A 57671-nucleotide genomic window follows, 5' to 3' on the forward strand; every position below is an offset into this window, starting at 1 on the left:
TTGTTGTTCTTCCGTGGAAATTATTTTCACAAACTACAATTTGTGCTTCTTGCTCTTTAATTCCCTTCTTCTCGTAAGCCCACTTTCTACAAATTTTAATTGCGGTTTCTACAGCTTCAGCCCCTGTATTCATGGGCAAAAGTTTGTCAAAACCGAAATAAGAAGTAGCATACTGCTCAAATTTCCCCAACATATCGTTGTGAAACGCACGGGATGTTAAAGTTAAGGTCTTTGCCTGTTCTATCATTGCATTTACGATACGCGGATTGCAATGCCCTTGATTTACTGCGGAATAAGCTGATAAAAAATCGTAATACTTTTTACCTTCTACATCCCACATGTACACACCTTCTCCTCGGCTTAACACAACCGGTAATGGGTGATAATTATGCGCACCGTACTTGTCTTCTAATGCTATCGCATCTTTTGAAGTTAATTTTTCCAAAACTGCCATTCTGAAATTGAAATTTAAATTGTGATACTTTACAATTCCTTCTTACGGAGAGAAATCATCCATGCAGTGTGGCGAAAGTACAAAATATTTAGACCAAGTTCAAAAGATAGCGGTAAAGGATTACTAATCAGTTATCTCGAAGCAAACCTACAACATCCATAGTCGGAATCGCAAGGCATTCTGACTAAAAATTGTTTACTTCATTTCGATGCAGAACTGTCCGAAACCTACCCACTTAAAATATGTAAGACAGGTTGAACCCAAAATGAGGGTTAAAATCTGTTATCGCCGTCTAAAATATCGCCCAAGCCACCTAATATACTGCCTTCTCCTTTATCTTTTCCTCCTTGTTGGGGTGCGGCTGCAAATACCCTACTTGCTAAACGACTAAATGGTAACGATTGAATATATACTACGCCGGGGCCGGTAAGAGAGGCAAAAAACAATCCTTCTCCTCCGAAAACAGTATTCTTTATACCGCCAACAAATTGAATATCGTAATCAACATTTTGAGTGAAACCTACAATACAACCGGTGTCTACTTTTAAAACTTCTCCTGCAGCCAGTTCCTTTCTTGCCAATGTTCCACCGGCATGCACAAAAGCCATTCCGTCTCCTTCCAGTTTTTGCATGATAAATCCTTCCCCTCCAAAAAAGCCACGGCCAAGTCTTCTAGAAAACTCAATACCAATAGAAACTCCTTGGGCTGCGCAGAGAAAAGCATCTTTCTGACAAATAAATTTCCCTCCGTATTTGGTGAGGTCAATAGGAATGATTTTACCTGGATACGGGGAAGCAAAGCTTACTTTACGTTTCCCAGCATCGGTGTTTAAAAAAGCAGTCATGAAAAGACTTTCACCGGTAAGTAATCTTTTTCCTGCTGAAAAAAGTTTACCTAAAACGCCTCTTTCCTGATTGGAACCATCTCCAAAAATAGTATCCATTTGGAGTCCGCTATCCATCATCATAAAACTTCCGGCTTCTGCCACAACTGCTTCGCGGGGGTCTAATTCAATCTCTACATATTGCATTTCTTCCCCGAAGATTTGGTAATCTATTTCATGTGCTGTCATATTTCTTTTTGTTGGTTTATTATATGACTGAAATTATAGAAAAATGTTACAGTTTTTTTTGATGATTGAAGGTTATTTCAAGAGTTCGGCCACGGTTATTTCGCTAAGATCGGTATTCATTTCGTAGTACATTTTAAAAGAACCATCTACCCTATCAGCATCGGTAATATCTGGAAATCTATTATAGGACTTGCCTTTTCCAGGAGGCCAAGCTACAGAGGCTGCTTCAAAAGCAATGTTACCGTCATTAAATCCGATACTTTTAATATTGAAACCGTTGGTTTTTCCGTCATTTTTCCGAGCGGTAATAAAACTTGCCTTGCTAATCGCTCCGGAATTCGGATTCAGCTTTGCCAAAATGGATACTTTTGGACCGCCTCCATTTCCGTAGCTATTTTGATAAACACCAGCAAACGCTTCATTTTCAATAGCTCTTTTTGTGAGGTAATCGGCACTATTACTACCACCAACTAGCGAAAACACAACCCAAGGAACATTATTATTGTCGACCATTACCATAAGGGCACGACCGTCAACCTCAGACTTTTCGTGTTCGACATACCACAACGATTCTCCGGAAGCTGATTTTTTACGAACAAACGGATCCTGATTGATATTGCTTACTTGATTAAAGCCTACCTCGTAAGTGTTGCCATCCTTATCTGTCACAGATTGCCGACTCGATAGCTCCACATTTTCGAGGGGATCATTACCGATTTCAGTGTCATTTTCAACCGATTCGTCATTCGAACAGGATAAAATTAAAAAACCATAACCTATCAAAAGTAAGCCACGAGAAAGATTTTTCATAAGGATAATTTTTTGGGACGTTTCAGAAATAACATCAAATTAAAAAGATTATTGTTTGCAAAGGTGATTTTTTATCCTATTCCTCAACCTATAAAACACCATTTGCATTTTTCTTTGACATAGCCCCAAGAAGATAATTAATGATTTCGTTTAAAAATTTCGAAGAATTTGGCCTAACAATCGATAGCGCTATTCATCATGTTGATGTCCCCGCAAAATTTTAAAAACATGAAGAACGTGCGGAAAAATCGCGTCCATAGATTCTTTAGCGCCATTGGTAGAGCCAGGTAACGCTAACACCAAGCAATTACCTATAGTTCCAGCAATGCTTCTGGAAAGCATGGCAAAAGGCATACGTTCTTGTCCGTAACTACGTATCGCTTCTTCGATACCAGGAATGTTTCTTTCTAAAAGAGGTGTTAATGCTTCCGGAGTTACATCCCTAAATGAGAGCCCAGTGCCACCTGTGTAAATTAACAAATTGTTTGTTTTAGAGAGTGATCTAGCCTTTTCGGCAATAATATCTTTTTCATCGGGGATAATTTCGTAATGTGACACCTCCACTCCATCTTCCTTCAATTTTTCTATGATTGCTTTCCCAGCCCTATCCTCTTTTTTGCCTTCGGAAATGGAATCGGAACAAACAATTACTGCTGCCTTTAAATTCGATGGAAACATTCGTTTAAAACCTTTGAGTCCGCTTTTACTTTTGATAATTTTAAGTCCGTCAATAACGACATCGTTATCATTTTCTGAGAGCATATTGGTTAAGGTAATGGAAGCCACAGAAGCGCCCAGTAATGCCTCAGAATCCAAATTAGAGCTGTGGATTGCTTTCACTGTTACTGTAATTTTCAAGATTTGTCCCTCTAGATTATCTGTCACCTCGATGCTGTTGATAGGCGCCGGTAACAAATCAGGAATCAAGGTAAAAGCATTTTTTACAGCCAATTGTGCAGCGGATTTCACCGTGAAGAATACTTCCTTTGTGTACTTTGATGCTGTCGCGCCTTCTAACTGAATGCCAACTTCAGCAGTAGAAATACATAATGTTTTTATTTGGTTGGATGTATCTATCATTGAGTTAGGTGTTGGGTGATGGGTGTTAGGTCTTTGGGAAAAATCAACTATTCACTTTCCATTGGTGAGTTTCATCTTCGAAAAGTTCCTTTCCAAAAATGGGCACTTCTTCTTTTACCATATTTACAATGGCTTCAGTAGCGGCGTACACCTCTTTTCTTCTTTCCGAAGAAACAAAAACAAAAAAACAAATTTCCCCTGCTTTTACTTTCCCCAAACTATGATAAATATGCATGTAAGTAAGATTGAACCTTTCAAAAGCCTTTTCACGAATTTCTTGCAGCTTTTCGTTCGCCATACCTTCATAGGTCGAATACTCAATAGCACTTACTTTTTTTCCTTCAATTTCATCCGCTCTCACCTGACCTAAAAAAATGTTATGAGCGCCAATAGAATGTTTAGATTGATGTTTCGCAATTGATGTTGCAATAAACTCCGGAGCTATTGCTCCCTCCATAAATACTTGCTTCTTCTTTTTCATTTCACATTATTTTTCACCTATTTGTCACGCTTTTTTGAATATGATAAATTTACTGAAGAATATCCAGATATAAAATCTCTTTTCCCTTATCACAAACCGCCGTATCTTCTGGAATATAGGCTAGCGCATTGGCATCAATTAAACTTTGTAACATCGCTGAGCTCTGGTTTTTAAAAATTTCAATAGTATTTCCTGTGACTTTGGCTCTTAAAAACAAGCTTTTTCCAGTGGGATTGGAAATACTTTCCAACAACGTGGCTTTTTTAAATCCATTTGTATTTTCAATACCTATAAAGCGGCGAAGTGCCGGCAATACATACACCTGGAAATTTATAAAACAAGCAGCTGGATTTCCTGGGAGTCCGAAAACTGAAACTTCATCCTTCTTTCCAAAGTAAATAGGTTTGCCTGGACGCTGATTTATTTTATAAAACTTTTCTTCCACACTGTTGGCCTCAAATGCATGCCGAATTAAATCGTATTCTCCCACGGATATTCCGCCAGATGCGATTATAAAATGGGAATCTTCAAGCAAGCGTGCTACCGTGGTTGTTATTTCATGTTTTGAATCTCCTACAAATACAACTTCTACGTTTTGCACTCCTATTTTCTGCAACAGAAGCTTTAGCATTATCGAATTACTATCGTAAATTTTTCCGTTCTCCAGAGCTTCACCGGGGGCTTGTAATTCATTTCCGCTTACCAATATCGATACTTTGGGCATTTTAAACACCGACACATCCTTAATTCCGAGTCCGCTTAAAAAAGCAACAGCAGAAGCATTCAATAAAGTTCCCTTTGACAATGCAACACTTCCTTTTTTTATCTGCTCTCCAGTTTCCTTTACATTGTTTTTTCCGAATGAATCTTTTAAATAAGTAATTACACCATTTACTTCTTCCACGTGTTCTTGCATTAGCACCCTTGTTGTTCCCTTTGGAACAGGTGCTCCCGTAAAAACCCTAACTGCTTCTCCTTCTTTTAAGGTAATATTAATATTACTTCCGGCTTGAACCTCTCCAATGACCTTAAAAGATAGGCTTTTGCTTCCACTTACGGCATAACCATCCATAGCTGATTGCCTAAAAGGGGGCAAATTAATTTCTGAAAAAACATCTTCTCCCAAAACATGACCATTGACATTTTTTAGAGAAGATATTTCAAGTAGCCTTGCTGTAGTGTGAGATTTTATAATTGCTAGTGCCTTGTTTACTGAAATCATAGTATTATCTTTATAGAGTCTCCCCCGTACTTTCAATCGAACTGGTATGAACAAAGCTAATCAATATTTTATTAAAAAAACTACGTAAAAATACTTAATATTAAGTATTAATACTTATTTTTGAAACAAAACCAACAATCATGATAAGAAAAATTACCTTTTGCATCCTATGCTTTATTCTTTCAACATCAGCTTTCAGCCAAACTTTTGAAGCAGACCTAGACCTTCGTCCACGATTTGAATACCGACATGGATTCAACAATCTTTTCCCCGATGATGCTGATCCTGCGGCATTTGTCACGCAACGTTCACGCTTGAACCTTAATTATAAATCCGAGCTTTTAAACGTTATGTTAAGTATTCAAGATGTGAGTACATGGGGAGATACACGTCAAATTTTAATTAATGATGGCAACGACTCTTTCTTTCTTTTTCAAGCGTGGGCAGAACTAATATTTGACGAAAACTGGTCAACCAAAGTAGGTAGACAACCCATAGTTTATGATAATGAACGTATTTTTGGAGGTCTTGACTGGGCGATGCAAGGACGCTTTCACGATGCAGCCCTTTTAAGATACAAAAATGATAGTTTTATGGCAGATGCTGGTTTCGCTTTCAACCAAACCAGTCAGGAAAATGAGGGCACTGCTTATGACGTACCAGGTTTTTTCACCTACAAAACCATGCAATATTTATATGCAAAAAAGGAATGGGAGAAAGCACAGGCTAGTTTTCTATTTCTAAATACCGGATTTCAGGAGTTCGATGAGAACGACCAAGCCGACGGGGTTTACTATACCCATACGGCAGGAACATATTTTCAATTTCCTCTTTCGGTAGTGAATTTCAGCGGAAGTTTCTATTATCAATTTGGAAAAGCTTACCCTATAAATGTGGACTTATCTGCATACGAATTTATGCTTGAAGCCAGTTACAAGCCGCAAAACACTTTATTTGCTTTAGGTTTTGAAGCGCAAAGTGGCTCTGACCAAGGTGGAAGCGACAATCATTCATTCTTCCCGCTGTATGGAACAAACCATGCCTTTAATGGTTTTATGGATTATTTCTATGTGGGTAATCACGCAAACAACGTTGGACTAAATGATCTTTACGGAAAGGTAGTATTAAAGACAGGTGAAAAATCAAACCTACTGGGAGCTATCCATTATTTTGGTGCCAACGGAGACCTTGCCAATAACGCCGATCCATATCTAGGAACGGAAATCGATGTACAATTCACACAAAAGTTGATGAAATTTGCAACTTTAAAAGTAGGTTATTCCCACATGTTTGCTTCCGATAGTATGAGTTTGATTAAAGAAGGACGTCCTAATGACAACACTAACAACTGGGCATGGGCAATGTTGGTTGTTAATCCTAAGTTGTTCACGCATAAATTTGACAACAACTAATACATCTGTTAAGATAATTTTTAATAATGCTACAAACTGCTTCCAATCGGGAGCAGTTTTTTATTTGAAATTCTTTTTCGAAAAGTATTTAGCAACAAGTAAATTGATGTCTTCAGAAAGCCTTAATTTATAGGTAACACCCCAAAAAAACAAGAATATCAAAGTTGATTTAAGAATGATGTTGAGGATTGGGAGGAAGCTAAAATCCCAAAAATAGAAAATGAAAAAAGAAATGCTTATCAGTAAAGCAGTTCGAAAAGTATTCTTGGTAAAAGGCTGCAAATGAAGTTTTATCCAAACAAAATAAAGTTTAATCCCGTTGTAAAGTGTAAATGCTAAAAATGTGGCCACCGCAGCACCATTAATTCCCCAAATGGGTATGAAAATTATATTTAAGATAACTGTAAGGACAACCAATAAAACGCCAAAGAACAACACCATTCGATAGTAATCCGAGTTAAAAATAATAGCATTATTATTTCCGATAAGATTGTCAAGCAATTTAGCCAAGGAAATAAGAAACACCACTACTACTCCTCCACGGTATTTTTCCGGAAGCAAGAAATACATTTCATTTATATTCAAAACAATCAAAAGAAATATAAAGCCCCCAACAATAAAAAGGTTGATTGAACTTTTCTTGTAAAGTTCGTCCAACTCTTTATACTTTTTAGCATTCAGCAACTCACTGGTAATTGGATATGTAATTTGGTGCATCGACCTTGCTGGTACCGCAATTACAATGGCGATAAAAACTGCTACAGTGTAATAGGCAATGTTTTCAATTTCTTTAAATTGTCCTAACATCACTTTGTCTATATCCAAAAGTACAGCAGCTATAGAACCGGTTAAAATGATTAAAAACGAATATTTTAAAACTGAAACGTAATTTTCAGGCAAGCGAAATTTTAAAACTGGTTTTTCAATGATAAATGCGCTTACTAGCATTAGCAGCATCCTTAATAAATAAACACCCATTAGGCTGTAAATAAAGGCAGGAACACTCAGCACTTTTAAATATACCATCACCAATAAAACGGCTACAACTACTCTATGGAAAACTTCTTTTAAAAAATTTCCGTAAACCGACTTCATATGGACTTTCGCCCATGCATAAAACACTTCGAAGTACGCCATGGAAAAGCCCAAAACAAAAATGGTCCAAACGTAGGGAGCTAGAATTTCATTTTTTGTAGTAAGATAATCTACAATTGATTCATAAAACATCGCACCCAAAAGACCAGCGGGAACAATTATAACCAAAGGCAACAAAAATATAAATCCCGTGAATGCATTTTGTTCATCATGATTCGTATAACTGCTATAAAACTTAACAATACTATTTTGAACGCCGAAACACAAAATAGGCATTAAAATATTGGCGGCAGAAAGTAAATATGCAACCAAACCATAATAATCGTCCGTTAAAAAGTTGGTGTAAAGAAAAAGCGTGCTAATGGCTCCTATCCCAAAGCCGAGATAGGTTGTAATAGTGTTTTTAAATGTTTGATTGATAACAATCCCCATAAAGTTTTACATTATAGAAGCCAAATGCGCGGTTAATGCCCTTCGATGAAATTTTTCAATGTTTACCGAATTTACATGCAAATTAGCATTTTTAAACGCTTTGTAATAAGAACGTATCGTTTCTTTAATATTTTCCTTTTCTGAATACTCAAAATATACCCCAGCCTTTGTTTCTTCAAGAATTTTTTGAACATCCCATCCATTTGGACCAATGGCAACTATGGGACGTTTTGCTGAAAGATATTCGAACAATTTACCTGGAATGATTCCTCTTGTTTTTTCTGAATCAATTTCGATAAGCAACAAAACCTGGGAGGATTTCTGAAGATGTAACGCTTCCTCATGGGAAACATATCCTAAAACGGAAAGATTATCTGTGATTCCCGCAGCTTTAATCGACCTTAAAACATCTTCGCTAACGGCTCCGGCCAATTGTAATTCAAAATCTTTTTTAAATCCATCCAGTTCCTCCAATAATTCTCCTATCGCATTCCATAAAACTTCTGGATTGCGACCTGAAAGTAAAGAACCTATGTGTGATAATGTGAAGTTTTTACTTAACTCTTTTTGTCCTTCATTTTCAGAAAGAAAACCATTGGTAATTACCTCAATAGGCTTTTCGGTGATGCCGCTAAACTCTTCTTTTGTAGTGTAACTTGTAGTTATTACTTGATTGGCTTTGTTGAGCACTTGGCGTTCCAACGCAAGGTGCTTTTTTTGTGAACTTTCAGTAAGTTTTAAATCGGAGTGGTAACCGATATTTGTCCAAGGGTCCCTAAAATCGGCAATCCATTTAAGGTCTAGCATGCCTTTCAGCTTCATCCCTATTAAATGAACGCTATGTGGAGGACCTGTGGTTATAATCGTATCTATTTGTTCCTTTTGAATAAAGGATTCTAGATATTTTACAGATGGTTTAACCCAAAAAACACGGGCATCAGGGATAAAAAAATTACCTCGAATCCATAACATTATGCTTTCCACAACCGATTGTTTCTCCGAAGAAATAATACCCTTACTTATTTGTTTCGTTTTCTTCTTCGAAAAGAATGACGCCAATTTATAGGGCTCGAAAATGGGATGTTTTAGTATTCTAGCATTTTTTGGAACTTCCTCTAAGAAAGAAGCATCTTCCATGGGATAATCTGGATTTTCTGGAATGAAAACAATGGGTTCAATTTCAAACTCGGGCAAGAACTTAACAAAATTAAGCCACCGTTGCACCCCTGGCCCTCCTGCTGGGGGCCAATAGTATGTTATAATTAGGACTTTCTTCATTCCATAAAGAAATTATACCCCTTTATTTCTAAGTTTCCATCCGTAGAAAAGACCGCCTAAAAGCAATAAAAATAAAAGCACATTACTTGCCAAGCCAATTGTACTTCCAGTTTTCACCACTTGTGGTTCAAATTTGAAAACAATAGTATGCTCGCCAGCTGGAATCTTTAAAGCACGTAAAGCATAATTTACCCTAAATTCTTCAGAAGATTTCCCATCAATCGTGACTTGCCATCCATGAGGATAATGCATTTCAGAAAAAACCGCTACTCCTTCATTTTGGTTTTTCGATTCGTAGGTGAGCTTGTTCGGCTGGTAATCAACCAATTTAATGGAAGCTGTTGAATCTACCGTAAAATTACTTTCAGAAATATCTTTAAACGCCTCATTATTAAATACAGCGGTAGTTTTAGTGTTAAGGCTATCTAACGTAGCCATTTCAGCATCAGCTGAATTAACAGCTATTAAATTGCTTACAAACCAAGCGGGACCATTGGCATACGGATTTTTAGCCGGATACATCTGTCCTTTGTCATTTTGGCGAATGATATATTTTACATTCAACATGTTTAAAACCCCTACGTTGTTTTTACTTATTTGATATTCAAATAAATCCTGTAAACGCTTTGGCTTTGCAGCGTGATACCCCCCTATTGACTTATGATAAAAAGAAGTACTCGCACCATTGATGCTTTCTTGGGTGTTGAAAACCCGATAGTATCCTTCATCTTGTAGGATTTGCTTATCGATAGCTGACTGTTGAAAAGGTCTATCCAACACTCTAGCCGCAACAAAATCATCTTTATTTACGTATTGTCTATCAATACCCACCAAATCAATTAAGATAAGAATTCCGAAAGCCAGTATAGCAATATTTTGCTTCAACTTTTCTTTAATGAAAAACCAAATTACCGCCGCAACAGCCAACACAAATAACAAACTTCTAAAAATATCTTTTGTATAAAGTGCTTCCCGGTCTTTTTTAATACTTCCCATCAACTGGTTCATTCCCATTTGATCAAATTGTTGACGATAAAAAGCATCGTTGGCATGACTGAAATCCAGCGCTCCTTTAGCAAAGAACAACAGTACCAAAGTACCTCCAGAAATAATAACAGACCATTTAAGGGCGTTCAGCTTTTTAGAAGCCTCAGTTTCCCTTTCAAAAAGTACTTTTAGGCCTAAAATAGCAAGTATTGGCACGCAAAGTTCCAATATTACTTGTATCGATGTAATTGCCCTAAACTTATTGTACATTGGGAAATAATCGATCATAGCATTGGTGAGTAGTTCGAAATTATGTCCCCAAGACAGTACCAAAGACATAATAGCACCTGCCAAAAGCCACCATTTTAATTTTCCTTGCAGTAAAAACAGGCTCATTAAAAACAGGAAAATAACCGCCGCACCCACGTAAGCCGGCGCTGCAGTGATGGGCTGTTCACCCCAGTACATCATTCTCGCTGCTTGATTTTTAACAAAATCCTGTGCTTGTGCTGGAGGAACACCCTGCCTAACAAGATATTCATAACTATGGGAATCGTTTCCTAACTCTTCGTCGTTTCCACCGCCCATTAAACGAGGGACAAAGAGGTTCAATGATTCAAACAAGCCATAACTATATTGAGTGATGTAATCTTTATCGAGTCCGTTTGTATTTTCTTTTGGCGAACCGTCCGGATTTACGGTGAGTTCGCTTTTTCCTCTTGTACTCCATTCGGCATATTCCTTTGTTGCCATTAAATTAGTAGCATTAGTAGCCACTGCGAGTACCACTGCAACAGCTAGTACGCCAACCGCTTTAAAAAAGTGAGGAAGTTCTTTTTGTTTATATGCATCAATTAAATAAACAATTCCAAGAACCAGTACTAATAGCAATAAATAGTAGGTCATTTGGAAGTGATTCGCATTGATTTCCAAGGCCATTGCGAAAGCGGTAAGAAGAAATCCGCTTATATAATTTCTTCTGAAAGCTAAAATAATACCTGCTAAAACGAAGGGGAAATAACCAATTGCATGGGCTTTAGCGTTGTGTCCCACTCCCAAAATAATGATTAAATATGTGGAAAATCCAAAAGCCAAAGCTCCTATTCCAGCCAATTTCCAATCAACTTTTAAAATTAAAAGCAGCAAGTAAAATCCGATGAAGTATAAAAAAAGGTAATCCGCCGGTCTAGGCAAGAAGCGAATAACTTTATCCAGTTTTTTAATATAATTATGGGGATAGTTGGCTCCTAATTGATACGTAGGCATGCCTCCAAAAGCACTATTCGTCCAATACGATTCTTCCCCCGTACTTTCCTTAAAGGCGTCCCGTTCTTCCGACATACCCACATATTGTACGATGTCACTCTGAAAAATTTTTTTTCCTTGAAGAACTGGTGAAAAATATAAAAGGGAAGTAAGTATAAAAACTAAAAATACCACAAAATGTGGTACAATATTCTTTAATTGGTTAGTCATGAAACGCTATTTTAGTTAGTCAATTTCTTCAAATTCTATGTATTCTCCAACTTCTTCAGAAGATTTTTTGGCATTTGAATCCTGGGGCTTTCTATCTATTACAGTTTCACCCTCTTTATATTTAGGATCTTGACCATTTTGTTGCCTTTGCTGATTAAACTGTTGTTTAAACTTTTTCTCCATTTTTTTAGATGCATATTTCACAAGATAAGGACCAAAAAGTCTCGCTAATATCTTAAATCCATACCAAAATAAAAGGATAATTAATATAGTTCTTAATAACTGCATTGAATTCCACTTTGAAAATACTTTCAAAAATACAACAGAATGTGGGTTTAAAAAGATATTATTCCTTAAAATAATAATAAAATGACCAAAAGTGAAGTTTTAATAGGAGCAACACCGACACATGATGTGGTTGAAATCATTTTTTTGCCGATATTTACCTGCCAGAATAGCTAAAAAATTTAATTTCGTTATTAAGTACTAATCGCTAGGAAAACCAAATTTTGATATGAACAAACTACGCTACTTTACTGCTATCCTTTTGTTGACCGTCCTAAATACCCAAGCCCAATACACCGAAGTAATTAATTCTAACCGTCCGGGAGCATCCTACAGTGCTTTTGCCGTTGGAAAAAATGTGGTGCAAGGGGAAGGCGGTTTTTATTACGAAAGAAACGATCATTCGGTTTTGGAAACGGAAGGAAACCGCTACGGGATGGATTACGCCATTCGCTACGGTTTTCTGTTTGAGCAACTTGAACTTATTCTAGATGGAACCTATACCAAAGAAAATTACACTGATTTTTCTATGAATCCATCTGTTGATTACTCACGAAGTAATTTTACGCGTAACACTATTGGAGCTAAATATTTAATTTACGACCCTTATAAAAATCCAGAGAAAAACAAACCAAACCTTTATAGTTGGAGAGCGAATAACCATGTACAGTGGAGAAATTTAATTCCCGCCGTTGCAGTGTATGCTGGAGCAAATTTTAATTTCGGTGACAATCCATTTTACCCAGAGGACCCGCAAGTTAGTCCCAAGGTAATGATTGCGACGCAAAATCACCTGACCCCAAATTGGGTGTTGGTTATGAATTTTGTGTACGACAAATTCACCACTGATGACCCACTCTTCAATTATGTTATAACTTTGACCCATGCCCTTCCCGACCCTCGATATTCTATTTTTGTTGAAAATCAAGGATATAGTAGCGATTCTTATTCCGATGGAATATTTAGAGCCGGTGCTGCCAGACTTTTTGAAAAAAATATGCAAGTGGATGCTTCGTTGGGCATCAATATAAAAGATACTCCATCGAGATTTTTCGGCTCTATCGGAATTTCTTACCGATTGGATTATCACAAAGACAAACCCAAGCAGATTGATAACGTATCCGACGAGGACAAAGAATTCATAAAAGAAGCTAAGAAAAAAAGAAGGAAAAAGAATCCGTTTGAAGATTTAGATACCGAAGAATAAGAAATGATTGAAATAAAACAAGCTAGCACAAAAAAGGAATTAGAACAATTTGTAAAATTTCCTTTCTCCCTTTACAAAGATTCTAAAAATTGGGTACCGCCGATTATTAAAGAAGAACTTAACAATTTTGACAGTCAAAAAAATCCCGCTTTTAAAAATGCAGAAGCTTGGTTTTTCATGGCTATTAAAAATGATAAAATTGTCGGGCGGGTTTGTGCTATCATCAATTGGAACGAAGTAAAAGAACTTGGAAACAGTAAATTACGTTTCGGATGGTTTGATGCCATTGATGATGAAGAAGTAACAAAAGCGCTATTCGACAAAGTGTTTTCAATTGGGAAAGAGCACAACTTGGAGTACGTTGAAGGCCCAGCAGGTTTTTCTAATATGGACAAAGCAGGAATGCTTATTGAAGGCTTCGATCGTATAGGAAGCATGCCCACCAACTACAATTATGCCTACTACCCTTCTTTAATGGAATCGGTTGGGTTTAAGAAGGAAGTAGATTGGAAAGAATTTGAAATTATTGTCCCCAATAAAGTTCCCGAGAAGCTGGCAAAGTTTTCTGATTTATTGATGAAGAAATACAATTTGAAGCTTTTACATACCCCAAACACAAAAGCTCTATTGCCGTACGCGGAAAAGATTTTCGATCTTATGAACCGTTCCCATGAGCATTTGGAATCTTTTACTCCCATCAAACCGTACCAAATTGAACACTACAAGAATAAATATCTTAAATTTTTAGATCCCGATTTTGTAAATCTTATTGCCGATGAAAATGATAATTTAATAGCGTTTTCCATCATTATGCCTTCTTTTTCTAAAGCATTGCAAAAAGCAAACGGAAAATTATTTCCTTTTGGATTTTACCATTTATTGAAAGCTCAGAAGAAAAATAACAAAGCTACTATGCTGCTAATTGGCGTAGCTCCAGAATACATGCGAAAAGGACTTACGGCAATTATATTTCATAAAACGTATGAAGTCTTTGTAAGACGCGGTATCGAGATTGTGGAAACCAACCCGGAGCTGGAAACCAACAATCAAGTGCAAGCGCTTTGGAAAGATTACAATCCGCAGCTCATAAAAAAATGGCGGACATACAGAAAGTATTTATAACTAAATCACAAAGTGAGATTTATAATCTGACTGACCTCAGACAAGTTGCTGCTACGCTTGCCTTTCTTAACAGCTAAGGCAGGCTTGCGCCGAGCTTGTTTACTTTTCTGCATTCCAAGAAGTATCCATCAAATTTCTCGACCGCGTAAGATAAGTGCCCTTTTCCAAAGAACTGATGTACTTAACAAGCTGTTCGCGCAATTCACAGTGTAAATCCCAACTTGACATTGCGTCTTTAGCGCTGCACAACGCTCGTATTTGCACAGAGCGTTCTGTTACTTCTGTAACTTGAACGCTCGGCGCTTGCTCTTTGTCCCACTTATCATTGGATTCCAATAACTCTTTAAATTTAGCTCTAATCTTATCAACATCAACATGATAATCTGCATATAAAACGATAGGACGGATTTGATTTGCGCTGGTCATTGACCAATTTTCAAATGTTTTGGAAATAATTTCTTTCAACGGAACTACCAATCTCCTTAAATCCCACGTTCGGACTACCATGTAGGTGAAGGTAATATCTTCCACGTACCCCCAGTTATCATCAATAATAACGGTGTCTCCAATCTTTGCTGGACGTGTAATGGCAATTTGTATCCCTGCGATAATATTTCCAAGTGTACTTTGCGCTGCCACTCCAAGAACAACAGTTACCACCCCTGCAGACGCCAATAGAGAAATTCCTAGTTTTTCAAAGGACCGAAACTGAGATAACACAATGGAAATTCCAATAATGGTTACCAAGAATGTAATAATTCTTCTTGCTACTGAAATATAGGTAAGTGATTTTCTTGCTTCGGAATTCTCTTCCACAGAGACATCCCCGATTTGATTTTCAGCTACATAAATCATAAAAGCATCAATAAATTTCATGATAAACCAAGTAACTGAACCCACAACAATAATTAGCAAAACAGCATAAATGTTGCTAGCAAACGGACCTGCAAAGGAAATCAATTCATTGAGCGTAACATAGAAAAACAATACTCCAATAGCGATGGCTCCTGGCTTTGCCAGCTTGGCCGAAAAAGTAGTAAGCCACTCCTTTTTAAAACGTCTAAAAACAAATTTTAAAACACGAAAGAAAATCCAGCCCACTAAGAATGAAACCCCCATTAAAATAAGTGTCCCAAGAAGTTTCCAAATAGGTGCATTAAAGAATTTTATTCTCGCCCAGTGGGGCATCATTCTATCTAATTTTCTCGGGCCGTATTCAACATACAAAGGCTCTATATTTTCTACTGTATTTCCAGATATAAGCCAAAAGGCACCATAATCTTTATATTTAACCCTTTGTAATCGTAACATTACATCACGTTCCCCTAAATCAATAGAACCAAACACAACACTTCTTCTTGGGCTTCCCGCTATCGCCTGGTTGGTCGTTGTTTGGATATCTGTTTGACCGTCTGGACGATCCGACAAGCCATCCCAATCTATTTTCACTCTCGAATCTAAAACTATAAAGAGTTTTTGAGCTAATTCACCAGCTTGGTCCAATGTTATATTGTCTGGTAATAGATTTAAGTTTAACGCATAAGCAGCCTCTCTATACTTTTGATTTCTACAACTGACCACAAAATGCTCTAAAGTTGCTTGTGGTGTTTGCAAGTTGTATTTATTATCAGGTAAACCTATACTTGGATTAACTCTAGAAAGCTCGTAATAGGCATCATTATATCCTTTTATAGGGTTGGAGCGGTACACACCGTCTTTCGGAAGAACACTTTCTTTTTTGGGTAATTCGTTAATGGAATCTTTATTTTTCTTTGATTCGTTTTCTTGAGCAACCAACAAATTGAAAGTGGAGATATAAATCAAAAAAAATATTATTCTCAAAGGGTTACTTTGAAATTGCCATTCTTGCATTTTGAAATGAAATTGGTTAGATGGAACTTAAAATACTACAATTTTTAGTTTATTGAATGATAATAATAAAAAAATCCGCCTATACAGCGGATTTTTAAATATAAATATATGTTTACTTTCTTACTTATCGCTCATTGCGGCTTCTACAGCTGCTGAAAGTCTTTTGTAAGTTCCGTTTTCAAGTCGGTCTCTGATTGCAGAAAAAGCTTCTAAAGTAGCTTCAATGTCTTCCATGGTATGCGTTGCAGTAGGAATCATTCTTAATAAAATCAACCCTTTTGGAATTACAGGATAAACCACTATTGAGCAGAAAATACCATAATTTTCACGTAAATCCTTTACCAAAGCCATCGCCTCAGGGATACTTCCGTTAAGGTAAACAGGCGTTACGCAACTCTGTGTACTCCCTATATCAAAGCCACGTTCTTTTAGACCGTTCTGTAACGCGTTCACATTCTCCCAAAGCTTCGCTTTAAGTTCTGGCATCGTTCTTAGCATATCCAAACGCTTTAAAGCACCTTTTACAAAAATCATTGGTAATGATTTTGCAAACATTTGAGAACGTAAATTGTATTTTAAATAGTCGATTACTTCTTTATCTCCCGCCAAGAAAGCGCCAATACTAGCCATAGATTTTGCAAAGGTTGCAAAATACACATCAATTTGGTCTTGAACTCCTTGCTCCTCTCCTGCTCCTGCACCTGTTTTTCCAAGTGTTCCGAAACCATGGGCATCATCAACCAATAACCTAAAGTTGTATTTCTGCTTAAGCGCTACAATTTCCTTTAAACGACCTTGTTCACCACGCATACCAAAAACACCTTCAGAAATAACCAAGATACCACCACCTGTTTGCTCTGCCATTTTGGTAGCACGCTCCAGGTTTTTTTCAAGGCTATCCATGTCATTGTGCTGATAGGTAAAACGTTTCCCCATGTGCAAACGTACCCCATCAATAATACAAGCATGCGAATCTACATCATAAACAATAATATCATCTTTAGTAACCAATGCGTCGATGGCAGAAACCATTCCTTGGTACCCAAAATTAAGAAGATACGTTGCTTCTTTATTTACAAACTGTGCTAGTTCGTTTTGCAATTGCTCATGAAGGTCTGTGTGTCCACTCATCATTCTAGCTCCCATTGGGTAAGCTGCCCCGTGCTCTGCTGCAGCTTCTGCATCTGCTTTAAGCACTTCAGGATGATTCGCAAGACCAAGATAATCATTGATACTCCAGGTAATTACTTCTTTTCCATTAAACTTCATTCTGTTTGAAATTTGCCCTTCCAATTTTGGAAAAACAAAATATCCTTCTGCCTGAGAAGCCCATTTTCCCAATGGCCCTTTGTTCTCAATAATTCTATCAAATAAATCCCTCATGTAAATGGAGTTTCTTTTAAATTCAAATAAACGTTAAATTTACCGCTCGCAAAAGTAACTAAATTTAAACTCTTATCATAAATTATTTACTTTTCTTCCACCAGTTTCTTAAACTGTTTCTGAAACATCTTATCTAAGAATTTATCAGGAAAGACGTGTATTGCCAGCCAAAAGAGCCATTTTTTCGGCGCTACTAAGTATCTTGTTTTCTTTTTCTCCCCCATCACAATACCATAAATTAACGTAGACACTTTACTGGCATCCAGTGCTATGCCTTCCATTCCCTGTACGGCTTTGTCCATGTTATCGTATATTTTCTCGTAAGGTGTATTTTTATACTTATTTACCTGTGTATCGGTATCTGCTTTAGCTTTACTCCAAATCTCTGATTTTATAGGGCCAGGTTCAATTACGGTCACTTCAATACCAAAATCGAGCAATTCCCTTCTAAATCCGTCTGAAAGTGCTTCTACCGCATATTTAGATGCAGAATAAGGCGCCATAAACGGGCGTGTAACCCGACCGGAGCCACTACTGATATTAACGATTCTCCCTTTTGGAAGATCATTATTAAAACCTAAAAGGGGTAAAAATGCCTGCGTAACTCTTAGAACGCCAAGAACATTTATATCCAACTGATTGGAGAATTCTTCAACAGAAATATACGCTAAGGGTCCATTAACGGAAACCCCAGCGTTGTTCACCAAACAAGTTAAACCATTGTTTCCCAATGTATTTTTAACGGTTTCAACAGCTTTTTTAATTGCTTGTTCATCCACTACATCAAAAAGCACTGCTTTAAAGTTTTTGCCAAATTCATCTTCCAACTTACTTGCATCTTGTTGTTTTCTTACACTTCCGAAGACAAAAAAACCTTTCTCTAAGAAGAGCTTAGCAGTTTCAAACCCAATGCCGGAAGACACTCCGGTTATTAAAATATATTTCATGAAATTCTTTTATTTAATTCTATAAAGATTTTTATGCCGCGTATATTTTCCGCAACACTTTATTTGCATTTTCTTTAGCCTTCTCTTCTTTATAATTTTTCCATTTTTCACCAGCCAAAAAATTCATTCCAGTATCTACTGTAAATAATCTAACGAGATTGTAAAGGCCTTTTGCTTTAGTCTTTAGGGAATCGTTCGCTCTTAGCGCCAAGGAAAAACCACCCTCGCTATAATATACATAATGCCACCAGAGCTTTGGTATAAACAATGTTTCCCCATGCTCAATTACTGCCTTCAATCCTTTTGCATATTTAAATGCTGGATATTTATGATAATCTGGATTTAAGACATTTACATGGGAGTGATTAGTGAAGGGTAATTTGTACAAGAGCCGTGATTGATTAGGGTTAAATAAGTAAACGATTTTTTCGGTTTGAAAATGGGTTAAAAACACGTGAGAACAGTCAATATCGTAATGCAGGTTTAGTGCCGAACCTTTCCCTCCAAAGAACATTAGGGCAAATTTCAAGAATCCATCCATAATGGTTGGCGTATTATAATAATCTGCGAGCTCTGGCGCTCTTTTCATGATTTGAAAATTATGAAACCTTAAGTTTGTTGGATTCTTTTCAATTATATCCAAATAGTCGTGAAACTTTTTTGTAGTTACCGGCTTCATATAATTATCACCAGGATTGTGATAGGAATCATCGTACATTGGAATTTCCCAATTGCCGTAATTTTTTCTAAAAAAGTCAAAAGTCCACTCGCTGGTTGCCTTCCAATTTTTGGCTAAGTCTTTAAATATTACCGGTGTATGGGTAGAAAGATATTTTTCTTTAAATTCCTCTTTGGTGATGTTCGCTACTTTCTCGACCAAATTGAAATTTGACATCTTTATTTTTGCTTTATTTTATGTACTCTATTTTTTGAGTTTCTTCCGTATTGACGGCATCGAAAAAGCCTTGTGTTCGCATCCACTCATCACTGTAGATTTTGCTCATATAGCGTGATCCATGATCTGGGAAAACCATTACTACTACGCTGTTTTCGCCAAATTCATTCTCTTCGTCCAGTTGTTTCACAGCTTGCATTACTGCACCGCTAGTATATCCTACAAAACAACCTTCAGTTTTGGAGATTTCACGTGCCGTGTGTGCACTTTCTTCATCTGTAACTTTTACAAACTTGTCGATAACATCAAAGTCAGTTGCGGTTGGAATTAAATTTTTCCCTAAACCTTCTATTCTGTAAGGATAAATTTCATCGCTATCAAACTCCCTAGTTTCGTGATATTTTTTAAGCACCGAACCGTAGGCATCCACCCCAATAATTTTAATATTCGGATTTTTCTCCTTTAAAAAACGGGCAGTTCCGGAAATTGTTCCACCGGTTCCGCTACAAGCAATAAGGTGCGTAATTTGTCCACTAGTTTGATCCCAAATTTCAGGACCTGTAGATTTGTAATGAGCCTCCATATTCAGCTCATTGAAATATTGATTTATGTACACAGAGCCTTTCATCTCATCGTGCATTCGTCTGGCCACTTGATAATACGATCGTGGATCGTCTGCGCTTACGTGAGCGGGACAAACGTAAACTTTTGCACCCATGGCACGAAGCATATCTATTTTATCAGGAGATGATTTAGAACTTACTGCTAGAATGCATTCATAGCCTTTAATTACACTTACCATTGCTATACTAAACCCAGTATTCCCAGATGTAGTCTCAATTATAGTATTACCAGGCTTTAAAATTCCTTTTCTTTCGGCTTCTTCAATTATATGGAGTGCAATTCTATCTTTACTCGAGTGACCCGGATTAAAAGCTTCTACCTTTGCATAAAAATTACCGGTAAGATTTTGGGTTATTTTTCTAAGTTTTAGAAGTGGGGTATTGCCAATTAAATCTAAAACGTTGTCGTAAGCTTTTATCTTTTGTTTCATCTGTCAATATTTAATTGCCCAAAACGGCTCAAAACACAGCCAAATTTAAGCGAAATGCCATTATTTTAAACTCGGTTTTAAACATTAAAACTGAAAAAACAACAGCATTCATTTTTAGTTTGGTCAACGTTACAAACTTTACCAAACCCTGCAAATTTAGTTATTTTTTTTAATTACCGTCGGATTCCTTCTAAATCCAATAGAAAAGCATATTCTTTGGCCACTTCTTTTAAAGCCTCAAACCTGCCAGAAGCTCCCCCATGCCCTGCATCCATGTTAGTTTCGAACAACAAGAGGTTGTCCCCTTTTTTAACATTTCTTAACTTAGCCACCCATTTTGCTGGTTCCCAATATTGGACTTGGGAATCATGCAAACCAGTTGTTACCAGTAAATTTGGATATTCCAATGGTTTCACATTATCGTAAGGAGAATACGATTTAATATAATTATAATAATCCTTGTTATTGGGGTTCCCCCACTCATCGTACTCGCCAGTAGTAAGCGGAATACTTTCATCTAACATAGTTGTTACCACATCTACAAAAGGTACGGCAGCAATAACGCCATTGTAAAGTTCAGGCGCCAAATTTATTACTGCTCCCATTAACAAACCACCGGCAGAGCCACCCATAGCATAGAGATGTTCCGAAGAAGTGTAGTTTTCCTTTATTAAAAATTCAGAACAATCTACAAAATCGGTGAAGGTGTTCTTTTTGGTCAGCAATTTACCGTCCTCATACCATTTTCTTCCCAAATATTCTCCGCCACGAATGTGTGCGATAGCATAAATAAATCCGCGATCTAAAAGCGACAATCGTACTGTAGAAAAATAAGGGTCGATCGTAGCTCCATAAGATCCATAGCCATAAAGCAATAAAGGGTTTTTACCATCTTTCTTTATCCCTTTTTTATAAACCATGGAAATAGGAATTTTAGTACCATCTTTAGCAGTAGCCCAAACCCGATCGGAAGTATAATTGTCCTTGTCAAATTTCCCTCCCAACACTTCTTGTTCTTTTTTAACTACTTTCTCCTTCGTTTCCATATTAAAATCTATGGTACTGGCTGGAGTGGTTAGCGAATTATAAACGTAACGCAGCGTATCGGTATCGAATTCTAAGTTGGTTGAAGTAAAAACCGTATAGGTCTCATTATCAAAAGGAATGTAATATTCTTTGTTGCCGTCCCATCGTTGCACTTTAATCTTATTCAATCCATTAGAACGCTCGCTAACAACCAAATAATCCTTAAAAATCTCTATATCTTCCAGCAAAACATCTTCCCGGTGCGGAATCACTTCTTTCCAATTCTCTTTTGAAGTGTTTTCTACTGAAGTCTTCATCAACTTAAAGTTGGTAGCTTTGTCGGCATTCGTAATTACATAGAAAGAATCTTGGTAGTGAGCAATACTGTATTCCAATCCTCTTTCCCTGGGCTGAAACACTTTTATTTTTCCATTAGGATTATCGGCATCCAAAAAACTAAATTCCGAAGTAAGCGTACTTCCTGATCCGAATATAATATACTTCTTGGACTTTGATTTGTAAACAAACGCATTAAAGGTATCGTCTTCTTCGTGATAAACCAGTTCGTCTTCTGGCTTTTGTTGCCCTAACACATGCTTATAAACTTTGTCGGACCTCAGGGTTTGTTCATCTTTTCTAGTATAGAAGAGCGTTTTATTATCATTTGCCCATGTACTTCCCCCTGTAGTATTTTCAATTTTAAGTGGGTAGATTTCACCTGTTTCAAGATTTTTCACTTGCAAAGTGTACTTTCTTCGGCTTAAGGTATCCACGCCAAAGGCCGCCAGTTTGTTATCCGGACTTATATTAATTCCTCTTAAATTGAAATAGGAATAGTCCTTAGCCATTTCATTACAGTCGAACATCACCTCTTCTACAGCACCATCTTCATCTTTCTTCCTTATATAAATAGGATAATCTTTTCCCTCTTCGTATTTGGTTATGTACCAATATCCGTTGTATCTATAAGGCACCGATTCATCATCTTCTTTGATGCGACCTTTCATTTCCTTAAAAAGTGAATCCTTTAAATCGTCGGTATGAGCCGTCATAGCCTCATAATATTCATTTTCCCTTTCAAGGTAATCAATAACTTCAGGGTTTTCTCTTTCATTTAACCAATAATAATCGTCAACCCGAATATCACCGTGTTTTTCTAATGTTTTCGGTTTCTTTTCTGCTATTGGAGGCTTCACTGTGTTCATCTGTTTTTTTTCTGTCTTTTTACAAGCGGTGACAAAAATAAAACATAGAAATAGAATGAAAGGTGCGTTCTTCATATAAATTTATTTAATATTCCCTTTCTAAATTTACTAATTTTGTGCTTACAAAAAATAAAAAATTATGTTTGGAGACCTTATGGGAATGATGGGTAAACTAAAAGAAACCCAACAAAAGATTGAAGAAACCAAGAAAAGATTGGATACTGTTACGGTGGCAGAAGAAAGTAATGACGGACTTCTAAAAATTACAATGACAGCCAATAGGGAAATAAAATCTATTGAAGTAGCTGATGAATTGCTGAAAGACAAAGAGCAACTTGAGGATTATCTAGTACTTCATACTAATAAAGCAATAGAAAAAGCCACCAAAATAAACGAAGCGGAATTGGGTGCCGTTGCCAAAGAAGGCATGCCTAATATCCCAGGAATGGATATGTTTAAATAAAAAAAAGAGTCATAGGGGAACCTAAAACTCTTTTTTTGCATCATGAAACAAGTTGTTAAGCTATTAATCAACTTTACTAATTATCAACGAACCGAACATAGCAGTTTGTAGATTATTCTCATAATTTATGTTGTGAACACCGTGTAAGTTGTGGTAAAACATTAAAAATTACTATTAAAAAAGAGCTTTAGAAATCTAAAGCTCTTTTCATTTACCATTATAGGTTGGTAGTTGTAGTAGGTATGTATAGGTTTGGGGTTGAATATTAGTTAGGTTTGATAATTGGGGCTGTATCAATCTAAACTAACAACACACCAAATATATGGTGTGCCTCTTTAATTATAAAAATTATGTTGTATATAGGTTTTTATATGTTGTTAAACCCCAAATAGTTGTAGTTAGTTTGACTTTAAGAATTCATATTTGAAAGGATAAACTCCCTAAACTCTTTAGAAATAGGTATACTTTTCCCATTTATCATAATATCCTTTGTATTGATTGCTTCAATTTGATCAATATTGACGATATACGATTTATGTGCTCGATAAAATTGGGAAGACGGTAGTTTTTCCAAATAATCTTTTAAAGCCGAACGTACCAAAAATTGTTTATCAGCTGTATAAACTTCCAAATAAACATTATCGGCTTTTACGTACTGAATTTCATCAAAAGGAATTCTATAGTAGTGTTGGTTCTTTTTTACAAAAATGGAATTACGCAATACCGAATTCGATACCAATTTATTCTCATCATCTACTTCAGAAGGTCTTTCTTTTGGCGCGGGATCACTATTGAAATTAGAAAGTGCAATTTCTATGGAAGTAAATAAATCTTGTTGTTCAAAAGGTTTTACCAAATACCCATTAGGAGTTACGCTTTTTGCGTTCTCCACAGTTGCCTTGTCAGAATTGGAGGTTACAAAAATGAATGGGATGTTGTAGTTTTCACGAACGTATTTTCCAAAATCTATTCCTGTTTTCTTGGAGGCTAACACTATGTCTACCAGGGCTAAGTCAACGTGATTTTCTTTGAGGGCTTCTACGGCGCTTTCGTAATCTACTACATTTGCTACAATCTCATAGCCAATGTCTTCTAGCATGGATTGAATATCGTCCGCAATAATTACATTATCTTCTACGATAAGAATCTTGATAAGTTGGTCCAAAATAAGTTGCTGTTAAAATCAGTTTAAATCTACAAAAAAATATTAAAACTAGCCAAGAACAAAAGTGCAAATAGAAACGTACTCAAAGCAAGCTTTTTAAGTTCAGGATCTAAGGCCTCAGCATTCTTATTGGCTACAATTCTTTTTAAATGTAAAAGGATTGGTATATATGATACTATAAAAAATAGATTAAATGCATTATTAAAGGTTAAAAGAACATATAATAAACTAGCCACCATTCCAACCACTAGAATCGTGAAGTGATATTGCTTTGCCTTTCCAAGTCCCATTTTCACCACCAAAGTATTTTTCCCTGCTCTCTTATCACTTTCCATATCTCGCATATTGTTAAGGTTTAGAACACCTACACTGAACAAACCAATAGTTACGGCGGGCAAAATAACCGTAAAATTCAACTTCAATGTATAGAGAAAGTACGACCCCAACACACTTACCAATCCGAAAAAAATAAATACAAATACATCTCCCAGTCCTCGATACCCGTAGGCAGAATTTCCTACAGTGTATTTAATGGCAGCTACCACTGCTGCCACACCCAACAGAAAGAAAAAAAGCGATAATCCTAAATTGGTGTTTTTGAAGGAAATATAGATTAAAATGCTGGCAGAAACCATGGTTAGAATAGCAGTAAGAACCATTGCTATTAGCATTTCTTTGTCAGAAATAATCCCACTTTGCAAAGCCCTCATCGGTCCTACACGTTCTTCGTTGTCGGTGCCTTTTACACCATCGCCATAATCGTTTGCAAAGTTGGAAAGTACTTGCAGTCCTACAGTTGTAATTAAGGCAAATGCCAAAATATATCCGTTGAAAAAACCTTCAGAAAAGGCTATGGCAGAACCCACAATAATTCCAGAAAGGGAAAGTGGAAGCGTTCGTAATCTCGCTGCCGATAGCAGCATTTTGGCTTTTGTCATTTACTATTAAAAGGCTTCTTCTATTTTTAATCGCTTTCCATTTTTATAAGATGCCACAAAAGCATCTTCAAAACCAAGGGCGATTAATTCTTTTCTAAATGTTTTAGCGTCTTCTAAATTGAGAAAACTCCCCAAGGAATATTTATTGAAAGACTTATCTTTAAACTTATTAATACTTTTTAATCCTTCAGAATACAAAGAGAGGTCTTTATTTTTTAACGCAGCTACTTGCACTGCATAAATAACTTCTGGCTCTATGTTTTTTTCTTCTGAAGTAGTTACTTTTTCTCCGCCTTTTTCTATTTCCGAAGTTAGCTGAGAAATTTTCCCTTCATAATCGTCAATAGTATTTTTATCGATAAGCACCTTGTTGTTAGATTGAAGATAAGTATCATTGATAAAAAATGAAGGTTTTGCGTAATATAAAACTACGCCGAGAAGCATTAAAAGAATCAGACCAAAAGACAGCCATTGAAAGATATTCTTCTTCCGATAGATTTCCTGCTTTTCTGCCCTTTGCTTTCTCAATTCCTGCAAAAGCCGTTCTTCAGTTACTTCTTTAGATTCTATAGTTTTGTGCAAGTTAACTAAGTGGTTTTCGTCTATGTATGGCATATTCGAAACATATTTTAATTAAACATTTACTCACCAAGCAGTGAACTTACCTTGCTCAATACTTAGCTACATTACTTTAAAAATAGTACTAAGGAATCCATTTAATATCTCTAAAATTCGGTTTTCTTTTTTCTAAAAATGCATTCCTTCCCTCTTTTGCCTCTTCTGTCATATACGCTAAACGCGTAGCTTCACCGGCAAAAACTTGTTGCCCTACCATTCCGTCATCGGTTAAGTTCATAGCGAACTTCAACATTTTTATGGATGTGGGGGACTTTTCCAATATTTCCTGCGCCCACTCGTAAGCAGTCGCTTCTAATTCTTCATGCGGTATAACAGCATTTACCATACCCATTTCGAAAGCTTCCTGTGCTGAGTAGTTCCTTCCTAAAAAGAAAATTTCACGTGCCTTCTTCTGCCCTACCATTTTAGCCAAATATGCAGAACCATAGCCACCATCGAAACTGGTAACGTCAGCATCGGTTTGCTTAAAAATGGCATGCTCTTTACTAGCCAAAGTCATATCACAAACCACATGCAAACTGTGTCCACCACCTACGGCCCAACCAGGCACAACAGCAATCACCACCTTTGGCATAAAGCGAATTAACCGTTGTACTTCCAGGATATTCAATCTATGCATACCATCATCGCCTACATATCCTTGGTGTCCACGTGCTTTTTGGTCGCCACCGCTACAAAATGAATATACTCCATCTTTGGTAGAGGGGCCTTCAGCGGAAAGTAAAACCACGCCTATGCTAGTATCTTCTTGAGCATCATAAAATGCTTCGTATAATTCGCTTGTCGTTTTAGGACGAAAAGCATTTCTAACATTAGGCCTGTTAAAAGCTATTCTGGCAACGCCATTTGACTTTTTATAAGTAATATCCTCAAACTCTTTAACAGTCTTCCACTGTGGCTCGTTCATCTATTCTTTAGTTTTTTTCAAAAATAAAAGATAATGGCTAGATTATTAAATAATATAGAGTTTTTTTATGGGCTCTAAGTGCCATTTCCTAAATCCATCACCATTGTTCGGTTCAGAAATCAACTCAATAAATATAAAAATCAACTCCAATATTCACTTAAACCCACTATTTCTTAAATCATATTCAATAATTGCTCAGAAGTTAATACGATAGCAAATTCCTCATTTAAACTGGCAAGTGTAGTTAAATGCATAACTTCTGCATCATACTTTTCCCCATTAACTCCTTTTCTATCGAAAGTAGCGGTAGCATCAGAAATTAAATAAGTTTCATACCCAAAATTCCCAGCCATTCTGGTTGTGGTAGAAACACAGTGATTTGTTGTTATCCCTACAATTACTAATGTATTAATACCAATTACATCTAATTGTTCCTTTAAATTGGTTCCTATGAAAGCACTATTCACATTTTTTGTTATTACTGGCTCTCCTTTTATAGGAGTAACATTTTCATTAAACTCAAACCCTTCATTATTTTTATTCAGTTTGGAATTAAGGCTTGTAGAGCTATGGCGAACATGGAAAACAGGTAAATTTAAAGCTCTCCATCTCTTCAAAATTTCGCCGCAAACAATTTCAGCGTTTTTATTATTTCTATTCCCTCCCCAATATTCTTCATCCTGAAAAGCTTTCTGAACATCTATTAATAACAATGCAGTTTTTTTATCACTTAATTTCATTATATTAAACAAGTTTTATACCATCTTCCTTTATTGCTATTTGTTTATCCTTGTACAATGACCCAATAGCCTTTTTAAAACTTTTTTTACTCATCCCAAGAATAGCCTTTACATCTTCCGGATTACTTTTATCATGCAGTCCTAAAAATCCGTTGTTTCTTTTTAAAGCGTCTAATACCTTTTGGGCAGAAGGTTCTATGTTTTTAAACCCAATTGGCTGTAAACTCACATCAATTTTATGGTCATCTCTTATTTTTTTAATGTACCCTGTAAGTTGTTGGCCAAGTTTTAGGTCGTGGAAAATTTCATCGTGATACACCAACCCTTTGTGCGTTTCATTTATGATAACCTCTACACCCAACTCGGTAAACCGGGAAACGATTAATGAAACCTCTTCATGAAGACTAACGGTAAGCTCTTCATTATCGATAAATTGGTTGGTTTTACTGGAAGCCATCATTCGGTCGGTCTCTTCGTCTAAAAAGGCATACACCAAATATCTTTTACCGGCTTCCATTTCGCGAGCCTGCTCCTTGTAAGGCACAAATAGGTGTTTCTCCAATCCCCAATCCATAAAAGCCCCTATTTTATTGACCTCTACGGCTTGCAGTAAAGCAAATTTGTTTCGGGTAACTTTAGGGATTAGCGTGGTAGCAATAGGCCTTTCTTCATGGTCTAAATAACAGAAAACAGCCAACGTGTCACCAATTTCATATTCTTGGGGCACGTATTTGTTGGGCAACAAAATATCGTTCCCTTCTTCATCACCTAAAAAAAGGCCTACAGAAGTTTCCCGTAATATTTCTAGTGTGTTGTATTCTCCTATTTGTATCATTTTAGAAAAGCTTTTTGCAAAGGACGTTATTTAATCTGAACTTTATAAATTTAGTTTGAAAATAAATTGCTTTACTATAATGCCGATGGACATTTTTCAGAATAAAAAATCCCGACGCAAATGATCGGGATTAGCCTACCTCGTTACACGGGCAGGCAAGTTCGTCCATCAACCTCCCATTCGCCTTCGGCTCTGGGAGTTTGGGTCCAAAAAAAAATTGAAAAGATCCCGACGCTAACGGTCGGGATTAGTTCGTCCATCAACCTCCCATTCGCCTTCGGCTCTGGGAGTTTGGGTCTCACGAATACACAGATTCTTTCTTGTAGTGTTTTACAAGTAAATAATACACTACAGCGCGGTATTTATTGCGGTTTGACTTACCGTATTTTTCTATAACAGAATCAATTGCAGCATCCAAACCATCTGATTCCGATAAGCCTAATTTCCCCATTAGGAAATTCTTCTTTATAGTTTCCAATTCACTTTTATCTGTTCCGGAAACGGTGGAAGCATCAGCATTGTAAACTGATGGGCCGAGACCTATTACCACTTTGGTTAACAAATCATGATCTGCGGTTACACCACATTTTTCTTTCATGTCTGCTGCATACTTCGCAATTAATTCATCTCTTTTACTCATAATTTTAAATTTTAAGTTGTGCTTTTTTAAAATTATTAATTTTTACTCAAAAAAGTAAAATAATTAAGTAAAACTTCATCATTAATTTTTCTTGGTGTAAAAACCTCTAAAAGAGAAGGTTTATTACTGACATTGTAAAATGTTTGAAGTGCTGTGACCAATTCATTTTCCGAAGAAACAGACATATAATCTATATTGAATGTTTCGCAAATACCTTTGGCATTTAATTGATGGGTTGTCTCAAAATAATCATCGAAATTCTTTGAGTCTTTTTCACCCGGAAGGATTCTAAAAATTCCCCCTCCCCCGTTATTAATTACAATAATCCTGAAATTACTCTTTAAATAATTATTCCATAAGGCATTGGAGTCGTAAAAGAAGCTTAAATCTCCTGTAATAAATAAAACAGGCTCTTTGGAAACTACCGAAGCCCCAATGGCGGTGCTGGTGCTACCATCAATACCACTGGTTCCCCGATTGCAAAAAACTTTTAGTGTATTATTCAACTGAAACAATTGTGCATACCGAATGGTGGAACTATTGCTTAATTGCAACTGATAATTCTCTGGAATAGTTTTTAAGATTCGTTCGTACGCTTTAAAATCAGAGAACGGAATTTGGGTTACATACTGTTTATGTGCTTTGCTCCGACTTGCTTTTACGGAAAGCCAATACGGCTGATACGCGTTATTATCTGAACTAATTCCTTCTAAAAAGTGTTTAAAAAACGTATTTGGTTCGGTTTTAAAATGCTTTGTCAAACAATAAAAAGTATTGTAAGCTTTCTTTGAATCTATATGCCAATGGTTTCTAGGCGGATACTTGCGTAAAAAAGCCTTTATTTTTTTGGAAACTACCATTCCGCCAAACGTTAGTAATACCTCCGGCTGAAGCTGTTTAAAATAAGTATCCGGGTTTTCTAACTTTTCAAGAGGCGCTATAATTTTATCGATGTTTGGGAAAAAATTGGAATGGTTAAGATTGGAAGTAGTCTCTGTTAATACGATAACCGATTCGTCTTTCGCTAATTGTTTCAAATAAGCTTCTTCGACTGCATTTGGTTTATTCACCCCTACCAAAACCATTTTCTTTTCAGCTTTTTTCCAAATCTTCCTGAAAGGTTCTAGCTCTTCCCCCGAGTATTCTTCCGTAGAAACTTCCAACGGAATATTGGTGGGTGTTACAAATTGTTCTTCCACCTTGGCATACAGAGGTTCTTCAAAAGGAATGTTTATATGTACCGGGCCACATTGTTCAACAGCTTTGTTAATGGCAATGTTTATAGCTATTTCATTACTTTTCTGAATTTCCTTCTGAAGCGCAATCGGATTGAGGGTTTTATCCAACGCAGATAAATTTTTCCCATCGCCTGTTATTCGAAGATCGTTTTGCCTAATATCTTGTTTTAAATTAACAGCATACAGAATATGCTTTTCATACACATTGTCCTGTCGAATTGTTTGTCCGTCTCCAATATCTATACGGTACGAAGGTCTATCGGCAGAAAGAATTATCAATGGGATGTCACTGTAAAAAGCTTCCGCGACCGCTGGGTAATAATTAAGAAGTGCACTACCGGAAGTACACACCAAAGCGGTTGGTTTTCCCAATTGCTGTGCCATTCCTAATGCAAAAAAAGCAGCACATCTTTCATCAACTATACTATAGGTTTTAAAAAAAGGATTTTCAGTAAAATTTATAGTTAACGGAGCATTTCTGCTACCGGGGGAAATTACAATATGTTCAATTCCTTTTTCTTTACACAAAGCCACTACTGTTTGCGCCAAAGGGATGTTGGAATACTTCATTAAAATAAATATAGCATGATTTCTAACTATACAAAAATACTCAAATTAGTCTGCGCAAGTATCTTTTTGGAATAGTTATTTGCTTCGCTGATGAATTGTTGAAGTGTTAAGTTGTTGAGTTGTTAAGATGCAAAGGGACAGAGTGGCAAAGTAGTAAAGTTTTTGTTATTGGTTAATCGTTGTTTGTTGTTCGATGAAAAACAAGCAGTGAGCTATACGCCATATGCGTTAAGCGGGGCTCGGAATTTCCAAGCGTAGAGCATAAAGCTTAGGGAAATTTTGTGAATCCGATACGAAAGCAGAAACTTCAAACTAGAAACTGTACTAATAGACACTGGTAACTGAATACTGACCACTGGCAACTTCTTTTCAGTATCCATCCTTCGGCCTCCTGTCTTCCGACTCCCATCTATTTGAGTTATTTAATGTAGTTTTTAGCCAAAATGACCATCTTTTTAGGTTAAATGATGAAGTTTTTAGGCGGTTTACCCAAACGTTTAGGTAGAAAAGCTAAAGTTTTAGGTTACTTTTTAAAACTTTTAGGTGTTTTACCTAAAGTTTTAGGCTTACAACCTAAAGTTTTAGCCTCGAGACCTAAAATTTTAGCCTCAGAACCTAAAAAATTAGGTTCGGGACCTAAAAATCGCCCCATTCAGCCTAAAAACTCCGTTTTTCAAGCTAAATGGAATATAATTACATCTAAACAGTTGATTTTACAACCTAAATGGGGGATCGTTGAGGCGAAAAGTTGTCCGATGAAAAAGCAGCAATAAGCTATACGCCATATGCGTTAAGCAGGGGACGAAAACTTTACAAGCGTAGAACTTAAAGCTTAGGGCAATATTCGTGAATCTGCTACGAAAGCAGGAACTTAAAACCAAAAACTCTTCAAACAGACACTGGTAACTGAATACTGACCACTGGCAACTTTTTTTACCTCTGGCTTCGGTCTACGGTCTTCCGTCTTAATCGTCAGTCTATTAAATACAACTGAAATTATTTAAGCAACACGTCTAGCATAGTTCGTGTTTTGTTCACAGTTTCCTCCCATTCCAATGCGGCAACAGAGTCTTTGGTAATCCCTCCACCAACATAAAGTTGCAGTTGGGAGGGCGCTAAATACTGCATACAACGTAGATTCACAAAGAGTTCTGTATCGGGTTTATTATTCTTACTGATGTTCAATTCGCCTAGAAATCCGGTATAAAAATCGCGGTCATAACCTTCGTTTTCTAGAATAAATTTTTCGGCATCCTGCTTCGGAAGTCCGCAAACAGCGGGTGTGGGATGCAAACTTTTAATCAGGCCATGTAAATTGTTATCCATCAGCTCCCCTTCTATATCCGTTTTTAAATGAAGGAGATTTCCAGCCTTAACGGATTTAACTTCAGAAACGCTTTTATTTTTCACAAAACTTTCGATGTTTTGCAAAATTGAATCAGTGACCATTTGTTGCTCTTCCTTTTCTTTTTCTCCCCAAAGCACTTCGGTAGAACCTAGAAAACGTTGCGTACCTGCCAATGCCATGGTCTTAAATCGATTGCCATAAATGGAAAGTAGGGTTTCTGGGGTGGCCCCCATCCATAATCCTACCTTGGGATGAAACCATAAGTAACAAAATGCTTTTGGGTAAGACGCTACCAATTTTTTAAAGACAGCCAACACATCCAGATCTTTCGTCTCAACTATTTCTTTTCGGGAAACCACAATTTTTCGCAAGGAGCTTTCTTTAATAGCTTCAATAGCTTTGCATACCAAATCAATATGGATTTCCTTTTCTGATTCTCTTTTTACTGTAACCGATGTACTTTGAAAACTGCTCTGGACATTTGCACTTGTACTGATGAATTCTGAATCTTCTTCAGGAATAAGAACTCCCTTTTTTAAAGCTTCAAAAGGAGTAAAAACAAATCCGCTTTCCGTATAATTTTCAGCATAAAAAACAGCATCGCTCGATTGCAATAAACCGTTGATTTCGATACCATCTGGTTTTCTGTACATTACAAATGGTAGCTGGTTTTCGTGATGGTTACTTACCTTACTGAAAAACACTTCGGATGCTAACATTATCTTTATTTCTTTTTAGGAAGTGCAATGGTTGTAAGCTTGCAAATGGAAATTAAGTTTTCCTCTTCGTCCGTTATTTTTATTTCCCAAAGCTGTGTAGTTCTTCCTTTATGAATAAATGTTGCTTTTGCAAAAACCCAACCTTCTTTAATACTTTTGAGGTGATTAGCAGAAATTTCAATCCCACGAATAAAGAATTCAGAAGTATTTAGAAACAAATAAGAGGCTGCGCTTCCTACACTTTCGGCCAAAGCAACCATTGCTCCGCCGTGCAATACGCCGTCTGGTTGATGGACTCTTGGTGTTACGGGCATTTTTGCTTCCAGGTAATCTTCTCCCATAGAAGTATATTCAATTTCCAAGGTTTCCATAAGGGTATTCTTACAACGTTCTCGGATAATCGACAATATTTTTTCTTTATCAGGATTCATATCTCTACTTTTGGAATGTAAAAATACAACAACCGCAATGAATATACCGACCTTAGAAAGTGAAATTGTAAAACTGGCACCGCTTACGTTGGACAATTATAAAAACCTGTATGCAATTTCTTCTGAAAAAGATTTGGTACAATATTCACCTTCAAATATTTCTACGTTGCAAGCGCTCACCGACTACGTTAAAACCGCACTTGCAGAAGCTGAAAAAGGAAAAGCGATTCCCTTTATTATTTACGATAAAAGAAGTCAGCGTTACGCAGGAACCACCCGGTACATGCATGTTGATTGGAACAATAAAGTGCTGCACATTGGGGCGACATGGATTGGCAGGGATTTTCAAGGTACCGGTCTTAACACGGCCATGAAGTTTCTTATGATGGATTACGCATTTTATAAAATGAATTTTGAAAAAGTTGAATTCCGCGTAGACGAAAGAAATTTTCAATCCAGACGAGCCATAGAAAAGCTGGGAGCCAAACTGGAAGGTGTGTTAAGAAAAAATGTTTACCTAATGGATGGGTTTAAAAGGAACACCTGTTGTTATGGTATTTTAAAAGAAGAATGGACCACTTTTAAAAACACTGAAATTAATCGTTAAATAGGTTTTAGGTCTTCTTTGTAAAGCGTTATTTTGCAAAATATGATTCAAGATACCGCTATTTACAACACACTTAAAGAATATTTTGGTTACGATTCTTTCCGTTCGCATCAAAAAGAAATCATTGAAAACGTACTTAAAGGCAACGACTGCCTTGTAGTTATGCCTACCGGTGGTGGAAAGTCTATTTGCTACCAATTACCGGCAATGCTCATGGACGGACTCACCATTGTGGTTTCACCCTTGATTGCATTGATGAAAGATCAAGTTGACGGATTGCAAGTAAATGGAATTTCTGCCAATTATTTTAACAGCAGCCAGACTGCAGCAGAGCACGAAGCTATTTTTAAAGCTGTTGAAAACAAAGAAACCAAATTGCTTTACGTAGCACCTGAAAGTCTTTCGTATCTTGAAAACATTTTTAGCTCGGTTAATGTAAGCCTTATCGCTATTGATGAAGCGCATTGTATCTCTTCTTGGGGGCACGATTTTAGACCCGCATATACCCAACTCGGCTATTTAAAAAACCGATTTCCAAACACGCCCCTCATTGCATTAACTGCAACCGCGGATAAAGCCACAAGGGAAGATATTGCCCAACAGTTAAATATTCCTCATGCCAAAAAATACATTGCCTCTTTTGATAGGAAGAATATAAGCTTGGAGGTTCGTCCCGGCACGGAAAGACTTCAACAAATTACCCGGTTTCTAAACAAAAGACCCAACGAAAGTGGTATTATTTACTGCCTGAGTAGAAAAGCTACCGAAAATTTAGCTGAAAAACTTCAAAAAGCTGGTTTCAATGCGCAAGCCTATCATGCCGGGTTAAATAACAATGAACGATCGCAAACACAAGAAGACTTTATTAATGATAAAATTGATATTGTTTGCGCCACCATTGCCTTCGGAATGGGAATCGATAAGTCTAACGTACGTTGGGTGATCCATTATAACATGCCAAAAAATTTGGAAGGATATTATCAAGAAATAGGCCGTGCTGGAAGAGACGGTTTGCCTTCTGCTACCCTACTCTTTCACAGTTATGCTGATGTCGTGCAGTTACAACAGTTTGCAGAAGGTGCTGGCAATGCGGAAGTACAAATAGCAAAACTGGAGCGTATGAAACAGTACGCCGATGCTCTTTCTTGCCGAAGAAAAATCCTATTGAGTTACTTCGGAGAATTTCTCGAAGAGGATTGTGGCAATTGCGATGTATGTAAGAATCCGCCTCAATTTTTCAATGGTACCATTTTGGCACAAAAAGCACTTTCCTGCGTTGCCCGTTTAAAAGAACAAGAAAATATAGGTATGGTGATTGACGTACTACGAGGAGCTCACAATCAGCAAGTTTTAGAGAAAAATTATCAGCAGATAAAAACCTACGGTATTGCCAATGATATTTCTTGGCGGGACTGGCAACATTACATCGTTCAAATGGTAAATTTGGGCTATTTAGAGATTGCTTTTCATCAAAAAAATGCTTTGAAGCTAACACCACAAGCCAAAGACGTCCTTTTTAACAATCAAGAAGTTGCTTTAACGAAACCACAGGAAAAAGTAACCGTAACACCTACCGAAGTAAAAGAAAAGAAAAAAACCAAAAACTCGCTTTTTGAGCGCTTGCGACAACTAAGACTGGACATAGCAAGGGAAGAGGACATACCAGCCTACCTTATTTTTAATGACGCTACTTTAAAAGAAATAGAAGCCGAAAGGCCAATAACCGATGACGATTTTATGCGTATTAACGGAGTCGGGAAAAGAAAAATGGAAACGTATGGTTACCAATTCATAAAAGAAATCATCGCTTTCAACAAAGAAAAGGAAACGAAAAAATCTCGTAAAAAAGGAGCTACCCATTTAGAAACGTTTCGTTTATATCAAGAAGGCCTTAGCGTAGAAGAAATTGCCAAAACCCGCAAGTTGAGCGCTACGACAATCTATTCGCACATAAGCAAACTTTACCAAGACGGAAAGGATATCGATTTAATGCAGTTTGTAGATGCCGATGACTTAAAAGCCGTTAAAGAAGCCAGAAAAATGTTGGATAATCCAGACCAATTAAAACCATATTACGAACATTTTGAAGAAGCCATTGATTATTGGACGATTCGTTTATGTCTTACATTGTTAGGAAATGATAAAAGTAGTTAAAAAAACACCCTAATTGTTAAATTTAGCACAATAACTAATCTTCCAAGCAACCTTTGTCCGTATGTATCATCACATAATAGCAATGATAAAATAAAATAGATATGGATACAGGAATGATATTAGTTGAGATTGGAAAATTTGCTGCTATAGTAGGACTCGCTATTTGGTTAGTGAAAGAAATTGGCGTTTTTATGATTAGAAGAAATCAATAAAAACAAAAAAGATAGTCCTTAATTCCTTAAATAACTTGTTCCCTCAAATCTATTTAATAAGCGCTATTATTTAATGATAATTTCGTTTAATTAAAAATGAGTTCTATGGAAAGTGTTTTAATACTTATTGGCCTATATGCGGCCATCGCTGCTTTGGTCTTTTGGACAGTGGCGCAAGTTGGAAGAGGAATTTTAAAAAACAAACGCTAATCTTTAATTACAGTAAAAAAAAATCCCGAAAATTAATTTTCGGGATTTTTTTGTTTATGATAATGAGTGAATTACTTCACTTCTTCAAAATCTACATCTTGTACATCGTCTCCTTCTTTAGCATTGCCCTGTGCATTGGCATCACCTTGAGCATCTGCTCCGGGAGCACCATTTTGCTGTGCTTCTGCCTGAGCCTTGTACATTTCTTCTGAAGCAACTTTCCAAGCCTCGTTGATTTTATCTAAAGCAGGCTGAATGGTATCAACATCTTTAGATTCGTATGCTTTTTTCAATTCTTCTAAAGCATCTTCAATAGGCTTTTTCTTATCATCAGAAAGTTTATCACCAAATTCCTTCAACTGCTTTTCAGTTTGGAAAATCATGGCATCCGCTTCGTTAAGCTTATCCACTTTTTCTTTGGCTTTTTTATCCGCATCAGCATTTGCTTCTGCTTCTTTCTTCATCTTTTCGATTTCCTCCTCGGTTAATCCAGAAGAAGCTTCAATACGAATGTTCTGCTCTTTATTGGTTCCTTTATCTTTTGCTGAAACGTTTATAATACCGTTCGCATCAATGTCAAAAGTTACTTCAATTTGTGGCACTCCTCTTTGCGCTGGTGGAATTCCATCTAAGTGAAAACGTCCAATTGTCTTGTTATCCGCAGCCATTGGTCTTTCCCCTTGAAGTACGTGGATTTCTACAGAAGGCTGATTATCTGCAGCCGTAGAGAATACCTGAGACTTTTTAGAAGGAATGGTTGTATTTGCTTCAATCAATTTGGTCATAACTCCACCCATAGTTTCGATACCTAAAGAAAGTGGCGTTACGTCTAATAGAAGAACGTCTTTTACATCTCCCGTTAATACTCCACCTTGAATAGCAGCACCTACAGCAACTACCTCGTCTGGGTTTACTCCTTTAGAAGGCTTCTTACCAAAGAATTTCTCAACAGCTTCCTGAACCGCAGGAATTCTTGTAGAACCACCTACCAAAATCACCTCGTCGATATCGCTTTTGGAAAGTCCAGCACTTTTCAATGCTTTCTCACACGGTTTGATAGTTCTTTCTACTAAATCTGCAATTAGTTGCTCGAATTTAGACTTGCTTAATGTTTTAACCAAGTGCTTTGGTCCACTAGCAGTAGCAGTAACATAAGGCAAGTTAATTTCAGTTTGATTTGCAGAAGACAATTCAATTTTCGCTTTTTCAGCAGCTTCTTTTAGACGTTGCAAAGCAATTGAATCTTTTCTTAGATCAATATCTTCTTCCGACTTAAACTCTTCAGCCAACCAATTGATGATTTTTTCATCTACATCATCTCCACCTAAGTGTGTATCACCATCTGTTGCCAATACTTCAAAAACACCGTCTCCAAGTTCAAGAATAGAAACGTCATGCGTACCACCACCAAAATCGAATACAACAATTTTTTGGTCGTCACCTTTCTTATCCAACCCGTAAGCCAATGCCGCAGCAGTAGGCTCATTAATAATTCTTTCTACTTTAAGTCCTGCGATTTCACCAGCCTCTTTTGTAGCTTGACGCTGAGAATCGTTAAAATAAGCAGGAACTGTAATAACAGCTTGCGTTACATCTTGACCCAAGTAATCTTCCGCAGTTTTCTTCATTTTTTGAAGAATCATTGCAGATAATTCCTGAGGTGTGTACAAACGTCCGTCAATATCTACTCTTGGTGTGTCGTTATCTCCTTTAACTACTTTGTAAGGTACTCTTTCTGCCTCTCTTGATGATTCAGAAAATTTGTTCCCCATAAAACGTTTAATAGAATAAATAGTTTTATTTGGGTTGGTTACCGCTTGGCGCTTAGCAGGGTCCCCTACTTTTATTTCTCCGCCTTCAACAAAAGCAATTACAGAAGGTGTAGTTCTTTTTCCTTCAGCATTAGGTATTACAACAGGCTCGTTACCTTCCATTACGGAAACGCAAGAGTTGGTAGTACCTAAGTCAATTCCAATAATCTTACTCATGTTTATATTTTTATAGTTTTAAAAAAATCATTTTTAAATTCGGTATGTAAAAGTCAATCTTTATGCCATGCATTTAAAAATGACAAACTGTCATAAACCAATCAAAAACCTGATATGTTAACATATTATTATTACTCCTTAGTAGGCTGTTAACATCTTGCAAAGCGGATATAGCGTATATTTATATATAATCTAAAACAAAATCGACATGAGAAATTTAGTTTTAATTGCAGCTATATTATTGGGCACCACCTTAGGTTTTGCTCAAAACAAAGAAATTTTAGAAGAAACGGTTACAACAACCACTAAAGTTAAAACCAATACGGGAGAAAAAGAATTAAAGGAGACTGTCACCGTAAAAAAAGAACAGGATGTAAATTTAAGTGAAACGGATAAGAATAGTCTAAATCAAGACAGAGCATCTGCGCCTACAAAAGTAACTAAGAAAGAAATGGTAGTAGACGGGGATAGAGAAGTTATTATCGACCGAAAAACAAGTTTCGTTTGTGAAGATAACAGATGTGATTTTATTCCTTTTAACGAAGGGTTCACTATAAATTCTGAAGATCACATGCTGAACGCCACTACTTACCAAAAAGCAGACAATAAATATATTGTAAAAACGAAGCACGGAGACGGCATTGGCTATTTTGACCAAGAAGAAAACTTTATAGTTGAAATAACTAAAGAAGATGGATCAACCGTTAAACGCGTTTACAAGCAGCAATAATTTTAAATAACTATAAAATCTAAGCGACCGAAAATTACGGTCGCTTTTTTTATGTCTCAATCACAGAAATAGGTTTATATTTAAAAGATTTTTAGATAAAATTGAACAATATGCTCAACAAACCAAAAGCTATCATCATCATGGGCGTTTCTGGTTCTGGAAAAACGACCATTGGAAAACTCCTTTCTGAAAAGACCGGAATTACATTTAGCGATGGAGATGATTTTCACCCTGAGAAAAACATAAAAAAAATGGCAGCCGGACATGCCCTAACGGATAAAGATAGGTTGGGTTGGCTGGAAGAAATCAATCAGTTTTGTGTTGAAAAAATAAAGTCAGGAAAAAGTTGTATTGTGGCCTGCTCTGCGCTAAAAGGTTCTTACCGGAAATTATTGAGAAAAGGAATTGAAAAAAACATCGAATTTGTGTATCTCATGGGAAGTTTTGAACTTATAGAAAAACGTTTGGCGCATCGTGGCGCTCATTTCATGCCACTTTCCCTGCTGAAGTCACAGTTTGACACCCTGCAACCGCCAAAACATGCCATTGTAGTTGATATTGCAGATTCTCCCGAGGAAATAGTACAGGAAATAATGGAGCAGTTGTAGTGTTTGAAAGTACTCTAAGCAAACTACCTCGGAGCAAGCCTGCCTTTGCCGGTCAGTTAGGCATACGAAGCATTTTTAGAGAAAGATTTTAATTTCGAGGCAAGACTCAGGATATCATACCCTTTGGTGGTGCCAATAAAAAAAGAAGCCGGTTGGCTTCTTTTTTTATTCGTTTCGATCTGCTTTTTTAGCGGCTCTTTTTTCTTTGATGAGCTCGATGATAGACCCTCCCAACCAATAAGGTATTACAAAAGTCAATAAAAATATCATTAACCAAAATCCAATGGTTAGTACGGTCATAATTGCTAAAAAGCCAAGATATTGATCAAATTCAAACATAGTTTCCGGAAATTTTCTGAATTCGCACCAAAGATACACACAATTCTCATTTTTTATACCATAATATCTATTTTATTTCTTCCGAAGCGCTAGAATCAATTACACCAGAAAACTTCAGTATACATAGAAAAGAAAGTATTAATTACTCCATTTCAATTTAAAACGCTAGAAACTAAACCCCCAATGAGGGATTGACTTATTCTAAACTGTACTCCATTTGCGATAAATCCGCCTATTTCCAAAGTAATATCATTTATTAATTGATATTACTGTAAAAGAAAATGGATAATTTTTTCTTTTAGCGAAGAAGAAAATAACAGCATAGCCTAAGCTACGGTTTTATTTCATGATGAAGATAAAAGTAAAAAGACACATTTTATTCCAGTAATATTGATGAGTAAATGGTATAAATTAAAAGCGTTACAAAACAAACTATTATTGACAGTTTAAATAACTTCAAAATATGTAAATTTGTTCAGTAAAAAATCATTCAACAAGAACTATGGATTTTAGAATAGAGAAAGATACCATGGGGGAAGTTCAAGTTCCTTCAGATAAGTTATGGGGAGCGCAAACAGAACGTTCTAGAAACAACTTTAAAATTGGGGCGCCTGCCACCATGCCTTTAGAGGTAATTTATGGCTTTGCTTATCTTAAAAAAGCTGCTGCCTATACCAATTGTGAATTGGGTGTTTTGCCAATAGACAAAAGAGACCTTATTGCAAAAGTATGTGATGAAATTCTAGCTGGAGAGCATGACGACCAGTTTCCATTAGTGATTTGGCAAACAGGCTCGGGAACCCAAAGTAACATGAATGTTAATGAGGTAATTGCAAACAGAGCGCATCAAATTGCAGGTAAGAAGATTGGTGAAGGCGAAAAAACGTTACAGCCAAACGACGATGTTAACAAATCGCAATCCTCTAACGATACCTTCCCTACCGGAATGCATATTGCCGCTTACAAAATGGTGGTTGAAAATACCATTCCTGGAGTTACTCAACTTCGAAATACACTAAAGAAAAAATCGGAAGAGTTTAAAAATGTAGTGAAAATTGGACGTACACATTTAATGGACGCCACTCCTCTAACCCTTGGCCAAGAGTTTTCTGGTTACGTTTCTCAATTGGACCATGGTTTAAAAGCGTTGAACAATACGCTTGAGCACCTTTCGGAACTTGCTTTGGGAGGAACTGCTGTTGGTACTGGCCTAAATACGCCTAAGGGCTATGCAAAGCGTGTGGCTGAATTTATTGCGAAATTCACTGAACACCCTTTTAAATCTGCTGACAATAAGTTTGAGGCTTTAGCAGCGCATGATGCTTTTGTTGAAACACATGGTGCGTTAAAACAATTGGCGGTTTCTCTAAATAAAATTGCCAACGATATACGTTTAATGGCTTCCGGACCGAGAAGTGGTATTGGCGAACTTATTATTCCTGCCAACGAACCTGGAAGTTCTATTATGCCAGGAAAAGTTAACCCCACACAGTGTGAAGCAATAACCATGGTTTGTGCGCAGGTTATGGGGAACGATGTTGCCGTTACTGTTGGTGGAACACAGGGACATTACGAGTTGAATGTTTTTAAACCAATGATGGCTGCCAATGTATTGCAATCGGCTAGGTTGATTGGCGATGCATGTGTAAGCTTCGAAGAACATTGCGCTAGCGGAATTGAACCTAACCATTCACGTATTAACGAATTGGTAAACAATTCTTTAATGCTGGTTACCGCTCTAAATACTAAAATTGGTTATTACAAAGCTGCGGAAATTGCCAATAAAGCACATGAAGAAGGCACAACTCTTAAAGAAGCTGCCATCGCGCTGGGTTATGTGACAGATGCTGAATTTAACGAATGGGTGAAACCCGAAGATATGGTGGGCGGACTTAAATAAATTTGTCCGTTCACATATTGAAAAGGATTTTTATTTGTTATTTTTTTCAACTTTTAAATCCTTTTTAAAATCAAAATACACTAATTGGCAAAGCCGAGAGAAGGTAACTTCTTTCGGCTTTTTTTAGTAATTTTCGTTCTCAAAACATTACTACTTTTAAAATGAAAAAAGCAGCACTATTAGCCATTTTTCTTCTTTTATTGAACGGATGTAAAAAAGAAAGCAAATCCGAAGAAAATAATATTATTGAGATCAATCAAGCTTCCAAAGAAGATATTTTAGCGGATATTCCCACGGTGGAATGCTACTTGTTTGTACAAGGAAAGGATTCTATTGAGCTTAAAATTGAAATTCAGGACGATGAGGTAATGGGAAGTTTGGCGTACAAATTCTTTGAAAAAGACAATAGCACCGGTTCTTTAAAAGGTGATATAAACGGAGAAATTCTAAAAGCAGATTATACTTTTAAATCAGAAGGCACTACTTCCGTAAGGGAAGTGATTTTCTTAAAAGATGGAAAAACTTATGTACCAGCTTATGGAGAGATGACTTTTAAAGGGGATAAAGAAGTGTTTCAACAAAGTACCAGCCTCGATTTTAAATACAGTCAAGCGCTAAAGCAAGTAGAGTGTGAATGATGGGGAATTGCCAATCGATAATTGTGTTTTGAGTGTATTTCCATGTAAAGTTCAGTTCATCTTTCTCGTTAGAAATACTAAAAGTGAGGTTAAATAATCATCCTAACACGTTGGTGAACCTAAATTTTGACGTTTATTTGGTATAAAAGCACGTTACGAAACGTGTTCTTGGGGTTATATAACGTCAATTTCTAGCTTATTTTCGCCTAAAAATAGGTTGATTAACCTAAATTTTGGCATTGTTTACGTGTAAAGAACATTCCAAGACCTGTCCGTCGGGGCTTGGAATACCAATCGATATGTTAACGAACGTATCCGACGCTATTTTATACACCTCCCGATACGTTGCACAACCTATATTTCGGGGTTATAGACGTGTCCAGATACGTGTACAACCCATAATTTAGGGTTATAGGACGTATCCAAATACATTGTATAACCTATATTTAGAGGTTGCTGAAATTATTTTCACGTTAACCGTCCGAGCGCTATTTCAATTACACAACAGATTTTTGAAATTCAAGAATCGCCTCGGTTTAAAAAATTATACGTTCTCGAAAAACTTCATAATAACTGGATAGTTTCTCTTTAAAGCTGTAATTTTACCGCCAAAATCATAGTCTATGTCTGTAGCAAAAAAAGAATACAAAAGAGTGACCGTTAAATCGCTCGTGGAGATGAAACAACACGACGAGAAAATTTCTATGTTGACGGCATATGATTATTCCATGGCCAAAATTGTTGATGGGGCTGGTATCGATGTTATTCTTGTTGGGGATTCTGCCAGTAACGTTATGGCGGGCCACGAAACTACGCTACCTATTACCCTAGACCAAATGATTTACCATGCTTCTTCGGTAATAAGGGCCATTAACCGTGCTTTGGTGGTGGTAGATTTACCGTTTGGTAGTTATCAATCCGACCCAAAAGAAGCGCTGCGTTCTGCCATTAGAATTATGAAGGAAAGCGGTGCCCATGCCGTAAAGCTGGAAGGCGGTAGAGAAATTAAAGAATCTATAAAACGTATTTTAAACGCGGGAATTCCTGTAATGGGCCATCTCGGACTCACACCACAATCTATTTATAAGTTTGGAACCTATACCGTTCGCGCCAAAGAAGAAGAGGAAGCCAACAAACTTAAAGAAGATGCTAAATTTTTAGAGCGTGCAGGTTGTTTTGCCATCGTTTTGGAGAAAATCCCAGCTACCTTGGCAAAAGAAGTAGCCGAATCGGTTTCTATTCCTGTAATTGGTATTGGCGCAGGAAATGGTGTTGATGGTCAAGTGCTGGTATTGCATGACTTACTAGGAATGACGCATGAGTTTCATCCTAGATTCTTACGCCGCTATTTAAACCTGTATGACGAGATGACCAACGCCATTTCTCAATACGTGGAAGATGTAAAAAACAAGGATTTCCCCAATGAGGAGGAGCAGTATTAATCTTTTTCTAAAATTTATTTCAAAAGAAAAAGTATAAACATTAAGAACGGTAAACGCTCTATTTCTTTTTATTGAGATGCTTGTAGTCATCAAAAAAAGAATATTTCAAATAACTGTTAAAGCATATAAATCGTAGCTAGCAAGTTAATCCAATTTCCATGTCTGAACATTCTACAAAAAATAACCTTCAGGTACTTTACGAGGATAATCATATAATCGTGGTAAACAAACGTGCCGGGGATATTGTTCAAGGCGATAAAACAGGAGACAAGCCACTTTCCGAAGTAATAAAAAGCTATTTAAAAGAAAAATACAACAAACCGGGGAATGTTTATTTAGGGGTGGTGCATCGGTTGGATAGGCCTACCAGCGGTATTGTACTGTTTGCAAAAACATCTAAAGCTTTGCCACGACTGAATAAACTTTTTCAACAAAAAGATGCAAAAAAAACGTATTGGGCATTGGTGAAAAATCAGCCGCCCAAACCAGAGGATACGTTGACCCACTGGATGAAACGCAACCCCAAACAAAATAAATCCTACGCGCATAAAAACGAAGTGCCCGATAGCAAAAAAGCGATTCTTCACTACAAGACCATAAAGAAACTGGATAATTTCTATTTATTGGAAATTGATTTGGAAACCGGTAGACATCACCAAATACGTTCGCAATTGGCTGCCATTGGTTGCCCCATAAAAGGCGATTTAAAATATGGCTTCGACAGGAGCAACAAAGATGCCAGCATACATCTGCATGCTAGAAAACTTACTTTTGAGCATCCTGTTAAGAAAGAAAACGTGTCTATTGTAGCCCCCACTCCCGAGGATTCCCTTTGGAACGCTTGCTCTTGATTTTTTCCTTATCTTTAGGAAAAGCATGTATCATGACAAAAAGCATATTCTTTCTGGGTCTTGTCTTTCTTTTTATTTCCTGCGGAAGTTCAGTAGAAAGTTTTTACGATAGACATAAAAATGATGCAAACGTTACTGCTGTTCGCGTACCAAAATTTATGTATTCCCTTTTGGGGAGCGCATCCCCAGAAGTAAAAGATGTCATGAAAAATGTTTCTGATATACGCTATATGAACCTTCCATCAAGTTCTTCCCTTAAAAATCAGCAAATAAATACCGAAATCGACAAAATTACAAAGAGTGGTTATTCGGATATTTTCAGAAAAAACAATAACGAAAACCGAAGTTTACTTACCGTAAAAGAACAAGGCAATACCATTAAACAAATTATTTTGCACAACAGCAATGGCAGCAACAACTCCCTGCTTTATCTAAAAGGAAATTTTGATGCTGGTAAAATTCGTAAAATGGCTGAAGATGATACGTTTACAGAATTCAACTCTATTTTGGATAATAAATACTAACAAGCGCTAGAAAGGATATCCAAAAGCAAAATTGAGAATAGGATTGCTTAAATCGAAATTGTAACGTCTCTCGCTTGGCTTGTGTATGGGTGCAGCCAAATCCATACGTATTACAAACCCTTGAATATCCACACGAACACCAGCTCCTACGCCTACCCCCAATTCTTTAAGAAATCCTGATGAAAACTCCCCGCCCGGAATATCTGGGTTTATTTTCCGTAGCCAAACGTTTCCAGCATCTGCAAACAAAGCTCCTTTTACGTAAGGAACTAATGGAAAACGATATTCTAAATTGGCTTCCAAACGAATATCACCCGTTTGGTCTAGGTAGCTTTGACTGTTATCGTCTTCGGTGTTTCCTCCGTCTTCATCTCCGGGTTCGTAAGTTCCTGGTCCCAAAGAACGAATTCTAAAAGCACGCACACTAAACGGTCCCCCCGAAAAATACTGTTTTGCGTAAGGCATGCTTTCAGAGTTACCGTAGGCAATACCAATTCCCCCGAAAAGTCGGGCTACCAGCATTTGTTTATCATCTATGTGCAGCTGATACCTAAAATCAACATCACCGCGAACAAATTGAGCAAATTCTAGCCCCATAATTTCTTTTACCCCTTCCTCATTGGGTTTTCCGCTGATAAGGTCTAAAACATTTCCAGCAATCTCGAAGTTGGTAGCAAAGTATATGGGGTTCTTCTTCCTTACGTCGGAAATTTCGTTGTAAACAAAACCGTAAGAAAGTCCGGCTATAAAACGTTGCTCAAAACTTCGTGCGAGAAATTGATTGCCATCTAAAATATCCTGAAACTCTTCAGAAACATTGGAAAGACTACTATAATTAAATCCAAAGGGCGTGAGCTCATGAAAGACATATCTATTGGCATTCCAAGTGTAACCAAAACTTGCCAGAATGGAAGTTGTAGTATAAAACTCTTCCCTGTCTAAATATTCTATTCCCGCGCTTATTTTTGTTTTGGGAACCTCATATTGAAAGCCTAGATCGAATTTATACGGGAATAAAATCCTTGGAAAAATTAAATCCGATTTAAGTCCGAGCTGCAAACTAGTTAGTCCGGCATTATTATTCCCTCCGGCTATCTGTTTTTCATATCCAAAACGTGGCGAGACACTAAAAATCTCTCCACCCTTGAAAAAATTCCTATTGGTGTACGTAAGTGCCAAAGCGGGGCCCACATAATTATTCGATTTAGAATTGGCTTGCACCTCTGCTCTTAAAGAATGTTTGTTTTTAGGAGACAAGAATATTTTAGCATCTAAGAGACCAATACTATCACCTTCTTCAAAAGATTTTACTTTGTCATACCGAATGGTGGTGTACTTGTAAACCCCAATTTTAGACAATCTATTGCTGGTAAATTTGGAAGTTTGTGGATTGTAATATTGACCAGAATCCAACAAAACAAAAGGATCAAGACGTTCCGGTTTAAAGAAATTGCCGTGTTGAATATATTGAATACCATTAATTATAGTAGTATCCTGAGCAGTTTCATCCGCGGTTACTGAATAGTTGGGATATACTTCTACTGAATTTATTTTGTAAGGTATTTTTGATTTTGGTGGAGTTTCCTGCTTCATTCTTAAATACAAATCAAACTTTTTGGTATCGTATTGATTTGTATCTGCCTCAAAAATCAAAAAATCGTCATTAAAATTATAATATCCCCTTGCCTTTAAATAATCGTCAATTCGTTGTCTTTCCTCTTTGAACAATGCCAAATCAAAACGAGTATCTGCCTCGAGCAATGTTTGGTCTATCGACTTTTGAATGGAATCGTAAATAGGCAAACTATCCATATCGATACTCAAAGCATTTAATTTATAAGGAGTGGACACCTGAACTTGATATTGTGTGGTTGCTGTCTTATTTTTTTGATCTACGGAAGAAGTGACAATGTTATTAAAAAACCCCCTGTTTTCAAGTCGGTTTTGAATTAAATCCTCTGTTTTAACAACATCTACATCAGAAAGGTAAACAGGTTCTTCCCCAATCTGTTTGTACAAAAACTTATTTATGAATCCAGGTTTTTCTTTTTGGTTTTTGTAATACGTGAGTAAACCCCATCGGACTCCTAAGAACTTCGAATTTGGCTCTGGCCTCAGCAAATTGTTGAGTTCAGCCTCAATTTCTTTCCTATCCTTGATTTTAGTTTCTGTTTCCAATTCTATATCGCCCCCCGTATAAAGCGATTCCTCAGAGGGAATGTATTTTTTTACGCTACAGGAATAGAATACCAAAAAGGCTAGCAATAGCCATAATAAATTATATGAAAATTTCTTTTTTTTCAAGGGTTAGGGTTGTTTTTCCAATTCTTCTTCAGCTTCTTCCTCCTTTACGCTTTCTTTATTATTTTTTGCTGTTTTATTTTCTTCTTCGGAAGGTTGCTCTTTTTCATCCTCTTTACTCTTTTCAATTTCTTCCTGTACCTGCCGCTTCCAAAGATCTTTAAACTTATTGAACTCTTTGTTAAAAATAAGGGATAATCCCGTAACAATAATCTCACCGTCTACAACCCCTTCAAATTTATTTTTTCGGTAACCACGCAATCGGTAACGGCCATCTTCTGTAATTAAATATTCCAGCCCAACATTTCCAATTACTGGCGCATTTCCTGTGCTATTCTGGCTACTCCCCTGCACATCTACTTCACTACCTACTTGTACCACCAAACGATCGTTAAACAAGCTTTTAGTAGCGTTGATGTCGAGTTCAGTTCTATTCGAAGCTGTACTTGGGTCTGTATAGCTATCCAGTCCAAAATCCAATTGTATTCCTGTATCGCCCAAAAGTTTATCGGAGAATGCATTTAACTGTCCCGAAAGCACATCGCTAATATTGTCCCGCGCAATGGATGCCGGTCCACCCGCACTTCCATCACTTCCTGAAGCTGGAAAAAATCTATTTAATACCAACAATGAAAAAACCTGTTTGTTAAGCTCTTCTTCTTGGGAATTCAATTGCTGAACATACCCAAAAATCTCTCCGCCAGCAGCTCCCTGCTCATCTTCTGGCATATCCAATTGAAAAGAAAGCTCCGGACTTAAGAGCTCGCCATCAATATTTAAATATACCATAAAAGGATATTTATTACGGTACGAATTTAAATCCTGATTTTGGCTTCCCACTTGTGATACCATTAAAGGCCCCGCGGAGGTTTCAACATTGTAAATAGCCTGAATGTCTAGCGCTGCATCCAAAGGATCGCCGTTCCATACGATGGTACTTCCTTCAGAAATGGTAAATTTTCGATTTACAATATTGTACAAACTCGCTTCGTAATGCCCTTCGTTAACCTCGTACATTCCCGACAAAGTAGTTCTTCCGTTAGGTTCCATTTTAAAATCAAAATTCCCCGTTCCCGCTACTTGCAAATTGTCTCCTGTGCGTTCGTTAATAATAATTTTAAATACCGACTTTTTGCCAATGGAAACTTTGGTTTCAATATCGAAATTTTCAAGTACTTGCGTGGAAGGCTGTAATTCTTCCCGCCTTGTAAGAATGCTGTTTTCATTGGAGCGGTTTACAAATAACACCACTCCTTCCCTTTCATTAATATCCAATTGAGATTCTGGAACTACCACGGTAAACGTTGACCCTTCGTTAATAGCTATATCACCCGTAATTTTTGGTATTTCCAGATTTCCGGTAATGGTAATATCTGTATTCAAACTAACTTTTCCGTAAAACAGTTCATTATCTTCTGCTGTTGAATTAAGGATTTGAAAATTGTTTGCCTTCAACCCTAAATCGAAAGTCGGGTTTATTAAATTTTCCGTTAGTATTTCCCCTTCCAACGCAAAATCATTTCCGTCTTTGTCTTTGATAATAAAACTTTCAAAATTGAAACTGTCGTTGTTAAAACTCAGAGATTCATCATTTATAAAAAATGTAGAGTTTAACTGGTTAACCAACATTTCTACATTTTCAAAATTCAAATTTCCTTCATAAACAGGATCGGTAGTGGTACCCGTTAATTTAGCAGAACCCGTTATGCTTCCTTTGGTATTGGAAATTTGCTCTGGAACAAACCCTTCCAATGCTTTCATTTTTAAATCGTTGATGGCCAAATCCAAGTCCAATTGAGCGCCTTCTTGCTTGGCTATGTAGTTCCCTGTTAGGTCCAAGTCTATGTTGCCTTCCTTTAAAGCTAGGTCGAACGTATAATCGCTGTAATTTTCTGATGATGCATCCAGTGAAAGTGTTCCTAAAGGCACTTGCACCACTTGCAAATTCGTTATAGCCAAATCGGCTTGTAAACCGGCATTTCCAAAAGGATCTTCTATGTTTAAATTCCCTTTCATTGTTCCCTTTACAAGAGGTTCTTGCGGATTTAAAATACTGAGAAAAGTACTTAGTTTGAAGTTCTCGAAATTCGCGCCTACTTTTGCAACCCCGTCTGCGTTTTCCGATTTTAGAATGCTAAATTTCTGATCACCATTGGTTAAATCGAAATTTTGAACCGATACATACTTTTTGGCATACCTGATTTTATTGGATGCCGGAATACTCCAATTTCTTTTATTTAAAACTAACCGATTTGGGTTTATACTGTATTCAATGGTGTCTTTTTTGAAAATCATTTCAGAATTAATCTCGGCAATGGTCTGCTCTTCATCAACGCTCTTAAATGACAACTCCAAGTTTTTGTTCCTTAAAATCCCCGTTAGATTTGTTTTGCCGATGGCAATGGGATCGGAATTTATGCCGCGCCAGCCAAAATCGAAGTCCACTATTTTTTCAGAACCATTGATATCTAAATAAAGACTGTCTATTCTACTTCCACTATATTGTAGAAAAGGCACAAAAACATCGGCGTTAATGGTTTGTTGCTGTTCGTTAAAGTTTAAAACTACCGACAGCGAATCCATTTCTTCTATTTTAGGGAAATATACCTCGCTTAAAGCTGGTGTCTTACGTAGCTTTATTTTTACATCCATTTGAGTATAAGCGAGACTTTTTACGGCATTACTATCAACAAATGTGGTGTCTTTCCAATATCTATAAAACTGATTCTCCAAAGCTTTGGCAAGTACAGAAGGGTTGCTGTTCGCTTTCAAATTGGCATCCAGCATAATGCTGTTTATCTTTATCTCTGTATTCTCTTCTTCAATGGAGGTGAAAAAGTCAAAATTACCAACATTATAAGATTGATTTTTAAAAACTACAACCCCATCTTTAATATTTCCATCCAACTGGAAATTAGAAAGATCCCCTAAATAATCTGCTTGAAGTTTAAATCCGGTTCTAACATCGCTGTTGGTAATGCCGAGTTTGTAAAGATCGGCGCCTTTTACATTTAATAGAACATTGAATCTTGATTTCACGGAATCCAACACCATTTTGGTGTCCATAGCAATGTCTAAATTATCATCCTTAAAAATCAATTTAACATCTCCTTGTCCATTTTGGACTTTTCCATTGAGCTTGAGCGAAGAAAAATCATAACCGCTGTACACCAAAGAATCGAATTGCGAAGTCAGTTGCGCGTTCAGTGTATTAATACTGTTTCCTTTTCCGGAAGTTTTTATTCGAAAAGAAAGGCTTCCAATTTTATCATTCTTAAGAATTTTCCCCAATTGAAGCCGCTCTACTCCCAAATTGGCATTAAAAGCAATCTGATTTACATCACTATACGTTCCATTTAAACGTACCGTTCCTTGGGATGTTTCAAGCAAGGCTTTGGTTTTAATTTGCGCAAAATCGCCTGTCAAGCTTCCTGAAAGTTTTATACTGTCTGGTAGTGAAATTCCTAAAGAATCTTCATTTACAAACTTAAGCATATCCTTCCGTAAGGTATTCATTTTCAAAGTATCTACATAAAAATAAATACTGTCGGTATCGGCCGCAGAAGTTACACTCCCAAGTAATTCCAATCGCGTGGTTTTGCCCCAATTCAAGTTGGTTTTATCGATACGCAAACTATCCAAACTTCCAGCTAAAGCCAGCGATCCGCTAATATTTTGTTGCGCTAAAGAATCTAAGTAAACATTTTCTGAAAGTGCCTTCTGAAAATAAAAAGCATCTTTAATATTAAACTGAACTCTGGGAAGATTAACATTCAAAACCGTCTTTTCAAAATTATTGATAAACGTTTCTACGGAAGAAAATTGCATGCTCGCATCACCAGCTAGACGGCTACGTCCCGTTTCTGCACGGAAATCAGCTAAGGAAAGTTGATTATCATTTACATCCAATTCAAAATGAAGTTCGCTTAACTGAAAATTACCATTTTCTATAAAAGAAAGCTCCTTTAAAGTACCCTTTGCAACTTCTGGTGCATACTGAAAATCGTTTAAAAACAAATTCAATTGCTTTAATTGAATGTTATTCGGGTTAAACTCAGTATTATTTTCAAATGAAGTGCCTGCTTGGTAAATCACTTCATTATTTTCCATAGCAATTTCACCTACATTCAATTTCCAATCCGGCCATGAAAATTTCGTAGGGGTTTTGGGCTGCAAACTATCAGTGGCACTTTGCATAGGTTCTTGCTCACTTCTATAAACGATTGAAGAGTTATTCAATTCAAACTTATCCAATTCAATTTCCTGTGATTGCAAGTCTAAATTAGGGAGATTGATTACCAATTCATCTAACGAAAGTTCTAAAGAAAGCTGGTCTTCAACAACTGAATAATTAGCTTGTACATTGTTGAAATTGACATCTTCCAAGCGTAAAGTTGGAAGTGTTGAGCTAGTCGTAGTATCTACTTCTTCTTTAAAAGGTTTCCGTTGGGTATAATTGATAATGCCGTCATTAAAATCAAAGTAGTCCACTTCAAACCGTAAACTATCTAAATCGAAAACATCAATGTTTGTATATATTTCCCCGAGCTGGGTTTCCAAATCGATACCGGTAATTTTATCGTCGTAGATAAGTCGTATATCTTGAAGCTTTATTTTTTCCAGATTGAATTTCATACTCCCCGAAGTGGTGTCCACCTGTGTAGTATCCGCAGCGGCAAAGGCATCCACAATGTAATCAAAATTGAATTTTCCCAATGTATCACGGGTTACGGTAGCTTTTAGGCCTTCCCAATCTATGTAATTGATGTTAATTTCATTTCCCCGAATCAACGGCAATAAAGCAACAAAAGCTTCCAATCGCTTCGAATAGACTAAGGTATCCCCTTTTTGATCTTCAATGTAAATTCCTTCTGCTGATAAATTTCCGGAGAAAGTGAGGTAAAGTTTATCAATAGCTACTTCTGTGCCTATTTTATTGGAGAGATAATCTACGGCCTTGCCAACAATAATATTCTGCCCCCATGGACTACGAATGAGTAAAACCAAAATAACAAACAATAACAATAAACTGGCAAGAATTTTAAGTAAAATCCTTACAAATCTAGACTTTATGAAGTATTGTTTTTTTGGCATACATTATCTTCTCTTTTTCAAGAGTTAATAACAAATATACGTGCTTGAGAGAACTTTCTTATACAATTTCGGGAAATATCTTGTCTGTAATGAGAATTTAAAAAATTTAAAATGAAGCTGATTTTTGTATTTACTTTTTTTGTTAATTAGCGCCGTCCAAGTAAGTTGATAAACACTTCATAAAAAAGCTTTTACAAAGTGATTTGTGCAATCTTTATTAGACGTAAAAACTTAAGAATGGCAAAAGAATTCATTAGCTTCCAAATGAAAAACAACCAAAATTTTGGTTGTTTCAATTCCTTTTAATTTTTTTTAAAATCCAACATGTTCTTACCTATAAATCAACTAATACTTTATGAAAAGAATAGTTTTCGGCCTGCTACTATTTAGCGTGCTTTCAATTGCCCAGGAAAATACCACCATAAAACCAAACGAGAAATTGGTGTATACCGCTTCGTATAATATGAGCGGACTTCTAACCAATATTGCACAGGTTACTATGGAAACTTCCGAAGTAAAAACTTCCAAATCTACCCTTCTTAATTTACGCTGTAAAGCCGTTACCTTTAGTAAATGGGATTCGTATTTTAGAATACGTGATGTTTACGAATCATATGTGAACCCAAAAAACTTAAAACCGTTGCTTTATAAAAGGGATATTGACGAAGGCGGCTACAAAAAACAAATTAAATACACTTTTAGTTACTCCAAAGGAACTGTAAAAAGTGTTTTGAATAAAAAGAAAATTAAAGACCAAACCCGCACGATTTCCATTGGTGCGAATACGAGTGATATTGTTTCCACAATTTATCAATTGAGAAATTTAAATTTTGAAAACATGAAAGCTGGAGAATCAAAGAACGTCACCATCTTATTTGATAACAAAGAGTACCCCGTTAAGGTTAAATATATGACAAAGGAAACTGTGGATGCAGGTCCTTTGGGCAAAAAAAGCTGTTACAAATTATCCATTTCGGCCAAAACCGATGCACTGCGTGGTAAAGATGAAAACCTTATCTGGTTAACTGCAGACAACAAGAAAATACCTGCGCAAATGAAATTCAATATTCCAGTAGGTACCGGACAATTAAAATTAACTTCCGCAAGCGGATTATAACCCAATCAATCATGAGAATTACATTAATTATTTTATCCATCATTACTGCCATCCTAGGCATAATTTTTACCGTTTTACCATTAGGCACAATTGCACTCTTACCTATTGGTCTAACTCTAATTTTTGTTTTAATTTTAAAGTTTAAATTCGCGAAAGGTCAAAATCCAATCGTATCAAATATCCTTTTAGGAATTGCTGTTGTTTGTTTGATTGCCGTTGTTGCAAAAGGTTTTTTATCTGAAGAAGAAGTTGTAGAAGATACCCAATACGAGCAGCGCCTTGAAGAATCTCAAGAAGAAGCGGTTGAAGAGTTGGAGGAAATTGAATCGGAGCTGGAGGGACTAGAAGAAGATATTGAAATTGAAGAAGAATTAGACAGTATTAATTAAAGCTCCTAAAAGTTTAAATTAAAAAGTCTGGCATCCTAATCGCTTTTGGATGCCAGACTTTTTTTATTTCATCTTTACAATTATAAAATCCGACCGTCGGTTAATGTCGTGCTCCTCTTCTGTACATTCAACACCGTTGGAACAATGGTTTAATAATCGCGATTCGCCATATCCTATTGCACTTTCTATACGTTGGGCTTCAACTCCTTGGGAAACAATATAATCTCTTGTGGATTTAGCTCGTCTGTCCGATAACTTTTCATTGTAAACATCATTTCCACGGGAGTCGGTATGGGATTCAATTTTTATCACCATTTTCGGGTATTGCTTCATTAAATAAACAGCCTTATCCAATTCATTGGAGGCTTGCAAAGTGATATCCGACTTGTCAAAATCAAAATAAATAGGATCCAGTTTTATTTTTAATTGCCCGCCATCGTTTACAATCAAATGATGGTCTATTTCCAACGGAACTTCATTTACAAATCCTGGTTCGGCATTGGTAGCAAAGGTTTTTTCAGTAGAATCAAAACTTTCTTTGGATGCCATCACTATGTAAGAATGTTCACAATTTAAAGGAATATCAAAATGATAAACTCCCTCTGCGTTGCTCATTGTACTGTCAATTACGCTTCCAGCGTCCATTAATTTTATAGAAACATTCGGTTCCGGCTGATTATTATCAACATTGGTAACCACTCCTTGGACCGTTTGATTACATACCACTTCCATTCGCTGAAAGGAATAAATATCGTCGTCTCCAGCTCCTCCAGGTCTGTTGGATGACACATATCCCTGGCGGGTAATCTCATTAACAGAATACGCAAAGTCGTCCATGCTGCTATTCAAAGGTCTACCTAAATTTTGAGGCTTAGAATATTCACCATCTTCCCAAAAAGCTTCGAAAACATCCAAACCGCCATAACCTAAATGTCCGTCGGTAGAAAAATAGATTTTGTCTTTACTAACAAAAGGAAACATTTCCCTTCCACTCGTATTTATATTTTTACCCAAATTTTGAGGAGTAGAGAATTCACCATTGGCAAGTACATCCACGACGTAAATATCCGAACCGCCAATAGTTCCAGGCATATCAGAAGTAAAATAAAGCTTTTTCCCATCCGGACTTAAACAGGGGTGCCCTACCGAATATTCATCGCTGTTAAAAGGTAGTTCGATGATATTCTCCCATCTATTGGTTCCTGACAGTGTAGCCCGATAAATTTTTAAATTATTAGCGCCGTCTTGAGCTCTTTTCAATCCGTCGTGTAAATAATTATTCCGAGTAAAATAGACAGTGTCTAGACCCCTTGTAAACGCCACACTCGCTTCGTGGTATTTGCTATTGAGGTGTTTTGAAAAAGACGTTACGTTCCGCAAATCGTTCCCTCCGACAACTGTATCAGCAAGAAATAAATTTAAAAAAGGCTGGTCGTTCCAATGATATTTTCTCGTAGTGACAATGCTTGAGTCCCTTGCAGAGGCAAAAACCACTTTATTTCCATAACGCACCGCTCCAAAGTCGGAAAACTGGGTATTGATGGATAACGGAGTAACATAAAATTGGGGTTGCATATTTTTCAAGGCGTCAATTAGCTTGTCGTTATCCTTTAACTGATCGACGTTGAAACCGGAATCTTTCAATTTTTCAGTATAAATTTTCATAATTCCTTTTGCAAGGACATAATCTTCATTGGCCTCAAGAGTTTGGATATAACGAAAAGCATATTCCGAAGAAAGTTCATTTTCATATTTTGAAAAAAGTTCTCCGTACCAATGAGCTGCCTTTTCCATATCGGAATTAAAATAATAGGCATCTCCCAGCTTCATTAAAGTTTCCTTGGAAGTATCGCCATTTTTAACTGCATTTTCATACTGTGCGGCTGCCTTTTTGTACCAAAACCGATTGAAGTTTTTATCGGACGCTCTATCTTTTGTTTGCGCATTCACCAAAACGCTTGCACATAAAAATATAATTAACCCTATGTTTTTATAATACTTCATATTTAAAAGAATCTTGGTGATTTTAATTTCTCCTTGTTCGATTTAAATTCGAACCGCACATAAATTTCATGCGTACCGGAACTATAATTTCTCAAATTCGTGGTTGTTGCATCATAAGCATATCCCAAACCAATTCCATCGGTAATTTGCAAACCTATCAAACCGCTAAATGAGTCACCCCAACGATAGGCTGCTCCCAATGTGAAACGGTCGTAGAACATAAAGTTTGCCGATAAATCGGTGATAACAGGCGCGGCTGGCACATATTTTACAATAAAGGCTGGTTTAAATTTCACATTGTAACTCAAGTCAAAAACCTTACCCCCAATAAAATAGAAATGAACCCGCTCTACGCCAATTTCTTCTTCCACATCGTCGTAGTGATCTTCAGCAAAAAAGTTTGGTACCGATACTCCCAAATATCCCTTGCTGTTATGATAATAAACTCCCGCACCAATTGTTGGATAGAATTTATTGATATCCCCTTGGAAAGCAACGTCAGGATCTTTAAAAATTCCTTTGCTAAAATCGGCATCGAAAAAACGCCCCCCCGCTTTTAGTCCAAAAGACAGCAATTCATCTTTTCCGTCTAGACGAACGGTGTAAGAAAAATTTCCATCCAAATAGGTTTCATTGGTAGGCCCTAAGGCATCGTGCACTACATTAAGTCCGAGTCCGACATTTTTACCAACAGGCGTATCTATTCCCAAGGTTTGGGTTTCTGGAGCACCGTCTAAACCTACCCATTGCGTTCGGTAGAGCCCTACAATAGACATATGTCCCCGCGACCCCGTATACCCAGGATTAATACTCATTGTATTATACATATACTGCGTATATTGTGGATATTGCTGCGCATACAAAAACGTACTTCCCAACAAAGCCACCACAAATACTATATATTTACAATTTACTTTCATTCCAATTCTATTTATATCTTTTGCCTTCGGAAGGCTATTTATTTTATAATATACAACCATCCAGAAGTTGGCTCTGAACCATCCCCAAGGTCTAAAATGTAATAATACGTTCCTACCGGCAATACCTTATCGGTGGCTTTGCCATCTGTAGTACCATCCCAATCATTATTATATCTGTTTTCGGCGTGCACCAAACTTCCCCAACGGTTGTAAA

At 36.8% G+C, this 57671-nt stretch carries 49 protein-coding genes (2 of these 49 cut by a window edge); 16 read left to right on the forward strand and 33 right to left on the reverse strand.

Annotation, left to right across the window (positions count from 1 at the left end; translation table 11 throughout):
* The 6 genes from rocD to NDQ75_RS11090 all read right to left on the reverse strand — a co-directional run.
* Positions 1–454, reverse strand: the start of a protein-coding gene (gene rocD / locus NDQ75_RS11065) for an ornithine--oxo-acid transaminase (RefSeq protein ID WP_202027539.1). The gene continues 791 nt to the left of window position 1, outside the view; 454 of the gene's 1245 nt are visible here — the first part of the coding sequence; its start codon is at positions 452–454; its stop codon lies beyond the left edge, outside the window.
* Positions 455–726: 272 nt separating this feature from the next.
* Positions 727–1527, reverse strand: coding sequence for a TIGR00266 family protein (locus tag NDQ75_RS11070; RefSeq protein WP_202027540.1), 801 nt, complete (start codon positions 1525–1527; stop codon positions 727–729).
* Between the two features lie 72 nt (positions 1528–1599).
* Entirely contained in the window at positions 1600–2337 is a 738-nt protein-coding gene (locus NDQ75_RS11075; RefSeq protein ID WP_202027541.1) for a hypothetical protein, read from the reverse strand.
* 189 nt (positions 2338–2526) lie between these two features.
* The gene (locus tag NDQ75_RS11080; RefSeq protein WP_202027542.1) at positions 2527–3417 is read right to left on the reverse strand and encodes a bifunctional molybdenum cofactor biosynthesis protein MoaC/MoaB; all 891 of its coding nucleotides are present in this window, start codon (positions 3415–3417) and stop codon (positions 2527–2529) included.
* A gap of 43 nt (positions 3418–3460) precedes the next feature.
* Positions 3461–3898 carry a molybdenum cofactor biosynthesis protein MoaE gene (locus tag NDQ75_RS11085; RefSeq protein ID WP_202027543.1) on the reverse strand — a complete coding sequence of 146 codons (438 nt, stop codon included), beginning with the start codon at positions 3896–3898 and terminating at the stop codon, positions 3461–3463.
* A gap of 49 nt (positions 3899–3947) precedes the next feature.
* On the reverse strand, positions 3948–5120 hold the full coding sequence (locus NDQ75_RS11090) for a molybdopterin molybdotransferase MoeA (protein WP_202027544.1): 1173 nt from the start codon (positions 5118–5120) through the stop codon (positions 3948–3950).
* A 140-nt stretch (positions 5121–5260) separates the two neighbouring features.
* On the opposite strand from NDQ75_RS11090, the gene NDQ75_RS11095 reads away from it, so the two are divergent.
* The gene (locus NDQ75_RS11095; RefSeq protein WP_202027545.1) at positions 5261–6532 is read left to right on the forward strand and encodes an alginate export family protein; all 1272 of its coding nucleotides are present in this window, start codon (positions 5261–5263) and stop codon (positions 6530–6532) included.
* Between the two features lie 60 nt (positions 6533–6592).
* On the opposite strand, the gene NDQ75_RS11100 is transcribed toward NDQ75_RS11095, so the two are convergent.
* Genes NDQ75_RS11100 through NDQ75_RS11115 form a run of 4 tightly spaced genes read right to left on the reverse strand, consistent with a single transcriptional unit; the run spans position 6593 to position 12088 of the window.
* Complete coding sequence (locus NDQ75_RS11100; protein WP_202027546.1) at positions 6593–8059, reverse strand: oligosaccharide flippase family protein; 1467 nt, start codon at positions 8057–8059, stop codon at positions 6593–6595.
* A gap of 6 nt (positions 8060–8065) precedes the next feature.
* Positions 8066–9337, reverse strand: a complete 1272-nt coding sequence (locus tag NDQ75_RS11105) for a glycosyltransferase family 4 protein (protein WP_202027547.1) — start codon at positions 9335–9337, stop codon at positions 8066–8068.
* Between the two features lie 12 nt (positions 9338–9349).
* Positions 9350–11800: a YfhO family protein gene (locus tag NDQ75_RS11110; protein ID WP_202027548.1), complete on the reverse strand. Its 2451-nt coding sequence runs from the start codon at positions 11798–11800 to the stop codon at positions 9350–9352.
* Positions 11801–11815: 15 nt separating this feature from the next.
* On the reverse strand, positions 11816–12088 hold the full coding sequence (locus tag NDQ75_RS11115; protein WP_202027549.1) for a DUF4834 family protein: 273 nt from the start codon (positions 12086–12088) through the stop codon (positions 11816–11818).
* 226 nt (positions 12089–12314) lie between these two features.
* Here NDQ75_RS11115 and NDQ75_RS11120 point away from each other — a divergent pair, with 226 nt between their 5' ends.
* Positions 12315–13292 (forward strand): transporter, encoded by a 978-nt coding sequence (locus NDQ75_RS11120; protein ID WP_202027550.1) that lies wholly within the window; start codon positions 12315–12317, stop codon positions 13290–13292.
* Positions 13293–13295: 3 nt separating this feature from the next.
* A complete protein-coding gene (locus NDQ75_RS11125; RefSeq protein WP_202027551.1) occupies positions 13296–14414 on the forward strand; it encodes a GTP cyclohydrolase in 1119 nt (372 codons plus the stop codon).
* A 99-nt stretch (positions 14415–14513) separates the two neighbouring features.
* Here the strand turns inward: NDQ75_RS11125 and NDQ75_RS11130 are convergent, their stop codons facing one another.
* The 6 genes from NDQ75_RS11130 to NDQ75_RS11155 all read right to left on the reverse strand — a co-directional run bounded on the left by NDQ75_RS11130 (position 14514) and on the right by NDQ75_RS11155 (position 22871).
* Positions 14514–16256, reverse strand: a complete 1743-nt coding sequence (locus NDQ75_RS11130; protein ID WP_242513623.1) for a mechanosensitive ion channel family protein — start codon at positions 16254–16256, stop codon at positions 14514–14516.
* 150 nt (positions 16257–16406) lie between these two features.
* Positions 16407–17669 (reverse strand): aminotransferase class I/II-fold pyridoxal phosphate-dependent enzyme, encoded by a 1263-nt coding sequence (locus NDQ75_RS11135; protein WP_202027553.1) that lies wholly within the window; start codon positions 17667–17669, stop codon positions 16407–16409.
* A gap of 86 nt (positions 17670–17755) precedes the next feature.
* Positions 17756–18616, reverse strand: coding sequence for an SDR family oxidoreductase (locus NDQ75_RS11140; RefSeq protein WP_202027554.1), 861 nt, complete (start codon positions 18614–18616; stop codon positions 17756–17758).
* A gap of 31 nt (positions 18617–18647) precedes the next feature.
* Positions 18648–19511, reverse strand: a complete 864-nt coding sequence (locus NDQ75_RS11145; RefSeq protein ID WP_202027555.1) for a cupin-like domain-containing protein — start codon at positions 19509–19511, stop codon at positions 18648–18650.
* A gap of 13 nt (positions 19512–19524) precedes the next feature.
* Positions 19525–20565, reverse strand: a complete 1041-nt coding sequence (locus NDQ75_RS11150; protein WP_202027556.1) for a PLP-dependent cysteine synthase family protein — start codon at positions 20563–20565, stop codon at positions 19525–19527.
* Between the two features lie 173 nt (positions 20566–20738).
* The gene (locus tag NDQ75_RS11155; protein ID WP_202027557.1) at positions 20739–22871 is read right to left on the reverse strand and encodes a S9 family peptidase; all 2133 of its coding nucleotides are present in this window, start codon (positions 22869–22871) and stop codon (positions 20739–20741) included.
* Between the two features lie 64 nt (positions 22872–22935).
* Here NDQ75_RS11155 and NDQ75_RS11160 point away from each other — a divergent pair, with 64 nt between their 5' ends.
* Positions 22936–23259, forward strand: coding sequence for a YbaB/EbfC family nucleoid-associated protein (locus tag NDQ75_RS11160; protein ID WP_202027558.1), 324 nt, complete (start codon positions 22936–22938; stop codon positions 23257–23259).
* Between the two features lie 409 nt (positions 23260–23668).
* On the opposite strand, the gene NDQ75_RS11165 is transcribed toward NDQ75_RS11160, so the two are convergent.
* The 8 genes from NDQ75_RS11165 to menD all read right to left on the reverse strand — a co-directional run bounded on the left by NDQ75_RS11165 (position 23669) and on the right by menD (position 30931).
* Positions 23669–24424: a LytR/AlgR family response regulator transcription factor gene (locus NDQ75_RS11165; RefSeq protein WP_202027559.1), complete on the reverse strand. Its 756-nt coding sequence runs from the start codon at positions 24422–24424 to the stop codon at positions 23669–23671.
* A 29-nt stretch (positions 24425–24453) separates the two neighbouring features.
* A complete protein-coding gene (gene menA, locus NDQ75_RS11170; RefSeq protein ID WP_202027560.1) occupies positions 24454–25362 on the reverse strand; it encodes a 1,4-dihydroxy-2-naphthoate octaprenyltransferase in 909 nt (302 codons plus the stop codon).
* A 6-nt stretch (positions 25363–25368) separates the two neighbouring features.
* Positions 25369–25977 (reverse strand): SPOR domain-containing protein, encoded by a 609-nt coding sequence (locus NDQ75_RS11175; RefSeq protein WP_202027561.1) that lies wholly within the window; start codon positions 25975–25977, stop codon positions 25369–25371.
* Positions 25978–26065: 88 nt separating this feature from the next.
* Positions 26066–26908, reverse strand: a complete 843-nt coding sequence (locus tag NDQ75_RS11180) for a 1,4-dihydroxy-2-naphthoyl-CoA synthase (RefSeq protein WP_202027562.1) — start codon at positions 26906–26908, stop codon at positions 26066–26068.
* A gap of 173 nt (positions 26909–27081) precedes the next feature.
* Positions 27082–27648: a cysteine hydrolase family protein gene (locus tag NDQ75_RS11185; RefSeq protein WP_202027563.1), complete on the reverse strand. Its 567-nt coding sequence runs from the start codon at positions 27646–27648 to the stop codon at positions 27082–27084.
* Between the two features lie 4 nt (positions 27649–27652).
* Positions 27653–28483, reverse strand: a complete 831-nt coding sequence (locus NDQ75_RS11190; RefSeq protein WP_202027564.1) for a CvfB family protein — start codon at positions 28481–28483, stop codon at positions 27653–27655.
* A 298-nt stretch (positions 28484–28781) separates the two neighbouring features.
* Complete coding sequence (locus NDQ75_RS11195) at positions 28782–29123, reverse strand: DUF2853 family protein (RefSeq protein ID WP_202027565.1); 342 nt, start codon at positions 29121–29123, stop codon at positions 28782–28784.
* A gap of 35 nt (positions 29124–29158) precedes the next feature.
* Entirely contained in the window at positions 29159–30931 is a 1773-nt protein-coding gene (gene menD, locus NDQ75_RS11200; protein WP_202027566.1) for a 2-succinyl-5-enolpyruvyl-6-hydroxy-3-cyclohexene-1-carboxylic-acid synthase, read from the reverse strand.
* Between the two features lie 464 nt (positions 30932–31395).
* On the opposite strand from menD, the gene NDQ75_RS11205 reads away from it, so the two are divergent.
* A complete protein-coding gene (locus NDQ75_RS11205) occupies positions 31396–31704 on the forward strand; it encodes a hypothetical protein (protein ID WP_202027567.1) in 309 nt (102 codons plus the stop codon).
* Positions 31705–31927: 223 nt separating this feature from the next.
* Here the strand turns inward: NDQ75_RS11205 and NDQ75_RS11210 are convergent, their stop codons facing one another.
* Both NDQ75_RS11210 and NDQ75_RS11215 read right to left on the reverse strand, forming a co-directional pair.
* On the reverse strand, positions 31928–32998 hold the full coding sequence (locus NDQ75_RS11210) for a chorismate-binding protein (protein ID WP_202027568.1): 1071 nt from the start codon (positions 32996–32998) through the stop codon (positions 31928–31930).
* A 5-nt stretch (positions 32999–33003) separates the two neighbouring features.
* The gene (locus NDQ75_RS11215; protein WP_202027569.1) at positions 33004–33429 is read right to left on the reverse strand and encodes a PaaI family thioesterase; all 426 of its coding nucleotides are present in this window, start codon (positions 33427–33429) and stop codon (positions 33004–33006) included.
* 37 nt (positions 33430–33466) lie between these two features.
* Between NDQ75_RS11215 and NDQ75_RS11220 the strand changes: the two genes are divergently transcribed.
* Both NDQ75_RS11220 and recQ read left to right on the forward strand, forming a co-directional pair.
* Positions 33467–34036 carry a GNAT family N-acetyltransferase gene (locus NDQ75_RS11220; RefSeq protein ID WP_202027570.1) on the forward strand — a complete coding sequence of 190 codons (570 nt, stop codon included), beginning with the start codon at positions 33467–33469 and terminating at the stop codon, positions 34034–34036.
* Positions 34037–34078: 42 nt separating this feature from the next.
* Positions 34079–36190, forward strand: coding sequence for a DNA helicase RecQ (gene recQ / locus NDQ75_RS11225; RefSeq protein ID WP_202027571.1), 2112 nt, complete (start codon positions 34079–34081; stop codon positions 36188–36190).
* Between the two features lie 493 nt (positions 36191–36683).
* On the opposite strand, the gene dnaK is transcribed toward recQ, so the two are convergent.
* Positions 36684–38600, reverse strand: a complete 1917-nt coding sequence (gene dnaK, locus NDQ75_RS11230) for a molecular chaperone DnaK (protein WP_202027572.1) — start codon at positions 38598–38600, stop codon at positions 36684–36686.
* Positions 38601–38808: 208 nt separating this feature from the next.
* Here dnaK and NDQ75_RS11235 point away from each other — a divergent pair, with 208 nt between their 5' ends.
* Positions 38809–39330 (forward strand): hypothetical protein, encoded by a 522-nt coding sequence (locus NDQ75_RS11235; protein WP_202027573.1) that lies wholly within the window; start codon positions 38809–38811, stop codon positions 39328–39330.
* Between the two features lie 110 nt (positions 39331–39440).
* Positions 39441–39938: a gluconokinase gene (locus tag NDQ75_RS11240; RefSeq protein ID WP_202027574.1), complete on the forward strand. Its 498-nt coding sequence runs from the start codon at positions 39441–39443 to the stop codon at positions 39936–39938.
* Positions 39939–40103: 165 nt separating this feature from the next.
* On the opposite strand, the gene NDQ75_RS11245 is transcribed toward NDQ75_RS11240, so the two are convergent.
* Positions 40104–40277: a hypothetical protein gene (locus NDQ75_RS11245; protein ID WP_202027575.1), complete on the reverse strand. Its 174-nt coding sequence runs from the start codon at positions 40275–40277 to the stop codon at positions 40104–40106.
* A 502-nt stretch (positions 40278–40779) separates the two neighbouring features.
* Between NDQ75_RS11245 and fumC the strand changes: the two genes are divergently transcribed.
* The 5 genes from fumC to NDQ75_RS11270 all read left to right on the forward strand — a co-directional run bounded on the left by fumC (position 40780) and on the right by NDQ75_RS11270 (position 45632).
* Positions 40780–42177, forward strand: a complete 1398-nt coding sequence (gene fumC, locus NDQ75_RS11250; RefSeq protein WP_202027576.1) for a class II fumarate hydratase — start codon at positions 40780–40782, stop codon at positions 42175–42177.
* Between the two features lie 161 nt (positions 42178–42338).
* Entirely contained in the window at positions 42339–42815 is a 477-nt protein-coding gene (locus tag NDQ75_RS11255; protein WP_202027577.1) for a PH domain-containing protein, read from the forward strand.
* A gap of 623 nt (positions 42816–43438) precedes the next feature.
* Complete coding sequence (gene panB, locus NDQ75_RS11260) at positions 43439–44257, forward strand: 3-methyl-2-oxobutanoate hydroxymethyltransferase (protein WP_202027578.1); 819 nt, start codon at positions 43439–43441, stop codon at positions 44255–44257.
* A 158-nt stretch (positions 44258–44415) separates the two neighbouring features.
* On the forward strand, positions 44416–45108 hold the full coding sequence (locus NDQ75_RS11265; RefSeq protein WP_202027579.1) for an RluA family pseudouridine synthase: 693 nt from the start codon (positions 44416–44418) through the stop codon (positions 45106–45108).
* Between the two features lie 32 nt (positions 45109–45140).
* Positions 45141–45632: a DUF4252 domain-containing protein gene (locus NDQ75_RS11270; protein ID WP_202027580.1), complete on the forward strand. Its 492-nt coding sequence runs from the start codon at positions 45141–45143 to the stop codon at positions 45630–45632.
* Positions 45633–45638: 6 nt separating this feature from the next.
* Here the strand turns inward: NDQ75_RS11270 and tamL are convergent, their stop codons facing one another.
* Both tamL and NDQ75_RS11280 read right to left on the reverse strand, forming a co-directional pair.
* Entirely contained in the window at positions 45639–47936 is a 2298-nt protein-coding gene (tamL, locus tag NDQ75_RS11275; protein ID WP_202027581.1) for a translocation and assembly module lipoprotein TamL, read from the reverse strand.
* 3 nt (positions 47937–47939) lie between these two features.
* Positions 47940–53027 (reverse strand): translocation/assembly module TamB domain-containing protein, encoded by a 5088-nt coding sequence (locus tag NDQ75_RS11280; protein WP_202027582.1) that lies wholly within the window; start codon positions 53025–53027, stop codon positions 47940–47942.
* Positions 53028–53382: 355 nt separating this feature from the next.
* On the opposite strand from NDQ75_RS11280, the gene NDQ75_RS11285 reads away from it, so the two are divergent.
* Complete coding sequence (locus NDQ75_RS11285) at positions 53383–54144, forward strand: DUF3108 domain-containing protein (protein ID WP_202027583.1); 762 nt, start codon at positions 53383–53385, stop codon at positions 54142–54144.
* Between the two features lie 11 nt (positions 54145–54155).
* Positions 54156–54533 carry a hypothetical protein gene (locus NDQ75_RS11290; RefSeq protein WP_202027584.1) on the forward strand — a complete coding sequence of 126 codons (378 nt, stop codon included), beginning with the start codon at positions 54156–54158 and terminating at the stop codon, positions 54531–54533.
* Positions 54534–54596: 63 nt separating this feature from the next.
* On the opposite strand, the gene NDQ75_RS11295 is transcribed toward NDQ75_RS11290, so the two are convergent.
* The 3 genes in view from NDQ75_RS11295 to NDQ75_RS11305 are tightly spaced (at most 38 nt apart) and all read right to left on the reverse strand, a layout consistent with a single transcriptional unit that may run on beyond the window.
* Positions 54597–56537: an OmpA family protein gene (locus tag NDQ75_RS11295; RefSeq protein WP_202027585.1), complete on the reverse strand. Its 1941-nt coding sequence runs from the start codon at positions 56535–56537 to the stop codon at positions 54597–54599.
* A 2-nt stretch (positions 56538–56539) separates the two neighbouring features.
* The gene (locus tag NDQ75_RS11300; RefSeq protein ID WP_202027586.1) at positions 56540–57457 is read right to left on the reverse strand and encodes a PorP/SprF family type IX secretion system membrane protein; all 918 of its coding nucleotides are present in this window, start codon (positions 57455–57457) and stop codon (positions 56540–56542) included.
* 38 nt (positions 57458–57495) lie between these two features.
* Positions 57496–57671, reverse strand: partial view of a PKD domain-containing protein gene (locus NDQ75_RS11305; RefSeq protein WP_202027587.1) — the 3' end only. Its footprint extends 9916 nt past the window's final position; 176 of the gene's 10092 nt are visible here — the last part of the coding sequence; its start codon lies beyond the right edge, outside the window; the stop codon is at positions 57496–57498.

Source organism: Galbibacter mesophilus, assembly GCF_023721415.1.
Taxonomy (GTDB): domain Bacteria; phylum Bacteroidota; class Bacteroidia; order Flavobacteriales; family Flavobacteriaceae; genus Galbibacter; species Galbibacter mesophilus.

Excerpts from the sequence above, each read along its gene's own strand:
- NDQ75_RS11270 (WP_202027580.1), top strand. The coding sequence starts at position 45,141 with ATGACAAAAAGCATATTCTTTCTGGGTCTTGTCTTTCTTTTTATTTCC.
- NDQ75_RS11095 (WP_202027545.1), top strand. The coding sequence starts at position 5,261 with ATGATAAGAAAAATTACCTTTTGCATCCTATGCTTTATTCTTTCAACA.
- NDQ75_RS11245 (WP_202027575.1), bottom strand. The coding sequence starts at position 40,277 with ATGTTTGAATTTGATCAATATCTTGGCTTTTTAGCAATTATGACCGTA.
- NDQ75_RS11150 (WP_202027556.1), bottom strand. The coding sequence starts at position 20,565 with ATGAAACAAAAGATAAAAGCTTACGACAACGTTTTAGATTTAATTGGC.
- NDQ75_RS11255 (WP_202027577.1), top strand. The coding sequence starts at position 42,339 with ATGAAAAAAGCAGCACTATTAGCCATTTTTCTTCTTTTATTGAACGGA.
- menD (WP_202027566.1), bottom strand. The coding sequence starts at position 30,931 with ATGAAGTATTCCAACATCCCTTTGGCGCAAACAGTAGTGGCTTTGTGT.
- menA (WP_202027560.1), bottom strand. The coding sequence starts at position 25,362 with ATGACAAAAGCCAAAATGCTGCTATCGGCAGCGAGATTACGAACGCTT.
- NDQ75_RS11220 (WP_202027570.1), top strand. The coding sequence starts at position 33,467 with ATGAATATACCGACCTTAGAAAGTGAAATTGTAAAACTGGCACCGCTT.
- NDQ75_RS11205 (WP_202027567.1), top strand. The coding sequence starts at position 31,396 with ATGATGAAGTTTTTAGGCGGTTTACCCAAACGTTTAGGTAGAAAAGCT.
- NDQ75_RS11180 (WP_202027562.1), bottom strand. The coding sequence starts at position 26,908 with ATGAACGAGCCACAGTGGAAGACTGTTAAAGAGTTTGAGGATATTACT.
- NDQ75_RS11300 (WP_202027586.1), bottom strand. The coding sequence starts at position 57,457 with ATGAAAGTAAATTGTAAATATATAGTATTTGTGGTGGCTTTGTTGGGA.
- NDQ75_RS11110 (WP_202027548.1), bottom strand. The coding sequence starts at position 11,800 with ATGACTAACCAATTAAAGAATATTGTACCACATTTTGTGGTATTTTTA.
- NDQ75_RS11265 (WP_202027579.1), top strand. The coding sequence starts at position 44,416 with ATGTCTGAACATTCTACAAAAAATAACCTTCAGGTACTTTACGAGGAT.
- NDQ75_RS11185 (WP_202027563.1), bottom strand. The coding sequence starts at position 27,648 with ATGAAATTAAGTGATAAAAAAACTGCATTGTTATTAATAGATGTTCAG.
- dnaK (WP_202027572.1), bottom strand. The coding sequence starts at position 38,600 with ATGAGTAAGATTATTGGAATTGACTTAGGTACTACCAACTCTTGCGTT.
- NDQ75_RS11135 (WP_202027553.1), bottom strand. The coding sequence starts at position 17,669 with ATGAGGGATTTATTTGATAGAATTATTGAGAACAAAGGGCCATTGGGA.
- NDQ75_RS11100 (WP_202027546.1), bottom strand. The coding sequence starts at position 8,059 with ATGGGGATTGTTATCAATCAAACATTTAAAAACACTATTACAACCTAT.
- NDQ75_RS11195 (WP_202027565.1), bottom strand. The coding sequence starts at position 29,123 with ATGAGTAAAAGAGATGAATTAATTGCGAAGTATGCAGCAGACATGAAA.
- NDQ75_RS11075 (WP_202027541.1), bottom strand. The coding sequence starts at position 2,337 with ATGAAAAATCTTTCTCGTGGCTTACTTTTGATAGGTTATGGTTTTTTA.
- NDQ75_RS11215 (WP_202027569.1), bottom strand. The coding sequence starts at position 33,429 with ATGAATCCTGATAAAGAAAAAATATTGTCGATTATCCGAGAACGTTGT.
- NDQ75_RS11160 (WP_202027558.1), top strand. The coding sequence starts at position 22,936 with ATGTTTGGAGACCTTATGGGAATGATGGGTAAACTAAAAGAAACCCAA.
- NDQ75_RS11235 (WP_202027573.1), top strand. The coding sequence starts at position 38,809 with ATGAGAAATTTAGTTTTAATTGCAGCTATATTATTGGGCACCACCTTA.
- NDQ75_RS11295 (WP_202027585.1), bottom strand. The coding sequence starts at position 56,537 with ATGAAGTATTATAAAAACATAGGGTTAATTATATTTTTATGTGCAAGC.
- NDQ75_RS11115 (WP_202027549.1), bottom strand. The coding sequence starts at position 12,088 with ATGCAGTTATTAAGAACTATATTAATTATCCTTTTATTTTGGTATGGA.
- NDQ75_RS11280 (WP_202027582.1), bottom strand. The coding sequence starts at position 53,027 with ATGCCAAAAAAACAATACTTCATAAAGTCTAGATTTGTAAGGATTTTA.
- NDQ75_RS11240 (WP_202027574.1), top strand. The coding sequence starts at position 39,441 with ATGCTCAACAAACCAAAAGCTATCATCATCATGGGCGTTTCTGGTTCT.
- NDQ75_RS11080 (WP_202027542.1), bottom strand. The coding sequence starts at position 3,417 with ATGATAGATACATCCAACCAAATAAAAACATTATGTATTTCTACTGCT.
- NDQ75_RS11210 (WP_202027568.1), bottom strand. The coding sequence starts at position 32,998 with ATGTTAGCATCCGAAGTGTTTTTCAGTAAGGTAAGTAACCATCACGAA.
- NDQ75_RS11290 (WP_202027584.1), top strand. The coding sequence starts at position 54,156 with ATGAGAATTACATTAATTATTTTATCCATCATTACTGCCATCCTAGGC.
- NDQ75_RS11085 (WP_202027543.1), bottom strand. The coding sequence starts at position 3,898 with ATGAAAAAGAAGAAGCAAGTATTTATGGAGGGAGCAATAGCTCCGGAG.
- NDQ75_RS11175 (WP_202027561.1), bottom strand. The coding sequence starts at position 25,977 with ATGCCATACATAGACGAAAACCACTTAGTTAACTTGCACAAAACTATA.
- NDQ75_RS11145 (WP_202027555.1), bottom strand. The coding sequence starts at position 19,511 with ATGTCAAATTTCAATTTGGTCGAGAAAGTAGCGAACATCACCAAAGAG.
- NDQ75_RS11090 (WP_202027544.1), bottom strand. The coding sequence starts at position 5,120 with ATGATTTCAGTAAACAAGGCACTAGCAATTATAAAATCTCACACTACA.
- NDQ75_RS11070 (WP_202027540.1), bottom strand. The coding sequence starts at position 1,527 with ATGACAGCACATGAAATAGATTACCAAATCTTCGGGGAAGAAATGCAA.
- fumC (WP_202027576.1), top strand. The coding sequence starts at position 40,780 with ATGGATTTTAGAATAGAGAAAGATACCATGGGGGAAGTTCAAGTTCCT.
- NDQ75_RS11285 (WP_202027583.1), top strand. The coding sequence starts at position 53,383 with ATGAAAAGAATAGTTTTCGGCCTGCTACTATTTAGCGTGCTTTCAATT.
- NDQ75_RS11140 (WP_202027554.1), bottom strand. The coding sequence starts at position 18,616 with ATGAAATATATTTTAATAACCGGAGTGTCTTCCGGCATTGGGTTTGAA.
- NDQ75_RS11105 (WP_202027547.1), bottom strand. The coding sequence starts at position 9,337 with ATGAAGAAAGTCCTAATTATAACATACTATTGGCCCCCAGCAGGAGGG.
- recQ (WP_202027571.1), top strand. The coding sequence starts at position 34,079 with ATGATTCAAGATACCGCTATTTACAACACACTTAAAGAATATTTTGGT.
- NDQ75_RS11125 (WP_202027551.1), top strand. The coding sequence starts at position 13,296 with ATGATTGAAATAAAACAAGCTAGCACAAAAAAGGAATTAGAACAATTT.
- panB (WP_202027578.1), top strand. The coding sequence starts at position 43,439 with ATGTCTGTAGCAAAAAAAGAATACAAAAGAGTGACCGTTAAATCGCTC.
- NDQ75_RS11190 (WP_202027564.1), bottom strand. The coding sequence starts at position 28,483 with ATGATACAAATAGGAGAATACAACACACTAGAAATATTACGGGAAACT.
- NDQ75_RS11155 (WP_202027557.1), bottom strand. The coding sequence starts at position 22,871 with ATGAAGAACGCACCTTTCATTCTATTTCTATGTTTTATTTTTGTCACC.
- NDQ75_RS11120 (WP_202027550.1), top strand. The coding sequence starts at position 12,315 with ATGAACAAACTACGCTACTTTACTGCTATCCTTTTGTTGACCGTCCTA.